The sequence below is a fragment of the Parasporobacterium paucivorans DSM 15970 genome (genome assembly GCF_900141895.1).
Lineage (GTDB): Bacteria > Bacillota > Clostridia > Lachnospirales > Lachnospiraceae > Parasporobacterium > Parasporobacterium paucivorans.
In genome coordinates, this window is sequence record NZ_FQYT01000011.1 from 1 (window position 1) to 57,671 (window position 57,671).

At 46.0% G+C, this 57,671-nt stretch carries 52 protein-coding genes, 1 other RNA gene and 1 other annotated feature (1 of these 54 running past the window's edge); of the genes, 12 read left to right on the top strand and 41 right to left on the bottom strand.

Translation table 11 applies throughout. The features are described from left to right. Window positions 1-258, top strand: a 258-nt coding sequence (locus BUA79_RS06045; RefSeq protein ID WP_143147879.1) for an IS3 family transposase, incomplete at its 5' end; no start/stop codon positions are given. A gap of 129 nt (window positions 259-387) precedes the next feature. Here BUA79_RS06045 and BUA79_RS06050 read toward each other — a convergent pair. The 8 genes from BUA79_RS06050 to efp form a co-directional block, all read right to left on the bottom strand. Beyond that, window positions 388-567 carry a type II toxin-antitoxin system antitoxin gene (locus BUA79_RS06050; RefSeq protein ID WP_073993474.1) on the bottom strand — a complete coding sequence of 60 codons (180 nt, stop codon included), beginning with the start codon at window positions 565-567 and terminating at the stop codon, window positions 388-390. 4 nt (window positions 568-571) lie between these two features. After that, the gene (locus tag BUA79_RS06055) at window positions 572-1,579 is read right to left on the bottom strand and encodes an SPFH domain-containing protein (RefSeq protein WP_073993475.1); all 1,008 of its coding nucleotides are present in this window, start codon (window positions 1,577-1,579) and stop codon (window positions 572-574) included. 71 nt (window positions 1,580-1,650) lie between these two features. Beyond that, a complete protein-coding gene (locus BUA79_RS06060; RefSeq protein WP_073993476.1) occupies window positions 1,651-2,016 on the bottom strand; it encodes a zinc ribbon domain-containing protein in 366 nt (121 codons plus the stop codon). 20 nt (window positions 2,017-2,036) lie between these two features. Further along, window positions 2,037-3,047, bottom strand: coding sequence for a biotin--[acetyl-CoA-carboxylase] ligase (locus tag BUA79_RS06065; RefSeq protein ID WP_242941652.1), 1,011 nt, complete (start codon window positions 3,045-3,047; stop codon window positions 2,037-2,039). Continuing rightward, on the bottom strand, window positions 3,025-3,567 hold the full coding sequence (locus BUA79_RS06070) for a biotin transporter BioY (RefSeq protein WP_073993477.1): 543 nt from the start codon (window positions 3,565-3,567) through the stop codon (window positions 3,025-3,027). The genes BUA79_RS06065 and BUA79_RS06070 overlap by 23 nt, the downstream gene beginning before the upstream one ends. An 85-nt stretch (window positions 3,568-3,652) precedes the next feature. Beyond that, entirely contained in the window at window positions 3,653-3,886 is a 234-nt protein-coding gene (locus BUA79_RS06075) for a hypothetical protein (protein ID WP_073993478.1), read from the bottom strand. 55 nt (window positions 3,887-3,941) lie between these two features. Then, window positions 3,942-4,913 carry a DUF5688 family protein gene (locus tag BUA79_RS06080; RefSeq protein ID WP_073993479.1) on the bottom strand — a complete coding sequence of 324 codons (972 nt, stop codon included), beginning with the start codon at window positions 4,911-4,913 and terminating at the stop codon, window positions 3,942-3,944. A gap of 204 nt (window positions 4,914-5,117) precedes the next feature. Next, window positions 5,118-5,675: an elongation factor P gene (gene efp, locus BUA79_RS06085; RefSeq protein WP_073993480.1), complete on the bottom strand. Its 558-nt coding sequence runs from the start codon at window positions 5,673-5,675 to the stop codon at window positions 5,118-5,120. 175 nt (window positions 5,676-5,850) lie between these two features. Here efp and nrdR point away from each other — a divergent pair, with 175 nt between their 5' ends. Then, window positions 5,851-6,321, top strand: a complete 471-nt coding sequence (nrdR, locus tag BUA79_RS06090; RefSeq protein WP_073993481.1) for a transcriptional regulator NrdR — start codon at window positions 5,851-5,853, stop codon at window positions 6,319-6,321. 18 nt (window positions 6,322-6,339) lie between these two features. Next, window positions 6,340-6,852 (top strand): YqeG family HAD IIIA-type phosphatase, encoded by a 513-nt coding sequence (locus tag BUA79_RS06095; protein WP_073993482.1) that lies wholly within the window; start codon window positions 6,340-6,342, stop codon window positions 6,850-6,852. An 8-nt stretch (window positions 6,853-6,860) separates the two neighbouring features. Here the strand turns inward: BUA79_RS06095 and ftsZ are convergent, their stop codons facing one another. From ftsZ to lgt, 10 genes are all read right to left on the bottom strand, one after another. Beyond that, entirely contained in the window at window positions 6,861-8,018 is a 1,158-nt protein-coding gene (gene ftsZ, locus BUA79_RS06100; protein WP_073993483.1) for a cell division protein FtsZ, read from the bottom strand. A gap of 115 nt (window positions 8,019-8,133) precedes the next feature. Next, on the bottom strand, window positions 8,134-8,844 hold the full coding sequence (locus BUA79_RS06105; RefSeq protein ID WP_073993484.1) for a cell division protein FtsQ/DivIB: 711 nt from the start codon (window positions 8,842-8,844) through the stop codon (window positions 8,134-8,136). Window positions 8,845-8,868: 24 nt separating this feature from the next. Further along, on the bottom strand, window positions 8,869-9,987 hold the full coding sequence (ftsW, locus tag BUA79_RS06110) for a putative lipid II flippase FtsW (RefSeq protein WP_073993550.1): 1,119 nt from the start codon (window positions 9,985-9,987) through the stop codon (window positions 8,869-8,871). A gap of 10 nt (window positions 9,988-9,997) precedes the next feature. Then, complete coding sequence (gene murD, locus BUA79_RS06115; RefSeq protein ID WP_073993485.1) at window positions 9,998-11,353, bottom strand: UDP-N-acetylmuramoyl-L-alanine--D-glutamate ligase; 1,356 nt, start codon at window positions 11,351-11,353, stop codon at window positions 9,998-10,000. A 21-nt stretch (window positions 11,354-11,374) separates the two neighbouring features. Further along, entirely contained in the window at window positions 11,375-12,331 is a 957-nt protein-coding gene (mraY, locus tag BUA79_RS06120) for a phospho-N-acetylmuramoyl-pentapeptide-transferase (protein WP_073993486.1), read from the bottom strand. Between the two features lie 83 nt (window positions 12,332-12,414). Beyond that, window positions 12,415-14,205, bottom strand: coding sequence for a peptidoglycan D,D-transpeptidase FtsI family protein (locus BUA79_RS06125; protein ID WP_073993487.1), 1,791 nt, complete (start codon window positions 14,203-14,205; stop codon window positions 12,415-12,417). Between the two features lie 13 nt (window positions 14,206-14,218). Continuing rightward, window positions 14,219-14,683, bottom strand: a complete 465-nt coding sequence (locus BUA79_RS06130) for a hypothetical protein (protein ID WP_073993488.1) — start codon at window positions 14,681-14,683, stop codon at window positions 14,219-14,221. A gap of 4 nt (window positions 14,684-14,687) precedes the next feature. Next, window positions 14,688-15,629, bottom strand: a complete 942-nt coding sequence (gene rsmH, locus BUA79_RS06135; protein ID WP_073993489.1) for a 16S rRNA (cytosine(1402)-N(4))-methyltransferase RsmH — start codon at window positions 15,627-15,629, stop codon at window positions 14,688-14,690. 22 nt (window positions 15,630-15,651) lie between these two features. Continuing rightward, window positions 15,652-16,083: a division/cell wall cluster transcriptional repressor MraZ gene (gene mraZ / locus BUA79_RS06140; protein ID WP_073993490.1), complete on the bottom strand. Its 432-nt coding sequence runs from the start codon at window positions 16,081-16,083 to the stop codon at window positions 15,652-15,654. Window positions 16,084-16,260: 177 nt separating this feature from the next. Next, window positions 16,261-17,127, bottom strand: a complete 867-nt coding sequence (gene lgt / locus BUA79_RS06145) for a prolipoprotein diacylglyceryl transferase (RefSeq protein ID WP_073993491.1) — start codon at window positions 17,125-17,127, stop codon at window positions 16,261-16,263. Between the two features lie 147 nt (window positions 17,128-17,274). Here lgt and ychF point away from each other — a divergent pair, with 147 nt between their 5' ends. Further along, complete coding sequence (ychF, locus tag BUA79_RS06150; RefSeq protein ID WP_073993492.1) at window positions 17,275-18,363, top strand: redox-regulated ATPase YchF; 1,089 nt, start codon at window positions 17,275-17,277, stop codon at window positions 18,361-18,363. Here ychF and BUA79_RS06155 read toward each other — a convergent pair. From BUA79_RS06155 to pheS, 3 genes are all read right to left on the bottom strand, one after another. After that, the gene (locus tag BUA79_RS06155; RefSeq protein ID WP_073993493.1) at window positions 18,353-20,686 is read right to left on the bottom strand and encodes an HAD-IC family P-type ATPase; all 2,334 of its coding nucleotides are present in this window, start codon (window positions 20,684-20,686) and stop codon (window positions 18,353-18,355) included. The two genes, ychF and BUA79_RS06155, sit on opposite strands and share 11 nt — an antisense overlap. A 113-nt stretch (window positions 20,687-20,799) precedes the next feature. After that, the gene (pheT, locus tag BUA79_RS06160; RefSeq protein WP_073993494.1) at window positions 20,800-23,217 is read right to left on the bottom strand and encodes a phenylalanine--tRNA ligase subunit beta; all 2,418 of its coding nucleotides are present in this window, start codon (window positions 23,215-23,217) and stop codon (window positions 20,800-20,802) included. An 18-nt stretch (window positions 23,218-23,235) separates the two neighbouring features. Next, on the bottom strand, window positions 23,236-24,255 hold the full coding sequence (pheS, locus tag BUA79_RS06165) for a phenylalanine--tRNA ligase subunit alpha (RefSeq protein WP_073993495.1): 1,020 nt from the start codon (window positions 24,253-24,255) through the stop codon (window positions 23,236-23,238). A 52-nt stretch (window positions 24,256-24,307) separates the two neighbouring features. Next, window positions 24,308-24,531: a binding site (T-box leader), on the bottom strand. A 113-nt stretch (window positions 24,532-24,644) separates the two neighbouring features. On the opposite strand from pheS, the gene BUA79_RS06170 reads away from it, so the two are divergent. Next, window positions 24,645-25,517, top strand: a complete 873-nt coding sequence (locus BUA79_RS06170; RefSeq protein ID WP_073993496.1) for a YihY/virulence factor BrkB family protein — start codon at window positions 24,645-24,647, stop codon at window positions 25,515-25,517. A gap of 34 nt (window positions 25,518-25,551) precedes the next feature. Here BUA79_RS06170 and ssrS read toward each other — a convergent pair. The 12 genes from ssrS to leuC form a co-directional block, all read right to left on the bottom strand. Beyond that, window positions 25,552-25,724: non-coding RNA, 6S RNA (ssrS, locus tag BUA79_RS06175), on the bottom strand. Between the two features lie 28 nt (window positions 25,725-25,752). Beyond that, window positions 25,753-26,427, bottom strand: coding sequence for an acyltransferase (locus BUA79_RS06180; protein ID WP_073993497.1), 675 nt, complete (start codon window positions 26,425-26,427; stop codon window positions 25,753-25,755). Between the two features lie 14 nt (window positions 26,428-26,441). After that, on the bottom strand, window positions 26,442-28,262 hold the full coding sequence (glmS, locus tag BUA79_RS06185; protein ID WP_073993498.1) for a glutamine--fructose-6-phosphate transaminase (isomerizing): 1,821 nt from the start codon (window positions 28,260-28,262) through the stop codon (window positions 26,442-26,444). Window positions 28,263-28,277: 15 nt separating this feature from the next. Continuing rightward, entirely contained in the window at window positions 28,278-30,236 is a 1,959-nt protein-coding gene (topB, locus tag BUA79_RS06190; protein ID WP_073993499.1) for a DNA topoisomerase III, read from the bottom strand. A gap of 15 nt (window positions 30,237-30,251) precedes the next feature. After that, complete coding sequence (gene yfbR / locus BUA79_RS06195) at window positions 30,252-30,848, bottom strand: 5'-deoxynucleotidase (RefSeq protein ID WP_073993500.1); 597 nt, start codon at window positions 30,846-30,848, stop codon at window positions 30,252-30,254. A 328-nt stretch (window positions 30,849-31,176) separates the two neighbouring features. After that, the gene (locus BUA79_RS06205) at window positions 31,177-32,643 is read right to left on the bottom strand and encodes a sensor histidine kinase (protein WP_073993502.1); all 1,467 of its coding nucleotides are present in this window, start codon (window positions 32,641-32,643) and stop codon (window positions 31,177-31,179) included. Then, window positions 32,633-33,310 (bottom strand): response regulator transcription factor, encoded by a 678-nt coding sequence (locus BUA79_RS06210; protein WP_073993503.1) that lies wholly within the window; start codon window positions 33,308-33,310, stop codon window positions 32,633-32,635. Before BUA79_RS06210 ends, BUA79_RS06205 begins: the two co-directional genes overlap by 11 nt. 66 nt (window positions 33,311-33,376) lie before the next feature. Further along, the gene (locus BUA79_RS06215; protein WP_073993504.1) at window positions 33,377-34,195 is read right to left on the bottom strand and encodes a DUF368 domain-containing protein; all 819 of its coding nucleotides are present in this window, start codon (window positions 34,193-34,195) and stop codon (window positions 33,377-33,379) included. Window positions 34,196-34,255: 60 nt separating this feature from the next. Beyond that, the gene (gene thrC, locus BUA79_RS06220) at window positions 34,256-35,743 is read right to left on the bottom strand and encodes a threonine synthase (protein WP_073993505.1); all 1,488 of its coding nucleotides are present in this window, start codon (window positions 35,741-35,743) and stop codon (window positions 34,256-34,258) included. An 80-nt stretch (window positions 35,744-35,823) separates the two neighbouring features. After that, a complete protein-coding gene (locus tag BUA79_RS06225) occupies window positions 35,824-36,552 on the bottom strand; it encodes a cell wall hydrolase (RefSeq protein ID WP_073993506.1) in 729 nt (242 codons plus the stop codon). Between the two features lie 392 nt (window positions 36,553-36,944). Beyond that, complete coding sequence (gene leuD, locus BUA79_RS06230; RefSeq protein WP_073993507.1) at window positions 36,945-37,430, bottom strand: 3-isopropylmalate dehydratase small subunit; 486 nt, start codon at window positions 37,428-37,430, stop codon at window positions 36,945-36,947. 41 nt (window positions 37,431-37,471) lie between these two features. Next, entirely contained in the window at window positions 37,472-38,737 is a 1,266-nt protein-coding gene (gene leuC, locus BUA79_RS06235; protein WP_073993508.1) for a 3-isopropylmalate dehydratase large subunit, read from the bottom strand. Between the two features lie 140 nt (window positions 38,738-38,877). On the opposite strand from leuC, the gene BUA79_RS06240 reads away from it, so the two are divergent. Continuing rightward, window positions 38,878-39,780, top strand: a complete 903-nt coding sequence (locus tag BUA79_RS06240) for a LysR family transcriptional regulator (protein WP_073993509.1) — start codon at window positions 38,878-38,880, stop codon at window positions 39,778-39,780. A 95-nt stretch (window positions 39,781-39,875) separates the two neighbouring features. Here the strand turns inward: BUA79_RS06240 and ilvC are convergent, their stop codons facing one another. The 4 genes from ilvC to BUA79_RS06260 all read right to left on the bottom strand — a co-directional run bounded on the left by ilvC (window position 39,876) and on the right by BUA79_RS06260 (window position 43,257). Then, window positions 39,876-40,895: a ketol-acid reductoisomerase gene (ilvC, locus tag BUA79_RS06245; RefSeq protein ID WP_073993551.1), complete on the bottom strand. Its 1,020-nt coding sequence runs from the start codon at window positions 40,893-40,895 to the stop codon at window positions 39,876-39,878. Between the two features lie 73 nt (window positions 40,896-40,968). Beyond that, on the bottom strand, window positions 40,969-41,475 hold the full coding sequence (gene ilvN / locus BUA79_RS06250) for an acetolactate synthase small subunit (protein ID WP_073993552.1): 507 nt from the start codon (window positions 41,473-41,475) through the stop codon (window positions 40,969-40,971). Window positions 41,476-41,574: 99 nt separating this feature from the next. Then, on the bottom strand, window positions 41,575-41,988 hold the full coding sequence (locus tag BUA79_RS06255) for a hypothetical protein (protein WP_073993510.1): 414 nt from the start codon (window positions 41,986-41,988) through the stop codon (window positions 41,575-41,577). Window positions 41,989-42,060: 72 nt separating this feature from the next. Continuing rightward, window positions 42,061-43,257, bottom strand: a complete 1,197-nt coding sequence (locus BUA79_RS06260; RefSeq protein ID WP_073993511.1) for a pyridoxal phosphate-dependent aminotransferase — start codon at window positions 43,255-43,257, stop codon at window positions 42,061-42,063. A 212-nt stretch (window positions 43,258-43,469) separates the two neighbouring features. Between BUA79_RS06260 and glgB the strand changes: the two genes are divergently transcribed. The 6 genes from glgB to BUA79_RS06290 are packed head-to-tail and all read left to right on the top strand — an operon-like array spanning window position 43,470 to window position 53,219. After that, window positions 43,470-45,392, top strand: a complete 1,923-nt coding sequence (gene glgB, locus BUA79_RS06265) for a 1,4-alpha-glucan branching protein GlgB (RefSeq protein WP_073993512.1) — start codon at window positions 43,470-43,472, stop codon at window positions 45,390-45,392. After that, complete coding sequence (locus tag BUA79_RS06270) at window positions 45,379-46,533, top strand: glucose-1-phosphate adenylyltransferase (protein ID WP_073993513.1); 1,155 nt, start codon at window positions 45,379-45,381, stop codon at window positions 46,531-46,533. Before glgB ends, BUA79_RS06270 begins: the two co-directional genes overlap by 14 nt. A gap of 1 nt (window position 46,534) precedes the next feature. Beyond that, window positions 46,535-47,653, top strand: coding sequence for a glucose-1-phosphate adenylyltransferase subunit GlgD (gene glgD / locus BUA79_RS06275; protein ID WP_178138550.1), 1,119 nt, complete (start codon window positions 46,535-46,537; stop codon window positions 47,651-47,653). A 13-nt stretch (window positions 47,654-47,666) separates the two neighbouring features. Next, window positions 47,667-49,106 (top strand): glycogen synthase, encoded by a 1,440-nt coding sequence (locus BUA79_RS06280; protein WP_330389202.1) that lies wholly within the window; start codon window positions 47,667-47,669, stop codon window positions 49,104-49,106. Continuing rightward, window positions 49,103-51,529 (top strand): glycogen/starch/alpha-glucan phosphorylase, encoded by a 2,427-nt coding sequence (locus tag BUA79_RS06285; protein WP_073993515.1) that lies wholly within the window; start codon window positions 49,103-49,105, stop codon window positions 51,527-51,529. Before BUA79_RS06280 ends, BUA79_RS06285 begins: the two co-directional genes overlap by 4 nt. Before the next feature lie 4 nt (window positions 51,530-51,533). Next, on the top strand, window positions 51,534-53,219 hold the full coding sequence (locus tag BUA79_RS06290) for a glycoside hydrolase family 13 protein (protein ID WP_073993516.1): 1,686 nt from the start codon (window positions 51,534-51,536) through the stop codon (window positions 53,217-53,219). Here BUA79_RS06290 and malQ read toward each other — a convergent pair. The 4 genes from malQ to BUA79_RS06310 all read right to left on the bottom strand — a co-directional run. Continuing rightward, the gene (gene malQ, locus BUA79_RS06295) at window positions 53,211-54,647 is read right to left on the bottom strand and encodes a 4-alpha-glucanotransferase (RefSeq protein ID WP_073993517.1); all 1,437 of its coding nucleotides are present in this window, start codon (window positions 54,645-54,647) and stop codon (window positions 53,211-53,213) included. The genes BUA79_RS06290 and malQ overlap by 9 nt on opposite strands. Window positions 54,648-54,779: 132 nt before the next feature. Next, window positions 54,780-56,153 carry a PhoH family protein gene (locus BUA79_RS06300; RefSeq protein WP_073993518.1) on the bottom strand — a complete coding sequence of 458 codons (1,374 nt, stop codon included), beginning with the start codon at window positions 56,151-56,153 and terminating at the stop codon, window positions 54,780-54,782. Between the two features lie 220 nt (window positions 56,154-56,373). Continuing rightward, window positions 56,374-57,384: a GGGtGRT protein gene (locus BUA79_RS06305; RefSeq protein ID WP_073993519.1), complete on the bottom strand. Its 1,011-nt coding sequence runs from the start codon at window positions 57,382-57,384 to the stop codon at window positions 56,374-56,376. Window positions 57,385-57,399: 15 nt separating this feature from the next. Then, window positions 57,400-57,671, bottom strand: partial view of an iron-sulfur cluster assembly scaffold protein gene (locus BUA79_RS06310; RefSeq protein ID WP_073993520.1) — the 3' portion only. The gene runs 421 nt beyond the window's last position; only the last 272 of its 693 coding nucleotides appear in the window; its start codon lies beyond the right edge, outside the window; its stop codon occupies window positions 57,400-57,402.

The window sequence follows — 57,671 nt, forward strand, 5'->3', positions numbered from 1 at the left end:
GCATATGTTTATACACTTAAAGAAAATAGAGTTTTTCAGAGTATGTCCAGAAAAGGAAATTGTCACGATAATTCTGTAATGGAAAACTTCTTTGGAATCATGAAACAGGAAATGTATTATGGTGCAGTTTTTTACAGCTACGAAGAATTGAAAGAGACGATAGAAAAATACATAAAATATTATAACGAACAAAGAATCAAGGAGAAACTAGGATGGATGAGTCCAGTAGAATACAGACTCAACCTCTTGGCTGCATAAAGAAATAGCGTAGCAGCTAAAAAGCTACTACGCTATAAAGTCTAACTTATTGGGGTCACATCATTTTCTACATACTCTACTCTTTAGTCATTCTTATCTAAATGACATTGACGAAGATGCGCCGTTTTTTTATTCCCCGTTTTCATCCATATTCCCTTTTTTTCTTTTACGGACACATTCTGTCAGCAGGTATTCAATCTGCCCGTTTATCGACCGGAAGTCGTCTTCCGCCCAAGATGCAATTTCCCGCCACAGGGTGGGTGAAAGACGGAGCAGGACCTGCTTTTTATCTTTCTCATTTTTATCCATACTATTAATAGATCGAGCCACTGTTGACTATCGGCTGCGCATCCCTGTTGCCGCACAGCACGACCAGAAGATTGCTGACCATCGCTGCCTTCCTCTCCTCGTCCAAGTTGACCACCCCATTCTGGCTTAATTTTTCAAGAGCCATCTCGACCATGCCCACAGCCCCTTCTACAATCATTTTTCTGGCATCAATAATGGCCGATGCCTGCTGCCTCTGAAGCATTACTGCGGCTATTTCCGGGGCGTATGCCAGATGGGTGATTCTTGCTTCCATAATTTCCAGACCGGCGATTTCGACTCTGGACTGGATTTCCGCCTTCAGTTTTTCTGCGACCTCCTGGCTGCTTCCCCTGAGCGTCATCTCCTCGCCACCGGGAGCCACATCGTAGGGATAGAGCCTGGCAATGTTCCTTAGGGAAGAATCGCACTGAATGGACAGAAAATCCTTATAATTATCAACATTAAACACCGCCTTCGCGGTATTGACGACCCTCCAGATAACCACGATTCCGATTTCAACCGGGTTCCCCAGTTCATCATTGACCTTCTGCCTGTTGTTGTTCAGTGTCATTTTCTTGAGGGATATGATTTTTTTTGCAGGAAACTGTTTTTGGGCACCTTGCCTTTTATGTGCGGCATTTGCAGTACTCTGCTCTTCCAACATGACTGTCAGTGCGCTTTCGACCGTCGGATTCACCGCAACCACGAATGGATTCACGAAGAAGAAGCCTTCTCCTCTCAGTGTTCCGATGTACTTCCCGAAGAGGGTCAGCACCAGTGCTTCCTGCGGTTTAAGGATTTTAAGCCCCAGGAAAGGAATCCAGCAGGAACATACCAGCACAATCCCCACAACAAGCAGGATGGTACCGGCAACGGTTGTGCCGGTTTCCAGCAGAATCGCTCCTACGATAATCAGGGCTATTGACACCAGAACCAGCAGAATCCCCAGAATCAGTACCGCCATGCCATTCCCGGCTTTCAGCTGCTTCTCTTGCGAATATTTTTCGTTCATAGTTGAATCCTCCTTAAATCAAAATCAATGTGATATTATAATGATATCACATTGATTCCGTATGTCAATATTTAAATTGGACTGCCGCATTTGGGACAAAACTGATAATTTTCGTTTGTGCTAAATCCACACTTTGGGCAACGCTTCCCGCATTTCTGCCTGCAGCTGGACCCAAGCACATCCTCATTCAGGGAGACTACTTCCCCCTTCTCGATGGACCTTCCCAATTCGGGATCCAGTTCACTTGACGATCCGCAGCAGCTCATCCTGAGGAAGTAGCGCCGGTTCCACTTGAAAACCGGAATGAAGAACAGCATGAAATAAGAATAAGCCACAAACACTTCCATGTGTCCGTATTTTCCGCAGCACCGGCATATTACCATCTGGTCAAAATCCAGTTTCTTCTCCGCCTGGCTGACACCCATTATAAAAAACATCTGAATCCTCCTCCGTACCCTTATGTAACACTCCGTACGCTGACTTCCCCGGAAGAAAGAAATTTTGTCGTCCCGTCCTGCATCAATACCTTCAGACGAAACTGTTCATCGATATCAAGAGCCGTCGCCTTCTGTGTTCCCTCTTTACTCAGGATGTTAATTTCCCTGCCCAGCAGGAGAGATCGACGCTTATATTCTTCCAGCAATTTTCTGTCATTTATATTATCATAATATTTCATGAACCGGTTCAGCACTTGCGCTGCCAGCCGATTACGGAAGTCCTCATGGTTATCCTCCTTATTCAGCAGGGCATCTGCCACATCCCTGATTTCATCGGGGAATGCATTCCGCGGCTGAAACACATTGATTCCAATCCCGAGAATCGCATAATTTATTCCCATATTCTCCATGTCAAAGGAGGCTTCCGTCAATATGCCGCATACTTTCTTATTACCGCAGTATATATCATTCACCCATTTGATCTGTGCCTCTATCCCTGTGTTCATTTCGATGGCTTCCGCAACGGCGACTGCTGCACAGGTAGTAATGTTCAGAGCCTCTGACACTGCCAGCTGGGGACGCAGCAGTATACTCATGTAAAGACCTGTCTCTGCGGGAGAAAAAAACACTCTTCCCATCCGACCCCGGCCTCCGGTCTGCTCTTCCGCAATCACCACCGTCCCCTCCGGGCTGTTTTCTTCCGCCTTTTCCCTTAGGATCGTATTTGTGGATACTGTGGTCTTGTGTACTTCTATCCCCGGAATGTCCACAGTAAGATATTTGTATATCCCCTGGGCGGACACGATATTGTTGTCCGAATGGAGACAGTAGCCACGATTGGTGGCGGCTTCGATTTGGTAGCCTTCTTCCTTCAGCTGCTTGATAGCCTTCCAGATGGCATTTCTGCTGACATGGAGACGCTCGGCCATCTCGCTTCCGGAAATGTCCTGTCCTTTTCCGTTTTCCAAAAGGGCCAGCACACCCTCTTTCAGGTTTGGCTGCATTCCCTTATCTGACTGGAATCCTGACATTCTGTGAAACCCTCCTGACTACGACGATTGCGATGGCAATCTTGATCAAATCCGGTATGATGAATGGAAACACACACCAGGATAATGCTGTGAACAATCCGATTGTGCCTGCCGATGCCGCATAGAAATACATGAACCAGGCCGTGCCGAAGGCATAGCAGACTAGCAGTCCGGCAACCATGGCCAGAGCCATAACCGTCACTTTCCTTCCAAATGCACGAATTATTCCGGCAGTCACGATAACAGAAAAAACAAAACCTATCAGATATCCTCCGGTGTTGCCAGCCAGTACGCCAAATCCAGCTCTGAATCCGGCAAAAACAGGCACTCCGACCGCACCAAGCAGTATATAGACCAAAATGGAAAGCACCCCTTTTCTTACACCCATCAGGCCTGCCGTTACAAAAACCGCAAAAGTCTGCAGTGTAAATGGTATTGCGAAAGGCAGGGAAATCCATGAACAGATTGTAATCAGGGCCACACATAGAGCAACATAAACAATTTTTTCTGAAACATTCATACTATCGTCTCCTTTTACTTTAAGTTGAAGCAATGATAAAGCAAAAAGAGACGATTGTCAACTTAATGAATAATTTTGGTGACAATCATTTTTTTAACAGTTCCGCCAGTTCTACAAACAGATCCTCGTCCGACTTCGTCAATTTCAGATTTGAGCTCAGGGTTTCTCCTGATGTTGTGGTCACGTTGATTTCAATAACGGTGCCCTCTTCGACCGCTTTTCTACCGACGGCCTGTATGAATTTGGGGAATTTGGGATGGTTGTCTGAAAATACATCCCAGGCATGTTTTAGTTTGATGAGTTTTGCTGGATTTAGCATGATTGTTCCTCCTGTTTTTTTCTATTATATACCATTCCTGGTAAAAAAACAGTGGTTACATACAGATTCTGCCGGTATCTCTCCGGTAGATATAGACATGATCAGAAAGTATATCGCCATCCTCCACATCGGACTGGTTCACTTCACAGACCATGGAGTCAAGCTGTTCTTTGGTGACATCATCCCCGGCAGGCACCAGGATGACTTCATGAATGCTGCTCGGGAGAATATATAGGTCATTCCCTTTGTTACTTGCAAACTCCTGCAGAACTCCGTCATAGAGAATGCAGGCCGCCCCGTTCATCCGATGCTTGTTTGTGAGCACATACATCTGTATAGAATGGTCACGAATGTCGCTGATCATATCGGCGGCGGCCTTCTCCACCTCTGCTCTGTCATAAGGGGCGTCAGACCAGAATTCCTCGTTCTCCTCCGTACTGTTCCAGACATCTGCGACAAGCATCTCTCTGATGATTTCATCCATATTCCTCAGGTCGTATTCCAGTATGTCCGGCGTGTTCCTGACGGCCGCCTCATACAGGTCTTCCACCTGCGCATTCCAGAGTTCCAGGTGGGAATTATGAATCATAGCTGTTGAATTTCCACTTTCCGTACTGTCAAAAATATAGTAGAATACGACGGCCAGATCCAGCAGGGGTATGAACGGCACATCCGAAAGGAGCTTATTGTTCTGGACCGCATTTATCAGCTTATATACGATTTTATCTTTGACCTTATCGAAGTCTTTAAATATATCTACATCAAAATCCATCTTGTCCTTGTGGACATCATATAGATCAAGGATCTCCGCAATGATATTCCCCGGCGGCCTCCCCTGCCCGTACTCCTCGTAGTACTCATTCAGATAAATTGTGGGAGATATAATACTGCCGTTTTCATAGATGGTCAGTCCGTCCAGCTCCACATCGTTATTCTTGAGCACTTTCCGGATTATTACCCTGCACTCCTCTCCCAAAACCCGGGTCACGTTTTCTTTCACATAACCTTGAAACTGTTCATAATTCATGTATTGCCCTCCTAATATTTATTTAACCCAAAAAAGGTTATAAACATAGATATTCAATTAACATAATCACAGGTGAGATTTTGACGACGAACGTCTTGAAAACAAAGAATTGATAAGAATATGTTACAAATATACCTTACTGGAAACAGCTTTGTCAAGCCAAAAAAACTGCAGCTTATAAGGGCTGCAGTCGTAGTTTTATTATTATACTCTGTTTAAATATTCGCCGGATCTTGTATCAATCTTAATTTTTTCGCCCTGCTCCACAAAGAGAGGCACATACACTGTAGCTCCGGTTTCTACTATGGCTGGTTTTGTAGCTCCCTGTGCAGTATTTCCTTTGAATCCGGGTTCTGTATCCGTAATCTCCAGTTCAACGAACAGCGGTGGCTCCACGGAATACACTTTGCCATTGTGGGCACAAACCTTGACCATTTCGTTTTCTTTCACAAACTTTAGGGCATCGCCGATTGTGTCAGAACTGATTGCGATCTGTTCAAAACTTGCTGTGTCCATGAAAAAGTATAGTTCTCCGTCGGAATACAGGTACTGCATATCTGTTCTGGAGATGATAGCCGGTTCGAATTTCTCCTGTGGCCTGAATGTAGTCTCGGTCACGCCGCCATTCTTGATGTTTCTCATTTTTGTCCTTACGAACGCCGCACCCTTTCCAGGTTTTACATGCTGAAATTCTATAATTTGATAAATGTTATTATCATACTCTATGGTCATTCCGTTTCTAAATTCTCCTGCTTGAATCATTATGGTTTTCCTCCTTGTTATGAAGCTGACTTGCTCCGCGTTTTGTACGCAATTTTCTTTATACAGTTTATACTATAGCCTTCCTTTTTTCAACTATTTTTTATTCTTGACCCGGATAATAATTTTAACTATAATGAAACATATATTGAATTTATTGAAAATAGGAGGTTCTGATTTGAAATGTCCGTATTGCAACAACGAAAACACCAAAGTTATCGATTCAAGGCCTGTCGAAGAGGAAAATTCCATCAAACGCAGAAGACAATGCGAATCATGCGGCAAACGCTTCACTACCTACGAAAAGATTGATTCAATCCCTCTGATCGTCATAAAGAAGGATAATAACCGGGTACCTTATGATAAGAGCAAGATTGAAAAAGGCGTATTGATGGCCTGCCATAAACGGCCGATTTCCGCAAAGCAGATTGACGACCTGGTCAATGATGTGGAAACCGAAATTTTCAATCTGGAAATCAAGGAAATTCCTTCAACCGTCATTGGTGAGATTGTAATGGATAAACTCAGGGACATCGATGAGGTCGCTTACGTCCGGTTCGCCTCTGTCTACCGGGAATTCAAGGACGTCAATACTTTCATGGGAGAGTTAAAAAAGCTCCTGAACGGCACCCCCACAGAAAACCACTGATTTCGAAAGGACAGACTGATGTTGGAAAAATTTTATCCAAAAAAATATTACGCTTCTGCGTACATCATTGATTATAAAAAATTATACGAAGCTGGATGCCGGGGACTGGTATTCGACATAGACAATACCCTTGTCAAGCATGGAGCACCTGCAAACGAGTCCGTAATTTCCCTCTTCAGATATCTCCACAAGCTGGGTTTTAAAACCTGTCTGATTTCCAATAACAAGAACTACCGCGTGGCCCCTTTTGCCGAGGCTGTTGGGTCACCCTGCATTATCAATGCGCACAAACCTTCCACGGACGGCTTCGTGGAAGCCATGTATATCATGGGTACAGGCCTGAGCAGTTCCGTCTTCATTGGCGATCAGCTGTTCACTGACATTTATGGAGCAAACCGCACCAAAATGTATTCCATTCTCGTGAAACCAATCGGCCCTAAGGAAGAAATTCAGATTGTCTTCAAAAGGATTTTTGAAAAAATTGTTCTGCATCGATACAAAAAAGATGGTTTCCGAATGGAAACCATCTGATATATTTCTTATTTATGTTCTCTTTTTAAAAATTCCGGAATCTTCAGTTCTTTTTCTTCTACCCTGCTCCTCGGTTCCTTCACCTTCAGTTCCTTAATGTTCATTTTCGGATGAGAAGCCTGTCCGGCCGGAGGGATCGGTGTAGTTTTCTGAACCTTCGCACCTGGCTGTTTTGACTGGTAGCTGAAGTTTGAAGCGAAACCGCCCTGTCTTCTGGATTCTTCCAGGCCTGTGGCAATAACTGTGATTGAGCATTCATCCGGATATGTATCGTCATATCTTGCACCGAAAATGATGTTTGCATCATCTCCAGCCAGCTCCTGTACATAACTTGCCGCTTCATTGGCTTCCATCAGACTGATATCGCCTGAAATGTTTATGATTACATGAGTCGCCCCCTGTATAGTCGTCTCGAGAAGCGGACTGGTAACCGCCATTCCTACAGCCTCACTGGCTTTGTCATCGCCTTTAGCAGACCCGATGCCGATATGTGCAATGCCTTTATCCTTCATAACTGTCTTGACATCCGCAAAATCCAGGTTAATCAGGGCAGGAAGATTGATCAGATCCGTAATACCCTGCACCGCCTGCTGCAGTACTTCGTCTGCTTTTTTCAGGGCTTCCGGCATAGTTGTTCGTCTGTCCACGATTTCAAGAAGCTTGTCATTGGGGATTACAATCAGTGTATCCACGTTTTCCTTGAGTCTTTCTATTCCTTCAACTGCATTGTTCATTCTTGTCTTAGCCTCAAAACGGAAAGGTTTGGTAACAACCCCTACCGTAAGGATACCCATATCTTTTGCAATTTTGGCAATGACCGGTGCCGCACCCGTTCCCGTTCCTCCGCCCATTCCACATGTAATGAAGACCATGTCGGATCCTTCCAGGATTTTCGTCATTTCATCGATATTTTCCTCTGCAGCCTTTTCTCCAACTTCAGGCTGTGCTCCGGCACCGAGGCCTCTGGTCAGCTTTTCACCTATCTGAAGGGTCAGCGGGGATTTACATAAAGTCAATGCCTGCCTGTCGGTATTAACACCACAGAACTCGACACCTGCAATATTTTCATCTATCATTCTGTTAACAGCATTATTACCGGCTCCCCCAACACCTACAACAATGATTTTTGCAGCTGCTTCCGGTTCATTCGTTCTAATTTCAAGCAAAGGTATATCCTCCTTTATATCTATTTAATAACTCTCAAGTCCGACTATTTCAAAAAACTTCTATCCCTTATATAATATATTTAAAAGGGCAATTAATCAACACATATTTGACAATTCACTCCGTTTCTTTGCGGAATGTATACCCTGTTTTGCTCTCATTGTATTTTCTCATGTCAAGTGTTCCTGACAATCCATCCAGCTGTGCATAAAAATCACTCAAATCAGAGATTTTTTCTTCCAGATTCTTCTTTGTACCAAGTTCAACTCTGACGTTTCCAATCCGTATGAGGACTTCATCCGGCGGCACCAGATGAATCTCCTCCGCCTTCACTCCATAATACCCTGTCAGGACGGCCGTATTCACCAGCAGATCCAGTGTCCTGTTTTCTTCGATAGGCAGTTTTTTATCCACCACGATATATTTCAGATCCAGTCCCGTAATAAATGGAACTCCCTCCAACAGCTCTTCACTCGTTTCCTGCACCACCCCTTTTTTATCAAAATAAATATAGCTTCCCATATATTTCAGACACCCGGAAATGTCTTTAGGCTCCAGAGAAATGCGCACCGTATTCAGAGAGGTCAGAGCAACATCATATCTCTCAATAAACGGAATATCCACCTGTTTGGAAAAACGGGATTTAAGCCAGAAATACAGCGTGTGGCAATCGTATGCGTCCTCAATAACATAACTCTGGATTTCTTCCTTCGTGTAGATATCGGATCCACTCACTTCGATATCCTTAACGGTGAACACGACAAACAGGAGCCCGACGGCAATCAGTATAATTAAAACAGGTATGAATATAAACTTCACCTTTTTCATCGCCTCAACTCCTCTTTTAGCCTTTTATTCCGACTGAATGCTGCGGGACACCGACAGTGCCAGTCCCATTTCCCCGAGGAGAAACAGGATGGAGGTTCCACCGTAAGATATAAACGGAAGTGTGATTCCCGTGTTTGGAATTGAATTTGTTACCACGGCTATATTCAGGATTACCTGAAGGGAAATGTGGGCCATGATTCCAACGACAAGCAGAGACCCGAACAGGTCCGGGGCATTGTTTGCAATGATCATGAACCTCCAGAGCATGAACAAAAACATGAGTATAACGCAGACTGCTCCAAACAGTCCCAGCTCTTCACAAATTATGGTGAATATCATGTCATTCTGCGCCTCTGGTACAAATCCAAGTTTCTGCAGGCTCTGCCCCAGCCCCTTGCCGAAAAGGCCCCCGGAGCCAATGGCATACAGTCCCTGCAAAACCTGATATCCTCCTTCAAGGGAATATTTCTCAGGATTCAGCCATACCTTTATACGATCCAGCCTGTAGCTTTCCAGTAAAACAAAAAGTCCCATGCCTGCAAAAGCAGCCAGTCCCATGGCGACAAAATGGGAATATTTTGGACTTGCCACAAAAAGCATGACAATTGCAATACCCAATATAATAATGGCTGAGCTAAGGTTGGAGGTCACTCCCGCAATCAGTGCGACCACAGGAACTGACAGCAGCAGAACCTTCACCAGATTTGAAAACTTCCTGATCTGCCCTGGATTCTTACTTATGATATACGCAAAAAAAAGTATCAGGGCAAGCTTGGCTATTTCCGCGGGCTGTATGGACTGTCCCGCGATGCCGATCCACCTTCTGGCTCCGTTGCTTTCAATACCTAAAGGAGTAAGCACCAATAAAATGGCCAGCATACTAATAAAATAGGCCGGTATAGCAATCCGTTTCCAAAAATGATAATCGATTCTTGCAATAACAAGCATCACAACAAGTCCGAGGAAGGTCGCCTTTGCCTGCTTAATCAGATAAAAAAACGACGAACCTGTCTTAATCTGTGCATTGTATGAGCTTGTACTGTAAAGCATAACAAGCCCAAAACACAGCAGAAATATCACTATAAACAGGAGACTGTAGTCAAAATAATTCTTATTCTTTTTTTTTCCTGATTTCAAGGCAATGCCCACCCTTCTATATCCTGTTTACGCAATCCTTAAAAATCCGCCCACGTTCTTCGTAGTTTTTAAACATACCCCAGCTCGCACAGGCAGGGGACAGAAGCACGAATTCACCGGATACCGCTTCCTTTGATGCTGCCTTTACTGCCTCTTCCATGGATTCCACAAAGAGTATGTTGGTATGACCGAATTCTTTTGCCGTGCGGGCAATCTTATCCCTTGTAGCTCCCATCAGTATCAGGCAGGTGACTTTGTCTCCAAAAGCCTCCACCCATTCGTCATACACGGCTCCCTTATCATAGCCGCCGGCAATCAGCACTGTCCTGCCCGGCATGGCATGGATTGCCTTAATGGCCGCATCCGTATTGGTTCCTTTGGAGTCGTTATAGTAGGCTACCCCGCCTTTTGTGGCAACATATTCGATTCTGTGCTCCACGCTCTTAAAACGGAGTACCGCACTGCGGATGACGTCCAGAGGAACACCTGTGGCCATCGTCAAGGCAATTGCCGCCATTACATTTTCGTAGTTGTGTTTTCCCAGTAGATTCAGTTCACCCGTCCTGCAAAAAACTACCTTTTCCCCTCCACGTCTTATGATGATTTTATCCTCGTCCAGATAAATTCCGTCCTGCAGTTCATGTCCGCTGCTGAAAAATATAATCTGGCAGTCAAGTCGGGGGGCATAGTTTCTGAGCCGTTCATCCTCATAATTCAGTACGCATACGTCTTCTTTTCCCTGGTTTGCGGCAATCTTCATTTTGGTTTCCAGATACTTTTCCATCGTGTGGTGGCGGTCCAGATGGTCCGGCGTAACATTGAGCACCCCGCTGACATCCGGTCTGAATGTGTCAGCCGTTTCCAGCTGGAAGCTGCTGATTTCAGCTACGGTAACGCTATCCCTGGTTGTATTTAAGACAGCCCCCGCAAAGGAGGTACCTATATTTCCCACAACAAATACCTGCTCCTGCTGTTCCTTCATTATCGCACCTGTAAGTGCTGTCGTGGTAGTTTTCCCGTTGGTGCCCGTGATGGCAATCAAACGGCCTTTATTGAATTGAAAAGCCAGTTCTATTTCACCCGTTATCAAAACTCCGGCTTTTTCAGCTTCCCGGACAAATTCCGTCTCTACGGATATTCCCGGGCTTAAGACCAGGTAATCCGCCAGATCCAGTTCATGACGGGGGAATTCTCCCAGATATATCGGGGTTCCGTCATCCAGCCCCATTCTTTTCCTGAATTCTTCTTTATCCAGCCTTTCGTTGGCGTCAAACAAGACCAGGTTCACGTCTTCCCTTTTCAGCAGGGAAACCGCTCCCTGACCGCTCACACCCATACCTGCTATAATAAAGGTCTTACCTATGAAATCCATTGCAATCCTCCTGCTGATAATTTATATCGCGACATAAGCCAGCAGACAGAGTATTATCGTGAGTATGGTAAATATGCCTACCACCTTTGTCTCGGACCAGCCGCACAGCTCAAAATGGTGGTGTATTGGCGCCATTTTAAATATTCTTTTTCCGCCTGTAATCTTGAAATATGTCACCTGCATCATCACAGAAATCACTTCTGCCAGATAGATAAAGGCGATGATTACGATGATAAAGGGCATCTGCAGCATATAGGCCGAGCCTGCCACAAAACCTCCCAAAGCCAGTGATCCTGTATCCCCCATGAAGATTTTAGCCGGATATACGTTGCATGTCAAAAAGCCAAGAAGGCTTCCTACTACGGCCGCCCCCAACACCTCGATACCTGCTCCGTTTGCGGCCGATACTATGGTTATAAATCCTGCAATGACCGCTGTCACACTGGATTCAAGTCCATCCAGGCCATCCGTGAAATTTGATCCGTTGGCAGTTCCCAGTACGACTATGAACAGTACCGGGATAAACCACCAGCCCAGGTCTACATGTCTGCCCCCCGTGAAAGGAATCAGCATTTCTGTTCCGATTTTTGTAACATATAGGATATAGTAGGCGAAAATACCTGTCACAACGAGCTGACCCGCCATTTTCTGCCATGCCCGCAATCCCATTGATCTCTTCTTCACAACCTTGATGTAGTCATCCAGAAATCCTATCAGGCCAAGTCCCAATGTGAGAATCAGAACCGGAATTATTTTTGTTGCCTCCCTTACAAAAAAAGGCAGGGTTATGATGATGGCAGCCAGAAATATAAGTCCGCCCATGGTGGGTGTCCCGGATTTCTTCAGGTGTTCCTGGGGACCGTCTTCCCTGACAAATTGTCCGAATTTCAATCTTTTCAAAAAAGGTATGATAATCGGGCATAGGACCGCACTGATTAGAAATGAGATAATGACGGTTATTATGACATTATTATCCATGATGATCCTCCTGTCTGTAAATTTGATAAATCAGCCATAATAGTATAGTACGTCTGACCTCATTATTCAACAATCAAATTCCCTTATTGAGGATATATATCCATATAAGGCAATACTTCCGTCATAATTTGGCTGAAGAGTGCGGATGCATAGGCGCTGCTGGATGGGTTGTCGACCTGCGGTGAATCCACGAGGGTGTAGCATACCACCTGCGGGTCATCGTAGGGAGCAAACCCCAGAAAGGACAACACATATTTATTCTGTCCCCTGGGCTGTTTTTCCGCCGTTCCGGTCTTTCCTCCCACCTGATATCCTGCAACGGCGGCAGCGGAACCGGTACCTTCCACCACAACCCCTAGCAGGGCTTCCCTTATGAAATCGGAAACTTCTGGGGACACGGTCTGCTTTACCAGGGTTTTATCTATATTTTCCACGATATTTCCATTTTCATCAGATACCTGTTTCACCACATGCGGCTGATAATAATTTCCACCGTTAACCAGTGAGGAAAAGGCGGATACCATCTGGACCATCGAAACGTTGAAGTTCTGTCCGAAGGAGTTGCTCGCCAGATCGGCCTCGGTCATGTCTTTCGCCGCATATAATAGCGCTGCAGAACTCTGTTCGCTCGGAAGGTCAATGCCCGTGTTTTCTCCGAATCCGAACATCTTCTGGAATTTACAGAATTTATCCGGTCCCAGAAGGACGGCAATCTGCATCAGAGAATCATTGCAGGATTGCTCCAATGTACCCTTCAGATCCAGTACCCCGTGCCCGCTGGTTTTCCAGCAGCTGATCTGCCAGCCGCCCTTCCATTCTCCGCCGTCACACAGAAAAGTGCTGGCTGGAGTGACCAATGACTCTTCCAGTGCTGCAGACACCGTAAAAGGCTTAAAGGTGGATCCAGGTTCATAGCTGCTGCTGATGCAGTAATTCTGCCAGATGGCATTCATGGATTCCACCTTCTGCTCATCCGTCATGGCGGCAATCTGCTCCGGGGTATAATAGGCAGCCAGGTCCCTGGGATTGTTCAGGTCACTTTGTTTGTCCGAAGCCATGGCCAGTATTTCTCCCGTGTCAGGATCGGCTATGACCACAGCAATATTTTCAGGTGAATATTCCGCTTTATACTGGGCAATATATTTTTCCACGATTGTCTGAATGTTGAAGTCAATGGTGCTCACCAGGTTGTATCCGTCTACCGGCTCTTTGATGACACTTTCCATGAAATTATCCGTATTGGTGTAGCCAAACTCCCTGCCGTTGATTCCTGTGAGATAATCATTGTAGTATGCTTCCAGACCAGTTGCGCCGCTGTCGGATGAGCTGGCAAATCCAATCACATCTCCAGCCAGACTTGCATAAGGATATTGCCTTACATAGGTTTCCTCGAACCAGACTCCCTGTATGGAAGCATTATCCGACTGCATCTGTTGAAATCCCTTGATTTCTTCAAAGGTCAGCTGCTTCAGCTGGATTACATAGCTGCTGTCGCTTTTGCTTTTTATCACATCAGTAAATTCTTCCTTGGAATATGAAAAACAAGAGGCTAAAGCTTCCACCGTAGCCTCCAGATATTTTTCATCGCTTAATATTATTTTCGGATCCAATATCAGGTTGTAACGTTTCGTGCTCGTCGCCAGGGCAACCCCGTTTCTGTCCAGGATATCGCCCCTTTTAAAGGCTAATGTCTTGTTGGTATATTTCTGCTGGGCAAGAACCTGTATGGTATACTTGTCCCCATTTTTCATATTTATATAGGACAGTCTGACGTTTAAGGCAAAAAGCATGAGGATCAGAATTACAAAAACAGCAACCAGTTTCTGCTTCATACGCCTTGAGAATATTTTTTCCGACTTCTTTTTTTTAGCCATAACTACCTCTGTTTTACTGTGGAATTTCAGCGTACTGATTCATGTATTCTCTCTCTGTCCCATCATATAGTTTAATATTGTCCTTGGATGATTTTACCATTCCAAGTTCTTCCGTCGCAACTTTTATGATATTGTTCACGTCGATAAAGCTGTTGATGGAATAATCCAGGGCATCATTCTGGGTCGATACCGCTTCTATCTGCTGCTTCAGTGAAGTGATATCGTTCGAAAGGCGCATGTTTTCTGTCCGGATCATAATATATCCGACACACATAGTCAGACACGCAAAAACAGCTGCTGCCAGAAACACCACGTATGGGGCATTCATGCTTAATGCCTTATTGCGGTTTTTCCTGACGTTTGGATTTCTTCTGGGTGGTTCCTGAAATTGTCTGGGAATTCTCTGTGGAATCGACTCTTCCTTACGAACAGCATTCCCATATACGTACAATTGGCCCGCCTGACTGTTTCTGCTCATTCTGTTACTCCCCCGTTCTTTCAAATATTCTAAGTTTTGAACTTTTCGACCTCTTATTGCCACTGATTTCTTCTTCATCCGGAAGAATCGGTTTCCTGGTTATAACTTTTCCCTTTGATTTTTTACCGCATACGCACACCGGGAAATCCGGCGGGCAGTCACAAGGATTTTCATTATATCTGAACTTGGTTTTTACAATTCTGTCTTCTAACGAATGGAAAGTAATGATGCATAATCTTCCGCCCGGAGCGAGGAGATCGATCATATCGTCAATAGAGTCCTTCAATACCTGAAGTTCGCTATTGACCTCTATCCGGATTGCCTGGAAGGTCTTCTTGGCAGGATGGCCTCCGGTTGCCCGTATTTTCATTGGAATGGCCGCTTTGATGATTTCAATGAGTTCTCCGGTCGTTTCCACCGGCTTTTCATTTCTTGCCCTAATGATATGTTTGGCAATATTCTTTGCAAACTTATCTTCTCCGTAATCCCTTATGATCCGGTAGATCTCCATCTCATCATAATCATTCACTACATCCCTGGCAGTCAGGGAGCTCCGCTGATCCATCCTCATGTCCAGAGGGGCATCTTCCCTGTAGGTAAACCCTCTGTCTGCCGTGTCTATCTGAAAGGAGGATACGCCCAGATCCAGCATTATTCCGTCCACCTGGCTGATGCCGAGTCCTTCCAGTACTTTTCTTATATTTGCATAATTGTCCCGTACGATGGTGACAATGTCTTTGAAATCCTTCAGCTTTTCCGTGGCGGTCTCTATAGCGGCTTCATCCTGGTCGATTCCGATGAGTCTTCCCTGGCCGTTCAGACGTGTGCAGATTTCAAAAGAATGACCTGCCCCTCCCAGAGTGCCATCCACATAGATGCCTCCCGGCCTGACGTTTAACCCATCCACCGTTTCTTTCAGCATAACTGATATATGTTCAAAATTCATGTGTTCCTCCTCTTAGTTAAAGCTATATGCCGAGTCCGAGGTCTGACATGTGTTCCGCAATATCATCCATATCATCAAATGCCGTATTCTCTTCCCATTTTTCCCTGTTCCAGATTTCAATCCGGTTTGCCACTCCCACCAGGACCACATCTTTTTCCAGTTCGGCAAATTCCCGGAGAACGCCTGGAAGGAGAATCCTTCCCTGCTTGTCCACCTCCACCGAAGCGGCTCCCGCAAGGAAAAACCTTGTGAATTTTCTCGCATCTTTATTGGTAAGCGGCAAGACCTTCAGTTTTTCTTCAAAAACATGCCATTCCGGATTAGCGAACACAAAAAGGCACCCGTCCAGACCCTTCGTGACCACAAATTCGTCACCCAGGACTTCCCTGAATTTAGACGGGATAATCAATCTTCCTTTTATATCAATTGTGTGATTATACTCTCCCATGAACATGCAACGTTTCCCCTTAGTGTAAAAATCTCCCACAACGCTCCACAATCTACCACTTTTTACCACTTATGAGTTAATATTACATCATCACATAGCAAATATCAAGTAAAAACACAATTTGAATGCACAAAAAAAGACACTGCCGCCTGCCCGTCATGGGCCAGGCGGCAGTGCCTCTTATTATGCCGTTCTTTTTTTTAATTTATTCCGTTTGTAAATCCAGAATACCGCTGCCGCAACAGCCAGAAGCGCCGACAAAAGCTGTGACACTGGCAGGTTGATAACCGGAGCAATCAGCTGATCCGTCCGGAGGCCTTCAATCCAAAACCTGCCCAGAGCGTACCCGAACACATACCAGGTGAATATTTCGCCGTCATACTTCTGGAATCTCCTGAACAGGAGGATAAGAATGAATACACCGATGTTCCAGAGCGATTCATACAGAAACGTGGGATGCACCTGGATATATTCCACCCCGTTGTTTATCACGATCTTATCCCGCAGTTCCTGGGTCACCACGCCTCCGGCCTCTTCCAGCTTTATCTGCATGGCAAACAGATTATCCGTAAATCCGCCATAGGCTTCCCGGTTAAAGAAGTTGCCCCACCTGCCGATGCTCTGTCCCACGACCAGCCCCAGGCAGGCTGTGTCCACCATTTTCCAGAAAGAGGCTTTTTTTATTCTCGCAAATACATAACAGGTAATGACCGCTGCGATGATGCCTCCGTATATCGCCAGGCCGCCTCCCCTCAGGTTGAGTATTTCCAACGGATTAGCCGCATAATATTTCCACTCAAAAATCACATAATATAACCTGGCTCCGATTATACTGAAGATGACCATATATATGGCAAAATCCAGGTAAAGATTCGGATCCTGTCCGGTCTTTCTGGCAAAAATCACCGCGACCCCTATCCCGACGATCATGGCCAGAGCAATAATCATTCCATAGTAAGCAATCTCAAATCCGAACAGATTCAGGCTTTTCCCCAAATTCCGGATTACGATCCCCAAATTGATAAAATTAATACTTATATCATTGGTCATAGTTATGCCTCCTGTTGTTCAATCAGTTAATTCTACATAATCCGTCCTTAAAAATCAAATACTATCTCTTTTATTTATTCTCATTCTATGCTACACTATCTTGTGCAAAAAGAAAACAAAAAGAAAAATAGAATTGAGGATATATAGATGAAACTTGGAATAGTCGGTTTACCGAACGTTGGTAAAAGTACTTTATTTAACTCATTGACAAAGGCCGGTGCAGAATCGGCCAATTACCCATTCTGCACCATTGATCCCAACGTGGGCGTCGTCCCCGTACCGGACAAAAGGCTGAGCCAGCTTGCTGCCATATATAATTCTGAAAAGATACTGCCTGCCGTTATCGAGTTTGTGGATATTGCAGGTCTGGTCAAAGGTGCCTCCAAAGGAGAAGGGCTGGGAAATCAGTTTCTCTCCAACATCCGGGAAGTGGATGCCATCGTCCATGTGGTCCGATGCTTCGAAGACGTGAATGTTGTCCATGTAGACGGAAGCGTAGACCCGATAAGGGACATCGAAACCATCAACCTGGAGCTTATTTTTTCCGATATTGATATTCTGGAGCGCAGGATTTCCAGAACTTCCAAAAGCGCCAACAACGATAAAACCGCGGCCAAAGAAAACAACCTCCTTAAACGGGTAAAGGAACATCTGGAGAACGGAAATCTTGCCAAAACCTTCGAAACCGAGGACGAGGAAGAAACAGCGCTGCTCCGCTCCTGTAATCTTCTGACCGACAAACCGGTTATATTTGCAGCCAATGTTTCGGAGGAGGATATACTCCAGGAAAATGATTATGTCAAAACAGTCCGTGATTACGCTTCCCAGAACGGCAGCGAGGTTTTCGTCATCTGCGCGAAAATCGAAGCGGAAATCTCCGAACTGGATGATGACGAAAAATCCATGTTTTTAGAAGATCTCGGCATGGAAGAATCCGGTCTGGACAAGCTGATACGGGCCAGCTACCACATACTGGGCCTGATCAGCTACCTGACTGCAGGTCCCAAAGAGACCAGGGCCTGGACCATCACGCAGGGGACCAAGGCTCCCGGAGCTGCCGGCAAAATCCACAGCGATTTTGAACGTGGATTTATCCGTGCTGAAGTAGTGAATTTCCAGAATCTGCTGGACTGCGGCTCGTATGCAGCAGCCAAGGAAAAAGGTCTTGTTGGTGTAGAAGGAAAAGACTATGTAGTAAAAGACGGCGACGTAATCCTATTCCGCTTTAACGTTTAGTCTGCGCAGATGCCTTTATCCTCCGGATAATAAAGACGTATATTCCGTAAAGCATAAAGCTTATGATGCCAAACTGGAGAACCTTCCAGTATAAATAGCTGGTTAATGATACGATGTCAAAAAGAAAACCGAGGGCTGTCAGGGCCACGATGGCACCCGCAGCCAGTACAGCCAGAAGTACTCCCCGCATCGGTCTCAGAGGAGAACTGATATAAAACAGCATGATCAGGGATGCAATGGCTGCACTGATTGTACACATGGTTCCCGTCTGCGCGTGGGTGGCTTCCGCGTAATGACACACCGTCAAGGCAGCCAGCACATTGGCCGCCACCAGAATTCCACCAGGCACTGCCAGTTTAAAAACATTTCGCAGGAAATGCTTTTTTACTCTGGCAGTGTTTTTTTCTAACGCCAGGAAAAAGGACGGGACTCCTATAGTCAGTGTGCCAATAAGCGTCATCTGGATTGGTTCAAAGGGATACTTCAGGCTGGCAAATACGAAAAAAACAGCCAGTATGGCCGAGTACATTGTCTTAATAAGGTACAGGGATGCCGACCTCTGCAGATTGTTTATTGATCGCCTTCCTTCCTCCACAATCAGTGGCATGGAGGAAAAATTGGAATCCAGCAGTACAAGCTGGGAAGTGTTTCTGGCGGCATCACTTCCGCTCTGCATAGCGATACTGCAGTCCGCTTCCTTCAGGGCGAGCACGTCATTCACCCCATCTCCGGTCATGGCAACCGTATATCCTGCATCCTTCAAGGCCCTGACCAGCTCAAACTTCTGCTGGGGGCTTACCCTGCCGTACACTGTATAGAGAAGAGCAGCCGCCGCAGTCTCTTCCGTGGTCTGCAGAGTGGAGGCGTCAATATACTGTTCCCACCCCTTCACTCCCGCTCTTTTTGCCACATGGGATACGGTCAACGGATTATCACCCGAAATTATCTTTATGGTGACTCCCTGGTGTTCAAAATAATCCAGGGTTTCTTTTACATCCTTTTTGAGCGTATCCGTGAGCAGGAGAACTGCCACCGGACGGATGCCAATGGGAAGACACCTGTTTTCCGGAAAATTATCGGATCTGGCAAAAAGAAGGACGCGGTACCCCTCATCCAGAAATTCCCCGATCCCGTCAATCTGCTCCCCGGGAAGGACGTATTCCGGAGCTCCCAGGATAAGGCTTCCAAGCTCCTTATACGATGCAAGGCTCCACTTGTTGTAGGAGGAGAAAGGTATGACTTCCGCCAGCTCCAAAGCTGACCTGCCAGGATACCTTGCCTTGATAGCCTGAAACGTCGGATTCGCATCTTCCAGGCCATTGATATATGCACTGATGAAATATGCCAGCTCTTCGGGACTGCTGCCGTCCAGGGAAACCACATCCTCCAGCTCCAGGGTTCCCTCCGTAATGGTTCCGGTCTTGTCCAGACAGAGCATATCCACTCTGGCAAGAATTTCGGTACAGTACAGATCCTGGGCAAGGGTATTGTGACCCGCCAGCCTGACTGCGCTGATTTCCAACACAATGGTGGTCAGCAGGATGAACCCACTTGGAATCATACTGGCAATTGCCGCTACGACGCTGACAACTGCCGTCCTTGTTTCCTGCCCTATCATGAACAGCTGTTTATAAGCCAGGATAAGGGCCACAGGTATAAGGATGACGGTGATGATCTTTATCATCCTTCTGGTGGACAGCATGATCTCCGAATTCGGCTTTTTAATGTATTTGGCCGCCTGGGTGATCTTAATGGCATAATTGTCTTTTCCCAGATGGATTACGGAAGCTTTTACATTTCCGGAAATTATGAAGCTGCCGGAAAGGAGCTCTTCGCCTTCTGTCTTGTAGACGGGGATGCTCTCTCCTGTGAGGAGGCTTTCATCTACCTCACAGCTGCCCTCCACAATTATGCAGTCTGCCACAATCTGATTGCCGGCATTGAGCAGCATTATATCATCCATTACGATCTCATGCATTTCCAGATCCATATCTCTTCCATCCCTGAGAACCTTCACCCTGGGGATTGAGAGAATGGAAAGCTTATCAATTACTCTTTTGGCTTTTACACCCTGAAAGATCCCAATGAAGGCGTTCCAGAGGACCACACCGAAAAAGAGGGCGTTTTTGTAGGAATGCACCCAGAAAATACAGACAACCAAAACAGCGTTGATTAAATTAAATAAAGTAAACAGGTTGTCCGCAATAATCCGTTTTATGGACTTTGTCCTTATCTCGGATTCCTCATTCACCAGACCTCTGCGTTGTCTGTCCCTGACTTCCTCTGTAGAAAGTCCCGTCACAGGCCTTTTCCCCTCGTCCATTCATATCACCCGCCTTATACCTATATATTAGTGGATTTCCAATACATTGTCCATATATTGTTGTCCTCGGAAGGTAAAGAAGAAGGGCCCGTTTCCGGCCCTTCTTCTTCATCTTATCCTCTCAGCTCGATTCCCAAAGCTTTCAGGTCTTCTATTATTTTTTCCATAATCCCGGAAATTTCCTTATCCTCCAGGGTCCTGTCCTGCGCCCTGAATATGGCAGAATACGCTACAGATTTGTAATTTTCCTTGATCTGGGATCCTTCGTATATGTCGAAGAGCTTACAGCTTTCCAGAAGTTTTCCGCCCCTCTTCTCAATCACTTCTTCAATACGGCTGACAAAGATTTCTTTCGGCACTACCATGCTGAGATCCCTGGTAACGGCCGGGTATTTTGCCACACCGGAATATTTTCTGTCGAAGCTTGCCCTGTCGTAGATTTCCGGCATATCCAGCACAGCCACATAGGTTCTTTCCTTTATGCCGTAATTATCTGCGACCTCCGGATGCACTTCTCCCAGATATCCTATAACTGCTCCATCATACTGTACCAGAGCCTGTTTTCTGGGATGCAGGAAGGTCTTTCCGGCCTCTGGATTATACACAGTCTTCTTATTCATGCCCAGCCTCTCCAGAAGCTCCTCCACAAAGCCCTTCAGGTCGAAGAAGTCGCCTTTGCCGTACATACCCAGGGTAAGCTGCATTCTTTCCTGTGGCAGCTCCGTTACCGGAATTTGTTTTGGAAGATAAATATTCCCAAGCTCATACAGTCTGACATCCTTGTTCCTCTGGTTATAATTGGTCGCAAGGGAAGAGAGTATTCCATTTAAAGATATGGTCCTCATGATGCTGTAATCTTCTCCAAGCGGATTAGTAATCACAACCGGACGGCGCAGGTCTGAATCCTGTGGAATCACGAGTTTATCGAATACTTTCGGGCTTTCAAAGGAATAGCACATTCCCTGGCTGAACCCACAGTACTCAGCTACGTTCCGGGTGATTCCCTCGATGCGCAGCTTGCGGGAAAGCCTTCCCACGGTGGTCTCCCCTCCCGGAAGGGTAGTTGGGATGTTATCATACCCATAGAATCTGGCAACCTCTTCTGCGATATCTGCCATACACTCCAGGTCCTGCCGGAAGGAAGGAACCAGGATTTCCTGGACGGTGCTGTCATATCCCAGGTCGATGCGTGTCAGATAGGAAAGCATCTTCTCTGTGCTGATTTCTGTACCCAAAAGGGCATTGATCTTCGCCGGATCAAAGGGGATCCTTGTATTTTTGGGCATGCTGTTATCCACATCCAGCATGCCGCCCACTACTTCTCCCGCGCCCAGTTCTTCAATCAGCTGACATGCCCTGTCCAGTGCCGCCGGACAATTCTGCGGATCCAGACCCTTTTCAAATTTTCCGGAAGCGTCGGTCCGAAGTCCCAGCCTCTTGCCGGAACGTCGCACGTTGGTCCCGTCAAAACAGGCAGATTCAAAAAGAATCGTACTGACATCATCGCGGATTTTTGAGTTTTCACCACCCATGATTCCGGCGATGCCTACAGCTTTTTCTCCGTCACAGATCATAAGCATTTCATCATCCAGATTCCTCAGGGTCCCATCCAGAGTCTGGAAGGTTTCCCCGTTCTGTGCCCTTTTTACTATAATCCGGTTGCCGGCCAGAGTCTCCAGATCATAAGCATGCATGGGCTGTCCATATTCTTCCATGACATAATTCGTTATGTCCACGATGTTGTTGATTGGCCGGATGCCTGCTGCTGCCAGCCTTCTCTGCATCCATACAGGGGAAGGTCCTATTTTAATGTTTTTGACCATCCTTGCACAGAATCTTGGGCATAATTCCCCGTCCAGCACTTCCACGGAAACATAATCCCTGACATTCTCTGCATTCCCCTTCGTCTCTACGACTGGAGGGATGAATTCCTTACCAAAGGTCGCGGCAGCTTCCCGGGCAATTCCCAGCACACCGAAGCAGTCGACCCGGTTTGAAGTCACTTCGTATTCAAAGACGGAGTCCCTGAGTCCCAGCAGTGCAAGAGCGTCCTCCCCCACCTTCGTATCATCTCCCAGAATATAGATTCCATCCTCCGGTGCATCCGGGTACATCTCTTTTGTGGAGCCCAGCTCCTCAATGGAACAGAGCATCCCGGAGGATTCCACTCCTCTGAGTTTGCCTTTTTTGATCTTTATGCCTCCAGTCACCGTGTTTCCGTCATGTCCTCCGGCAACCCGGCCTCCCACAAGCACGACTGGTACCTTCTGTCCTTCCTTGACGTTCCGGGCTCCTGTTACTATCTGAATGGTTTCTCCACCGATGTCCACCTGACAGACTACCAGTTTATCTGCATCCGGATGTCTCTCAATTTTAATCAGCTGTCCTACTACTATTTTATCCAGGTCCGCATCCAGGGCCGTATATCCCTCCACTTTGGTGCCAGACAGGGTCATTGCGTCCATATATTCCTGATTCGTAACAGACAGATCCGGGACATATGCTTTTATCCATGATAAAGGTGTTTTCATTTCCTTCTTCCTCCTTAATTAAAACTGTCTCAGGAACCTGATGTCATTTTCGTACAACAGTCTCATATCGTCTATTTCATACTTCAGCAGAGCTATTCTCTCCAGCCCCACTCCAAAGGCAAATCCAGAATATACTTCAGGATCAATGCCGCTCATTCTGAGTACATTGGGGTGCACCATTCCACAGCCAAGGATTTCAATCCAGCCTTCGCCCTTACACATCCTGCAGCCTTTACCCCCGCACTTAAAGCAGGTCACATCCACCTCAGCGCTGGGCTCTGTGAACTGGAAGTGATGGGGGCGGAATTTGACTTTTGTGTCTTCTCCGAAAAGCTCCTTGGCAAAAAGTTCCAGGGTGCCTTTCAAATCTGCAAAGGTGACATTCTTATCAATTACAAGCCCTTCGATCTGATGGAAGGAAGGCGAATGGGTCGCGTCCACTTCGTCCGAGCGGAATACCCGGCCCGGTGCGATCATGCGGATTGGGAGATTTCCCTCTTCCATAACACGTACCTGCACAGGAGATGTCTGGGTACGCAGAACTATATCCTTGTTTATGTAGAAGGTATCCTGCTCGTCCTTAGCCGGATGGTCGGCAGGTATATTCAGGGCTTCGAAGTTATAGTAATCAAATTCAATTTCCGGGCCTTCCACTACCTCATAGCCCATTCCAACAAAGATTCTTTCGACTTCTTCCAAGGCTATGGTGTTAGGATGGCTGTGGCCGGTCTGATTTCTGCGTCCAGGAAGCGTCACATCGATGATTTCCGACTGGAGTCGTTCTTCCCTCTGCTCTTTGAGTTTTCTGCTTATTACCTCTTCCAGTCTTGTCTCTATCTCCACTCTGGCATCATTTACCAGCTGCCCTACCTTCGGACGGTCCTCCTGCGGAACATCCTTCATGCTCTTCAGTACTTCCGTAAGCTTTCCTTTTTTTCCAAGAAAAGCCACCTTGATTTCATTCAGTTTTTCCGAATTCTCTGCGTTGATGATCTGGGAAATGGCTTCTTCCCTGATTGCTTTCAATAATTCTTTCATTGATATCCTCCCGACATTTCTTCTCTTATGACGTAAAAAAACTCCGCCCCCAGCAAGGGACGAAGTGAAATTTCCGCGGTACCACCCAAATTCCTGTAAAAGTACAGGCTCTCATTTCTGCTTAACGCGCAGCATCGCCGGTCCCTACTGGACGTTTCAGGATCGGAGCTCCCGTGCGAAATTCAATGTTTATCTTAACCAAAGGCACCTCTCAGCTTATAAATGCCTCTCTCTGATGGTATATAAACACCTACTGGACACGCTCACAGCTTTTACTTATAAATTGCTTTGTATTCTATCACATTAATAATTTTGTGTCAATATTCCCTCATTGTTACCACGAATAATTAGTGCTATAATCTATTCACGGAAGGGAAAGAGGTGAAAGAATGTTTGAAAGATTTTATAAACTCGTGAGAAATTCAATTCGGAAATTCACTGTGGAAGGCATCAGCACATATGCTTCCCAGGCTTCCTTTTTTATTATCCTCTCCATATTTCCTTTCATACTGATATTGCTCACATTAATAAAGTACACTCCAATCGATGAATTCTTTCTCCTGTCACAGGCACTGAAGATAATGCCTGCGCCTCTGGATCCCCTGATTGAAACCATCATCAGGGAACTATATGAATCGACCGCCGGCAGCACTCTTCTTCCTGTCAGTGCCCTCCTGGCTTTGTGGTCTTCTTCCAAAGGACTCCTGGCCATGATACGCGGCATGAATTCCATATACCGGATCTCCGACCGGCGTAATTTTTTTCTCCTGAGGCTCGTCGCCACCTTATACACGGTTGTATTTCTGGCCGCTATCCTTGTCACTTTAGTCCTTCTGGTTTTTGGCCGGTCCATTTATGACTATATTGGGAACAACCTGGTTCTCTTGCACGAATTCATCCAAATAGTCCTGGAACAAAGGTCCATCATTTCTTTCTGCATACTTGTCTTCTTATTTTTGATTGTTTATAAATTCATGCCCGCCAAACACCATGCCTTTTTCGTCCTTCTGCCCGGATCCCTATTCTCGGCCTTTGGCTGGATGGCTGCTTCCTATTTCTTTTCCGTCTATCTTGAACATTTTCCATATCTCGCCTACACATATGGAAGCCTTACGACGTTTATCCTTTTAATGCTCTGGATATACGCCGACATGTACATATTGTTTCTGGGTGCCCAGCTCAATATATCCCTGAACCGCCGGATGGAAATTCTGTCCAACCTGAAAAGGGATCGGAGAACCGCCGCGAAACAAAAGCAATAAAAAAACAACGGAGCCGTAAAGCTTTCGTTGTTTTTTTATTCCCAAAATGCCGACTCCCGGATTTTGATTCCTAGCTGAGCTAGGTGGGCAACCGCACATAACCTTTTGCCTTCCGCCAGGCGGCATGACAGCCAGTTACGAATAATAGGAATCCCTTGAAAATGTTGTAGGTTCAAAATAACGGGATATCGAGCATTCCAGGAAGTACTGTTTCTATACTCACATTATACTTCACTTATTTAGATTTATCAACGACTTTAGGGACGACGTCCCCGTCTTTTTTATATATGGAATCCGCTGCGATTACTCCTCTTACCATGGAAACTGGGTATACATTGGTGTTCCTTCCAATAACCGTTCCTGGGTTTAAGACTGTGTTGCACCCAACTTCCACATGGTCTCCCAGAATGGCACCGAACTTTTTCAGACCGGTTTCAATGCTTGCTCCTCCGACCTTTACTGTTACATTGCTTTTATCGGATTTCACATTGGAAGTGATGGCGCCGGCACCCATATGGGCTTTGTATCCAAGAATGGAATCCCCCACATAATTGTAGTGCGGAACCTGGACACCATTGAAAAGAATGACATTTTTGAGTTCCGTGGAGTTGCCCACTACAGCGTTTTCTCCTACGATTGCATTTCCCCTGATAAAGGCACAGTGCCTTACGGATGCCCCTTTTCCAATGATGGCAGGACCGGCTATGTATGCCGACGGAAAAACCTCTGCGCTTTTTGCAATCCAGATATTTTCTCCAATCCGGTCATATTCATCCGGAGACAGGGTTTTGCCCAGCTCAAGGATATAATCTCCTATTTTCCTCAAGGCTTCCCAGGGATATTTTAGCCCTGCAAATATATTTCCTGCTATGGTTTCGTCCAGATCCAACAGGCTTTCGATTTCAAGCATTTTTCTTCCTCTTCCTATTCCACCGTTACCGATTTTGCCAGATTTCTAGGTTTATCTACATCCCTGCCCTTGAGGACGGCTGTATAATATGCCAGAAGCTGGATGGGAATGGAGGTAAGCATCGGCGCCAGGAAATCCTCGCAGTCCGGAAGCCGGATCATGTAGTCTGCAACATTAGAGGCAACCTGCGCCTTTTCCTTGCAGAGCATGACTACCATGGCACCCCTTGCCTTTACTTCCAGGACATTGCTGATTGTCTTTTCCAGCAGATCCTCCTGGGTTGCAATCGCAATGACAGGCATGCCCTCCGTGATCAGGGATATAGTACCATGCTTCAGCTCTCCGGCAGCATAAGATTCTGAATGGATGTAGGAGATTTCCTTCAGCTTGAGGGATCCTTCCATGCTTGTGGCGTAATCCAGACCTCTTCCAATGTATAAAAGGCTGTCCGCATTCATGAGTTTGGAAGCAATATACTGGTACTGTTCCTTATCTTCCAAAAGAGCAGTGATCTCATCCGGAATTTCCTGGAATTTCCGGACATATTCCCTGCACTGGTCTGCATCGATCACTCCCCGTACGTATGCCAGCTGGAAGGCCAGCATATACATTATCGTCAGCTGTACCGAATAGGCTTTGGTGGAGGCCACGGAAATCTCAGGACCGGCATGGGTGTAAATAACATAATCCGATTCCCTGGCTATGGAAGAGCCAATTACATTTACGACGGACAGGGTATCGGCTCCCAGCTTTTTGGACAGCTTGAGTGCTGCCAGTGTGTCGGCAGTTTCACCGGACTGGGAAATCAGAATCACCAGATCCCCTTCGCCAATGAGGGGGCTTCGATAACGGAATTCTGAGGCGATATCCACGGTCACCTCTACCCTTGCCAGCTTTTCAATAAGATATTTGCCTACAAGGCCGGCGTGCATTGCGGTTCCGCAGGCAACCATGTAAATCCGTTTGTATTTCCCAAGCATCTCTGCCGTAATCCCAGATTCGGAAAAATCCGGAATTCCGTCCTTGAAACGCCCAGCAATGGTTTTAGCGATTGCCACCGGCTGCTCATGGATCTCCTTCAGCATGAAATGTTCATAGCCGCCCTTTTCGGCAGCGTCCACATCCCAGGTGGCGGTATGCAGCTCTTTGCTCACTGCCTCCTTACGGATGTCAAATATCCGGATCGACCCCATCTTGATTTCAGCTATTTCATCGCTTTCAATCAGGTAATAGTCTCTTGTGTATTTCAGTATGGCAGGAACGTCGGATGCGATAAAGTTTTCATTCTCTCCCACACCGATAATCAGGGGGCTGTCTTTTCTGACAGCGAAAATTCTGTCTGGAAAGTCTTTGAAAACCATACCCAGAGCATAGGATCCCCTGATCAGCCCCAGCACCTTAATAATGGTATCTTCCGGACTGCCTTCGTAATAATAATCCAGGAGCTTTGCCACCGTTTCCGTATCTGTCTCGCTTTCGAAAACGTATCCTTTATGCAGAAGGAATTCCTTGATTTCCCTGTAGTTTTCTATAATTCCATTATGTACGATTTCAATTTTACCATTTCCATGGGGATGGGAATTGACATCGGAGGGTTCCCCGTGGGTTGCCCATCTGGTATGCCCGATTCCGCAGTGGCCCTGGGGTGTTCCGCCCTTCTCCAGTTTGTCTCTGAGCATCTGCAGATTTCCTTTAGCCTTGACGACAGATATTCCGCCATTTTCATGCACGGCAATGCCGGCCGAATCATATCCCCGGTATTCAAGCTTTGAAAGTGCATCCATCAGGACCTGCGCACAGTCCCTGTTTCCGATATATCCAACTATTCCGCACATATTAATGTTTCCTCTCTATTTGTAATTATTCGATATTTCATGAAATTTTGCTACAAGCAATCGCTGGTTGTTCACCGTCTTGACGGCATTCACCCTGCGTCCCACAAAATCCTGGAGCTTCACCATGTACTCGGCAGATGTTATCTCCCCATCAGCCACGTAATTCAGGCCCTTTTCCCAGCTTGCGGTAAGGTCCGGGTTCAGCAGGGATTTTATGGAAGCATTCACCACATCATATACCATCTCTCCCAGGAGGGCGGGGGATATAATCTGGGTCTTCTTATTCAGGGAAAGATATTTTATGGTTTCCAGTTTTTTTAAAATTTCCGCTCTGGTGGCACTGGTCCCGATTCCGCTTCCCTTTATCTGTTCACGCAGCTGTTCATCCTCAATCAGCTGTCCGGCATTCTCCATGGCCAGTATGATAGAACCTGAAGTATACCGCTTGGGAGGGGAGGTTTCCCCCTCCTTGATCCATATGTCGTTAACCGGTAGTTTATCACCTTTTTTTATATTTTTCAATACCTGGAACTTATCGGTCGTTTCCTCATTATCGGCAGATCCGGCCACTTTCAGGTATCCTTCTGACACCAGAATCTTTGTACCCAGAACAAACATTTCCCGGTGCTCCTGCGTTGTTATCATAAAGCTGATCGTCAGCTTTTTGTATACGGCAGGCGGATAAAATATGCTCAGGAACCGTCTTGCTATGAGTTCATACACCCTGGCCGCCTCCGGCTTCAGTCCGCGCAGCCCGCCCAGACCCTGTCCGGTAGGGATAATGGCATAGTGATCCGTTATTTTGCTGTCATTTACATAGCGGGATTTCGCGATGGATTTGTGGAGGCCCTTACTGAGGATCTCCGCCGCTTCCGGATATATTTCCTTCAGCCCGCTGATGTTTTTTTCGATTTCTTTTACTACCGCTGTGGAAAGGACCCTGGCATCCGTCCTGGGATAGGTCACCAGCTTCTTTTCATACAGCAGCTGGGTAATTTTCAGGGTTTCATCCGGACTTATCTTGAAAAGTCTGGAGCAGTCATTCTGCAGCTCTGCCAGATTGAAGAGCAGGGGCGGATTTTTGTTTTCCTTCTTGTTTTCGACCTTTTCCACCACTGCGGTGTTATCGCTCATTTCCCGGATTCGTTCCAGAAGCTCCTGTGCTTTGTTCCGGTTCGAAAAGCCATTGTCCTTATAAAGATACGGAGATTCGTTATAATAAGACTCTTCCTGCACCTTCCATTCAGTTTCCAGCATATCCGATCCGGATTCCAGCTGTGCCAGCACCCGGTAAAAAGGCTTTTTGACAAAGTCCCGGATTTCCCTTTCCCGTCTGACGACCATTCCCAGCACGCAGGTCATTACCCTTCCGACAGATACCACACAATAGCGGCTTCCCAGGAAATCCGCCAGTTCCCTCCCGTATTTCAGAGTCAGGACCCGGGAAAAATTTATTCCCATCAGGTAATCCTCCTTGGCACGCAGGTAGGCGGAGGCGGCCAGATTGTCATATTCCGTAAGATCTCTGGCCTCCCGGATCCCTTTCAGGATTTCTTCCTCTGTCTGCGAGTCGATCCATACTCTCTTTCGGTCTTTTCCTTTTACCCCTGCCAGCTGTTCAACCAGACGATAAATATATTCTCCTTCCCGTCCGGAGTCTGTGCACACAAAAATAGTTTCCACATCCTCCCGGTTCAGGAGCCTCTTCACTGTTTCGAACTGTTTTTGGACTCCGGGGATGATTTCATATCTGTATTCCTCCGGCATGAAGGGTAGGGTGGCAAGATCCCATTTCTTCAGCCTGCTGTCATATTTTTCCGGATAGCTCATGGTCACCAGGTGTCCGACACACCAGGTCAGGATAAATTCTTCTGATTCCATAAATCCATCTTTTTTGGAGGCATTGACACGAAGTGCCTTTGCAAATTCGGTGGCAACGCTGGGTTTTTCGGCAATAAATAATGTTTTCTTCATTCTGTCCTGGATTCCTTATCTGGCCTGCTCATCGAGGGTAAGGCTGTATGCCGGAATAAAGTTCTCGATGAAGAAGTCAGCCTCTTTTATATTCATTTCCTTTATTTTATCCATGGTTGATTTCAGGGCACTGTCGAAATCCGAATTTCCCATGCCTTTTTCTTCCACGCATTTTATTAATGCGGAAATTTTATCTGCGGCTTTGACAAGCACCCATAGCTCGGCCTCTTGCGGATCCTTCTTCAGGATGCTTTCATAATGCCCCCGCATTTCTTCCGGAATGGAATCCAGGAGCTCGCCGACGGCAACCCCCTCCACGCTTTTGTAGGCGTCCTGAATATCCCTGGAAAAATATTTGACCGGGGTAGGCATGTCTCCGGTGATGATTTCGGATGCATCATGGAAAAGAGCCAGCACTGCGACTCTGTCTGAATCCAGCTTTTTACCAAAATATGTATTCCCTATCACAGCCAGGGCGTGGGCAATGATGCTCACATCCAGACTGTGTTCGGCTATATTTTCAGAAATGGTATTCCTCATGAGCCCCCATCTGTTAATGTACTTCATTCTCGACAGCATGGCGTAAAAGTTGTTGGTCTTCTTTGTATTCATTACGTTTCTCCATTTCCTGATTCCTGTTTAACGCTACGATTATATCATTTTTGCGTTTACTATGCAATTGCATAAGGAAGCGCCGGGCAATTGCTGCCCGGCGCTTGGATGCTTTATAGTATTTTCAGCGCTTTCCGGTTCACAGAGAACAATGTTCAAGTTTCCGGTTCGGCACCGGATCTCATCGATAAACGCTTTTTCGTCGGCGTCCTTTTGCAGAGTTACCTGGTAATTCATGTCTTCAGGACTTCATTTCCCAATCTATCATCACCTTAGTCGTTTGCTAAAATCAGTCTGTAAACCCAATGTGATAGATTCTTGATGGCATTCAGTTCTTATCCGAAATAATCTCCAGTTCAAACCAGAAGGTACTACCTTCATTTATTACGCTATCGACTCCATAGCCAGCCTTATGCATCTGCAGGATGTTCTTCACTATGGAAAGGCCCAGTCCCGTTCCCATAACGGAACGTTTGTGGGACTTATCGATTTTATAATATCTTTCCCACACATTATCCAGTTCTTCTTCAGGAATGCCGATACCTGTATCCGACACTTCGATCCTGACCCGGCCATCCCTGACAACCTGTCTAACCAGAACCTTTTTGTCGTCTCCGGTATAATTGATGGCATTGTTTATCAGGTTATAGATTACCTGGTACAGCTTTTGCTCATCGGCTTCCACACTTACGTTATCTTCGTATTGGAATTCGATCTTGTACCCGTCCTGCTGAATGAGCCTGGCATATCTTTCAATCACGGATTTTATGCTTTCCGTAAGGTCAAATCTGGTCATATACGGCCGGGAAACGCCTGCCTGGATTTTAGACAGGTCCAGAAGATCATTTACCAGACCGCCGAGTCTTTTGGCTTCATCGATTACAACCTGCAGGTTTTCGGGATTGTTCTCTCCCGGCAGATCCTTCATCATTTCCGAATATGCCGTAATCATGGTCAGAGGCGTGCGCAGATCATGGGAAACGTTGGCAATCAGCTCTCTTTGAAGAGCTTCCGTCTTGGAAAGTTCCTGTGCCGTCTTGTTCAAGGTTTCTGAGAGCTCCGCAATTTCCTTGTAGTCGTTGGCGTTGAATTTTACGTCAAAGTTTCCCGCACCCAATTCCTTAGCGGAAGAATTGACTTTAATGATGGATTTTGATACCCGTCTGGATATGAGCAGAGCAATGACCAGGGATAAGAGCACCAGTATCACCGATATATAAATAAGCTGGATTCGAAGCGTATGCGTGGTTGCTCCTACCGGAGTGATTACTGCATTCACAAGGATGGTGTATGCTGTGCCGTCTTTGGCGATTACATTTTTTACCAGGATTACACTGTCCGCTTCCGTCTTCTCCGGCATATTGGCAATGCCCTCAAAGCGGTCTCCAACCCGGTTTGAAATCAGTTTGGAGGTGTCGCTGACATTGACCGTCATCGTTCCGTCATGACCTGCGGCATCCAGTATCAGAACCCTGATCTGCTGGGGCGTCAGTTTATGTATGACACAATCAAAGGTAGCCTCATTGGAGTATTGCATGTATCCCAGGGAATCGGCAACCAAAATACACATGTCGTATGTCCGGGAAATCGTCTGCACGGCTCCCCCCAGATCGTCCTCATCAATAACGCTTACGACATTATCCATCGCGCTGTTCAGCTCCCTGGTTTTAATCGTGCGGTAAAATACATCCAGGTAAACCGTCTGGAAAAGCCACAGAAGAACCAGGAGCAGGGTCGTAAAGCTCAGAAGATAGGCGAATATCTTCCATTTAATACTTATCTTTCTATGCTTCAAATCGATATCCTACTCCTCTCAAGGTCACCAGGAATTTACGATACTCACCCAGACTGTTCCTTAGCAGCTTTATGTGAGTATCCAATGTACGGTCATCTCCATAGTAATCATACCCCCACACGTCCCTGATCAGATTCTCTCTGGTCAGGGCAATCCCCTTGTTTTTGGCCAGATAAAAAATCAGGTCAAACTCTTTCGGTGTCATGCTAATATTTATGCCGTCAACGGTGACCGTCCTGCTTGTAAAGTCGATTTCCAGACCCTCTTTGACAAGGATTTCATGGCCGTTCTTATCCAGGGCACTCTTATTGTTTCGGCTGATCACAACATTTATTCTCATCATCACTTCTTTAGGTGAAAAAGGCTTGACTACGTAGTCATCTATCCCCAGCTCAAAACCATGAATTTTATCATACTCTTCCCCACGGGCTGACAGCATGATGACAGGGATATGCTTCGTCTTGAATATTTCCTTGCATGCAGAAAATCCATCCAGCTCCGGCATCATGACATCCATTATGATGACATCAAAATCAGCATCACGGCATATCATAACTGCTTCCATGCCATTGGCTGCCTCCGTCACTTCATATCCATCAAATTCTGCATATTTTCGGACAATCTTACGGATGTTTTCTTCATCATCCACAACTAATACTCTATACATGGCATCCTCCTTATTCTATTTACATTATAATTGGAATGTGATATCCATATGATTATTTTCTGAATATTAATCTTCGGTGCCCGGATGCTTCTTCATGAATACCTGGATGGCAACCATGATGGCAGCGCCGACCAGGAATGCCACTGCACAGCCGATGCGGGAAGACGAAGACGCCGGAATGCCCGGATAGATGCCCCCCAGGGATCCGATCACAAATCCAAGGATTGTCAGATAGGTCGGATTCGGATGGTTTTTCATCAGGTATTCCAAAAGTTTGGTAGTCAGCAGCACGCCGAGAATAACTCCGATAGCCAACGGAAGGAGGAATCCGATATCAATGCTTTTGATAGCTTCCAGCGTTTCATTATATACGCCCAGGGCAAGCAGCAAATAGGAAGTGGATATTCCCGGAAGAATAAGTGCTACGGCTATTATGATCCCAGCTATAAGGATAACCAGTACACGGATGACGGAAGAACCATCAAGAGAAACAAGCTGTCCACCCTTCCCGTGCGTCATCACCAGAGCCACTGCCAGGCCCGCCACAAAAAACAGAACGTGGTATATCCTAAATTCTTTTCTCTCCAGTTTATTCAGGATTGCATACAGACCCGTCACGACAATCCCCAAAAACAGGAACGAGGTGACATACGGATATGCCTTCAGAACATAGAGCATGGCATTGGAAAAAAGCACCAGACCTATAATTCCCCCAATGGCAAGCTGGATAAGCATTTTAATATGGACAAGCCTCCTGCTGATCAATTCGCTTATGGATTCAATCGCTTTGTCGTATACTCCCAGAACAATCATCATCGTTCCTCCGGATACTCCTGGGACCAGTAAGGATATTGCTGTCATAATTCCTTTCAGTATATTGATCATCGTATTTTCCTCTCCCATTAAATATACGCAGCACAAAGAAGCTTTGAGCTGCGTAATGTTTTATAATCCTAAAAATTTTTTAATCTCATTTTCCATCTGCTCCGGTTCACATACTGTTTCATGACGGACAGGCGCATCTTTCAATTCTTCAATAGCCTTTGGTACCTTTATACCGCCACGGCTGCTCAGTTCTTCAACCAGCTCTTCTTCCGAAAGGGCATCGTATTTGGGGTCAATGGCATTCATTACGCTCCTGGCAAACTTAAAGGGGCTCGCCGTGGAAACGATGACGGTTTTTGTACTGTCTCCGCTTTCCTGCACATATTTTTCGTAAACAGATGCTGCCACCGCTGTATGTGTATCAATGATATATTTATGCTTTTGCTCCAGGGAACGGATTACCTCGGCTGTTTCTTCCTCGGAAGAATAATTCGCATAGAATTCTTCCAGCTGTTCTCTCATTTTATCGGTAATTTCATATTTCCCGGTTTCGGCCAAAGATTTCATAAACTCCGCATTTTTTCGGCTGTCATATCCGGCGATTTCATAAATCAGCCGCTCCAGGTTGCTGGATATCAGGATATCCATGGAAGGCGATGTGGTCAGGATGAAGTCCCTGTTTTTGTCATATTCGCCTGTAGAGAAGAAGTCATACAGCACTTTATTTTCATTGGAAGCGCAGATCAGTTTGTTGATTGGCAGCCCCATCCTTTTTGCATAGTATGCAGCAAGGATATTTCCGAAGTTGCCGGTAGGTACTACAAAGTTGATTTTCTCGTCCTTTGCGATTTCACCCTTTGCAAACAGCTGGGCGTAAGCATACACGTAGTACACGATCTGCGGAACCAGCCTCCCGATGTTGATGGAGTTGGCAGAAGAGAACTGGAATCCGGCTCCAAGCATTTCTTTTTCAAGTTCCTTATTTCCGAATATTTCTTTCACGCCGCTCTGGGCCTGGTCAAAATTGCCTTTGATTCCCACAACAAATGTATTGTCGCCTTTCTGGGTAACCATCTGTTTTTCCTGGGCGGGACTTACGCCCCCTTCCGGATAAAAAACGATGATCCGTGTTCCTTTTACATCCGCAAACCCTGCCATGGCTGCCTTGCCCGTATCACCGGAGGTGGCCGTCAGGATTACGATTTCATTCTGTATATTATTCTTCCTTGCCGATGTGATCATCAGGTGCGGAAGTATCGATAAGGCCATGTCCTTAAATGCAATGGTGGATCCGTGGAACAGCTCCAAAAAATAAGCGTCTGCCTTTTTCACCAGAGGAGCAATCTCCTCGGAGTCGAATTTTTCATCGTAGGCCTTGTTGATGCATTCCAACAGTTCCTCATCCGTAAAATCTGTCAGAAACTCTTTCATGACATTAAATGCCACTTCTCTGTATGACATTCTGGATAATTCTTCCACTGGCGTTTTTAACAAAGGGATTGTATCCGGAACATACAGCCCGCCGTCAGGGGCAAGTCCTTTTAAGATGGCCTCCGATGCGGTCACTGTTTCCGTGTTGTTTCTTGTGCTTCTATACAATAATTGCATGCCTTTCCCTCTTTCTGAATCAAATAATTTATTGCAAGGATTATAACATACCTTAACTGCTTGCACAACTCAAAAAGCATTTACATGTAGAAGTAGTGCCCGCTGTATTCATACAGGAACGTCAGACATGTATTGAACCAGCTGTCCGCAGATGTCTGCACCGCAAAAAACAGGGCTCCTTTGGCATAATCTTCCCCTGCCAGGGCCCGGTCCACGCAGGCTCTGGTAGAATCCGAAACCTCGATGGTTCCAAAACTCTGCTTATTTGTAGGCTGGAACTGGGGAATTCCATTGCTCCTTTCATATATGACTTCTGTGATGGAATTAGGAAACTTCTCACTTCTGACGCGGTTGAGGACTACATTGGCAACCATAATTCTGCCAATCTCATCTTCTCCTCCGGCCTCCGCCTGGACGATTCTGCAAAGCGCATCGTAATCCTGGGCTGAAACTTCTATTCCTATCACATTTGTCTCTGTGACGGCAGCGACTGCAGTTGTTTCTTCAATCGCTGCCCCGGTATTATCTATTTCAGTTGTCTCCGCCACGGGTGTCACCACCGCTGGCAAATTCGGATTACTGTTCGCTGCTTCCTCAGTCTCTAACTCCTCAGTCCCGGTTTCTGACACGATATTACTCGATGCCATGGCTTTACTTTTGCCTGCACCTCCAAAATCGTTGGATGCAAGTGCTATAATGGCTACAATAACCATCCCGGCCGTGATAATAGCATAATTCCTGTGCATCTTCTTGGATACTGATTTGATGAATCCGAAGATTCTACTGAAAAACGAACGTAAGTTTAACATATTTTTTTTCCTCTTTCTCCGCATTAAGCAACCAGATGAGCCGGTGCGTCTAATACTTCCCTTTCATTATAATTTCCAAAGCAAAACTGTCAATAAGTCTCGGAGAATTTTAGAAGTTTTTAGGTATATTTAAGTATTATTACGTTTCATCTTAGTTATTATTTGCCGTTAAAAGCTTATTTTCAGTATAAATAATTATGCAATTCGCCACTTGTATTTTTTGAATTCCCTACTCGATATATTTAGAATTTTTTTCATTTTTTTCGGCATTCAGGTATTTTCTGTTAGTTATGTAAACCAAATTAAAAATTCAACCCTTTTTCAGGCACAAAAAAAGCTCTCCGAACAGACCTGAATTCGTCCGGAAAGCTTCTATAAAAATGTCAGATATTCTATTTTGAATTAATATAATTGATGAGCCCTTCTGCTGCGATTATCTTCTGCATGAATTCAGGAAAAGCCTGCCCCTTATACTCCGTTCCTTTTGTCTTGTTGTAAATCATTCCCGAGTCGAAGTCCACTTCCAGAATATCTCCATCCTGTATTTCCCTGGCAGCCTGCGGACACTCTATAATAGGAAGTCCTATATTTATGGCATTCCTATAAAAGATTCTTGCGAAGGTTTCTGCGATTACGCAGCTTATTCCTGCGACTTTTATTGCGACCGGTGCATGTTCTCTTGAGGATCCGCAGCCGAAGTTTTTCTCTGCTACTATGATATCCCCTTTTTGAACTTTTTTGACGAATTCCTTATCTATGTCTTCCATACAATGTTTTGCAAGTTCGGACGGATCCGGTGCATTCAGGTATCTTGCCGGAATGATTACATCTGTGTCAACATTGTCTCCGTATTTGAATACTCTTCCAACTGCTTTCATATTTACGCTCCAATCTGTTCTTATAATAACATAATAACACCCTACAGGCCTATTTCTTCCGGTCCTGAAAGCTTTCCGGTAACCGCACTGGCTGCAGCGACTGCAGGACTTGCCAGATACACTTCGGATTCCGTATCGCCCATTCTTCCGATAAAGTTTCTGTTCGTGGTGGCCACGGCTCTTTCGCCTTTTGCCAGGACGCCCATATGGCCTCCAAGGCATGGTCCGCAGGTCGGTGTACTTACCACAGCTCCGGCTTTGATAAAGATCTGTGTCAGTCCTTCTTCTATGCACTGCAGATAGATAAGCTGTGTTGCAGGTATCACAATTACCCTTACGCCTTTTGCAACTTTTCTACCTTCAAGGATCTTTGCCGCAACCCGCATGTCAGAGATTCTTCCATTGGTACAGGATCCGATCACGACCTGGTCGATCTTAATATCTCCCGCTTCATCGATAGTTCTGGTATTGTCCGGGAGATGGGGGAATGCCACGGTAGGTCTTAATCTGCTCAAATCTATGGTGTAAACTGCCTCATATTCCGCATCTTCATCCGCCTCAAATATCTTATATTCCTTCGTGGAGTGGTCCTTCATGTATTCGATAGTCTGCTCGTCCACAGGGAATATTCCGTTTTTTGCGCCTGCCTCTATGGCCATATTGCATATGGTGAATCGGTCATCCATGGTGAGGTTCTTGATTCCGTCGCCCGCAAATTCCATGGATTTATATAATGCTCCGTCCACACCGATCATGCCGATGATATGGAGGATGACATCTTTTCCACTCACCCATTTCGGGAGCTGATTGATGATTTCAAACTTAATGGCAGATGGAACTTTAAACCAGGCCTTGCCTGTGGCCATGCCTGCAGCCATGTCCGTACTCCCCACGCCAGTGGAAAATGCGCCCAGGGCCCCGTACGTACAGGTGTGGGAATCTGCTCCGATTATTGTATCGCCTGCAACAACAAGGCCTTTTTCCGGAAGCAGTGCATGTTCAATTCCTACCTCACCCACTTCAAAGTAATTGGTTATGTCGTTTGCATAGGCAAATTCTCTGACACACTTTGCAAGTTCGGCCGATTTTATGTCTTTGTTGGGGGTGAAATGATCCGGGACAAGGGCGATCTTATCCTTATCGAATACCCCGTTTGTATTCATTTTTTTCAGTTCATTTATGGCTACCGGGGACGTAACGTCATTGCCCAGCACAAGGTCAAGATCCGCCTCAATCAGCTGGCCAGCCATAACTTCCTCTAATCCGGCATGGGCAGCCAGGATTTTCTGCGTCATTGTCATTCCCATTTCGGAATTCCTCCTCATTCTTTCATTTATAACTGTATTGTATCTTATGGTATAGTATCACAAAAGCTGGTATAATAGAAATACATATAAAGAATATTTTGTATAACCCCACGTTATATTCCGCGCAGAAAGGAACTCTTATGGAATCAAATCTTGCCCTATATAAAATCTTTTATGCTGTTGCAAATGCAGGGAATATTTCCCGGGCTGCTGAGCAGCTTCATATCAGTCAGCCGGCCATCAGCAAATCCATCGGCCGGCTGGAAAAAAACCTGGATATCATTCTATTCACAAGGAATTCAAGAGGTGTAAGCCTGACAGATGAGGGGAAGATTTTATACCAGTACGTAAATACGGCCTTCGAGGCCATTTCCTCCGGCGAAGAAAACCTGCGTTACATGAGCAAGCTGGGGGTCGGCCACATACGAATCGGGGTCAGCGCTACCCTCTGCAAATATCTTCTTCTGCCCTATTTGAAAGGTTTCGTCTTTCAGTATCCCCATATCAAAATCACCATCAAATGCCAGTCTTCCATTCACACTCTGAATATGCTGGAGAGAGGCGAAATCGACATCGGGCTTATTGGAAAGCCTGAAATTGCAAAGGGTCTGGATCTTTATTCCCTGGGGGAAATCGAAGATATATTCGTTGCCGCCCCTTCCTATCTGGATAATCTGGATCTGCGGGTGCCGGGAGGCGGAAAGGATTTCTTCAAGAATGGAAACCTTATGCTTTTGGATGAAGAAAATCTGACCCGTTCCTATATTGACGGGTATTTGAGAAGAAACCACATCCAGACGGAACATATTTTGGAAATCAGCGATATGGACCTTCTGATGGAGTTTGCAAGGATCGGACTGGGAATCGCATGTGTCGTGAGGGAATTCGTAAAAGATGATATCGAACAGGGCGGGCTTGTGGAACTCCCTTTGCCTGTACCCATACCCAAAAGAGAAATTTCTTTTGCCTGTTCATCCGCTACCGGACTTTCGCAGCCGGGAAGGCTGTTTTGGGAATTTTGTACTTCCACTCGGGAAGAGTAAGACACGCGCACATTTAAATCAAAGGGGAGCCCCAGGAACATACGAGTATGTTCAGGTGCTCCCCTTCATTTTATATCCACTCTTCCACTTTAGGATTAGTTGTTGATAAATTTATCTTCTTCGCTGTTCCAGCTGTAGAGTTTGCGGATTCCTTCGCCTACTACTTCTGAAGGATGCTCTGCTGCAAGTTTTCTCATTGCTCTGAAGTGAGCCTGTCCGCCAGCTGGTGACATATCAAGCAGGAAGTCTTTTGCAAAGCTGCCATCCTGGATATCTGCAAGGATTTTTTTCATGGATTTCTTTGTTTCTTCGGTGATGATCTTTGGTCCTGTGATGTAGTCGCCATATTCAGCGGTGTTGGATACAGAGTATCTCATTCCTGCAAATCCTGACTGGTAGATCAGGTCAACGATCAGCTTCACTTCATGGATACATTCAAAATATGCATTTCTTTCATCATAACCAGCTTCAACCAGTGTTTCATAGCCGGCCTGCATAAGTGCACATACACCGCCGCAAAGTACAGCCTGCTCTCCGAAAAGATCTGTTTCTGTCTCTGTTCTGAAGTTTGTTTCCAGTACGCCTGCTCTTGCTCCGCCGATTGCCATAGCATAAGCCAGCGCTTTTTCAAGGGCTTTTCCTGTAGCGTCCTGATGAACGGCAACGAGACAAGGAACACCTTTTCCAGCCTGATATTCGCTTCTTACGGTATGTCCAGGTCCTTTTGGAGCAATCATTGTAACGTCAACATCTTTAGGAGGTACGATTTGTCCGAAATGTACGGAAAATCCATGGGCAAACATAAGCATATTTCCTGCTTCAAGATTTGGAGCGATGTCGCTATTATACATGGATGCCTGTTTTTCATCATTGATCAGGATCATGATCACATCAGCCTTTTTTGCGGCCTCTGCAGCAGTGAATACTTCAAATCCCTGTGCCACGGCCTTGTCCCATGATCTGCTGCCTTCATAAAGACCAATAATTACGTTGCATCCGGATTCTTTTGCATTTAATGCATGTGCATGTCCCTGGCTGCCATAACCAATCACTGCAATGGTCTTTCCCTCTAGTAAACCTAAGTTGCAGTCTTCCTGATAATAAATCTTTGCCATATCTTTTGACATAATTTTTCCCTGACCTTTCATTAATCATTCCATATTTTATTTATATAACCGGCATCTCATTCTAATCGAATTCATCTGCAAGCATATCAGCTTTTCCCCTGCGAAGTCCGGTAACGCCGGTTCTTACAAGTTCTTTAATCTTGAAACCTTCCAACAGGCCTATAAATGCATCCAGTTTGGACTGGTTTCCGGTGAGTTCCACCATCAGAGAGTCCTGGGCCACATCCACAATCTTTGCCCGGAAAATATCAGCAATCGCGATAACCTGCTGCCTCTGCTCAGCCACAACTTCAACCTTACATAAAATCAGCTCCCGGGTAACCGATGTACCGTCCTGCAATACAAGAACTTCCCGGACGTCCTCCAGTTTTGCCACCTGTTTGTAAATCTGCTCCAGAATTTCATCCTCGCCATGAGCTACAATGGTCATCTTGGAGAAATCCTTATTTTCGGTTTCGCCAACTGTAAGGCTGTCAATGTTATAGCCTCTTCTGCTGAACAGTCCCGAAACCCTGCTTAATACGCCGGCCGTATTATCTACCAAAACAGATAAAACGATTTTATTCATTTCCATTTCACCTCGCTGCATAAATATTCCCTCTATAATAGCAACAAATAATTTCTATGTCAATTCTTTATAATTAATGTCTTATCCATTGCAGGTGAATTATTTTCTCTTCTTTATAAGCATTCCCCATACTTCACAGCCGAATACCAATGCTCCGAAAGCCCCGAACAGACCGAAGTTCGCATAAGCAAAAGGGATAACCGGTATAGAAAAATGCACCCAGATGTCCATTCCGGCCAAATAAAGGGCCGGTATGCTTACCACAAGAAATTCAACCAGTTTCGAGTATCTGCCGCCGGCTTCCCTTTTGAACTGGAAAAGGAGCACCAGGAACGCTCCTGCCAGAAACCACAAAAGTGCGTGCAGACCGGTTCCTATATAGCTATATCCGATATCCATGGTTGCTTCATATTTCCCGTTTATGTATCCTATTGCAATAATCATGATACTGATCATGACATAAAACGACGCATCCCACAGAAGGAATCTCATTAAAGATCTTATTGTTTTCACTGCCTTACCTCCCAGTATATCCGCTCATAATACAATAGCATATGCCGGGGGAATTCTCAATTAAGAATATTTCTATTTTTCTTTTTTCCTGTAGCTGTCCATTAATCTCTGGAATGCAGGCAGGGATCTTTGGATCACGTCATAGGAGACACAGTAGGATGCTCGTACAAATCCTGGTCCGTGAAAGGCGCTTCCGGGTGCCAGAAGAATGAGTTCTTTTTTTGCTTCCGCACAGAATTTGGCATCGTCCTCCTCCAGAGCACGAAAAAACAGATAGAAAGCCCCGTCAGGACGGATACATTCATATCCCATGGCAGTCAGTCCTTCGTATAACAAGTTTCTGTTCCTCTCATACTGGGAAACATCCACAGATGCATCCACGCATTTAAGCAGCATTTTTTGCTGGAGAGAGGGGGCGTTTACGTAGCCAAGATAACGCATGGATGCCGTGATGCCAGCCATTATTTCGGCAAAACCATCCACATCGCTTCCTACCGCAATATAGCCGATACGTTCCCCGGGTATGGACAGCGCTTTGCTGTACGAATAAACAACCAGGGTGTTTTTATAGAAGTGCGGAATATAAGGAACCTTTATTCCGCCGTACGCCAGCTGGCGGTATGGTTCATCAGAAACCAGATAGATCGGGTGTCCGTACTCCTGCTCTTTTTCCCGCAAAATATCGCACACCATCCGGATGGACTCCTCTGTATAAACAGCGCCTGTCGGATTATTCGGGGTATTGATAAACACCAGTCTGGTCCTTTCCGTAAAGGCTGCGCGGAAAGTATCCGGGTCCGGCTGTAGCGTTTTCTGATCGCACAACGCCGGTACGAGTTTTCCATACAGGGATTCCACATAACTTTTATACTCCCAGAAGTAAGGGGAGAAGGTAATGACCTCATCACTAATATCCAGAAATGTGTTGCTTATCAGTACAAGTGCTGCTGCCGCACCGCTCGTCATGGCAATATTCTCGAATGTATAATCGGTCTTATAGGTTTCATTCAGATACTCGGCGACCTTGGCACGGACATCCGGATGTCCTATATTGCTTGGGTATCCGTGAAGAGCCAGAGGCTTTTCTGTTTTCAGAATCTCTATCATGGACTCATTCACTATGGCAGGGGGCTCAACATTCGGATTGCCGATGCTGAAATCAAAAATATTTTCTTTTCCATAAATATCCGCCAGCTTCTTTCCCTCCTCGAAAATGTCCCGGATGCAGATAGCTGCCTGCAGTGATTTGCTCATCTTATCAGATATCATCGTGATCTCCTTCCAAAAATATACTTCCAATTAATATAACAATTCAACGCATTGACGTCAACCACTTTAAACTCCCGCTCAGGAATTTGACAGGGCCGAATCGAAAAATCCTGATTTTGCCTATATTTGCATTGTTTTATGTCATTACTTTGATTATAATATAAGTACATAATTTTCACGTTTCATAGTGATTTCAAGATTGGAGCTGACATATGAACGACTACAAAAACAGCCAATTTCCCATTTATCTGTATCATGAAGGAACCAATTATTTTTCTTACAGACTCCTGGGGGCTCACCCTGCATCGGATTCGTCCACATTCCGGGTCTGGGCACCCCATGCGGCAGCCGTTCATGTTGTAGGTGATTTCAATGAATGGCAGGAATCGGATGATTCCCGTATGAAAAAAATAACAGATGGAGGGGTATGGGAAATTTCCATCCCATCGGCCTGCGCGGGCCAGTTTTATAAATACCTGATTACAACCCCTTTGGGGAACAAACTCTACAAATCAGATCCTTATGCGTTTTCATCACAGACAAAGGAAAACACAGCCTCGATCATATACGATTTCACGGACTTCTCCTGGCATGACCAAAAATGGCAGGATTACAAAAAATCGGTCAATATATACAATCTTCCCATCAACATATACGAACTGAATCTTTCCTCCTGGCGGAGAAATGAAAACGGGAGCCTTTACACCTATGAAGAAATTACACCGCTTTTAATTTCATATATTAAGGAACAATTCTATACGCATATCGAGCTGATGCCTATGATGGAATATCCCTTTGATGGTTCCTGGGGCTACCAGGTTTCGGGGTATTTTGCCCCCACCAGGCGCTTCGGTCCTCCCGAGGGTCTCAAGTATCTGATTGATGAATGCCACCGTAATGGAATAGGAGTAATACTGGACTGGGTTCCTGCCCATTTCCCAAAGGATTCCTCGGGTCTATACCGCTTTGACGGGAGCTACTGTTATGAATACAAGGAGGCCTGGCAGCGGGAAAACAAGGGCTGGGGCACCCACCGGTTCGACTTCGGAAGACCGGAAGTCAAATCCTTTTTGATCTCGAATGCCCTCTACTGGCTGGACATTTATCATGCCGACGGTCTGCGGACAGACGCAGTAAGCTCCATGCTCTATCTGGATTATGACAAGGAACCCGGCGAATGGATGCCCAATATCCATGGCGGAAACGAGAACCTGGAAGCCATCGAGTTTTTAAAAGATTTGAACAAGGCCGTTTTCCAATACTTCCCAAACACCATGATGATTGCGGAAGAATCGACCGCCTGGCCGATGGTCACGAAGCCTGTCTATCTGGGTGGGCTCGGGTTCAACTTCAAATGGAACATGGGCTGGATGAATGATATGCTGGACTACATGCAGACGGATCCCTGGTTACGGAAATACAGGCATAACAATATCACATTCTCATTCCACTATGCCTTCAGTGAAAACTTTATACTCCCTCTCTCCCATGACGAGGTAGTCCACGGCAAAAAATCGATTCTCGATAAGATGCCCGGAACCTATGAGGAGAAGTTTGCGAACGCAAGGCTGCTGGCCGGATATATGATGGCCCACCCAGGCAAGAAGCTCAACTTCATGGGTTACGAAATCGGACAGTTTTCCGAATGGAACTACGAAAAAGAGGTGGAATGGTTTCTTCTGCAATATGATTATCACAAGAAACTAAACCACTACATCCGGGCACTGAATGAATTTTATCTGAAGACTCCCCCGCTCTGGGAGATTGACTTTTCCTGGGAAGGTTTTAGCTGGATATCCAATGATGACTTTGAGCAGAACATAATCGCCTTCATCCGCAAGGATAAAGCGGGAACAAATCTGATTGTGGCAGCTAATTTTTCACCTGTGGAAAGAAGCGGTTATCTGATTGGAGCGCTTCCAGGGAAATACAAAGAAGTTTTCAATACAAACAGCCTGGATTTCGGGGGAACCGGAACAGGAAATGCCGGAGAGGTTACGGCTACACCGGGAAGCATCCATGGGTATGATTTCCACGTATCCCTGCTCCTACCTCCACTTTCAATCATTTTTTTACTGCATTTAAATACACCTGCATCGGATGGGAAGGGAGGAATCATTTATGAAATTAAATAAAAAAGACTGCATAGTAATGCTTCTTGCAGGCGGACAGGGGAGCCGGCTTGGCGCCCTTACGGATGGAACCGCAAAACCATCCGTTCCTTTCGGCGGCAAATACAGAATCATAGATTTCGCCCTGTCAAACAGCGTCAATTCAGGACTGGACACCATAGGTGTGCTTACCCAGTATCAGCCGCTGGTCCTGAACTCCTATTTGGGAGATGGCTCTTCCTGGGACCTGGACAGGATGTACGGGGGTATCCAGATCCTGCCGCCTTACCAGGGTGGGGAAAATGGGGGCTGGTATTCAGGTACGGCCAACTCAGTATATCAGAATGTCAACTATGTGAATAATTATGATCCTGATTATGTCCTAATTCTTTCAGGAGACCATATTTATACTATGGATTATTCCATTATGCTGGAGCAGCACAGGAAAACAAATGCCGACTGCACCGTTTCGGTCATCAATGTCCCTGCGGAGGAGGCCAGCAGATTCGGAATCCTGAGTGCGGATAATAAAGGCCGGATTACGGCTTTTGAGGAAAAGCCAAAAAATCCAAAAAGCACCCTTGCCTCTATGGGTATTTATATATTCACCTGGCACGTTCTGGAAAAATTTCTTGCAATGGATGATAAAAATCCAGATTCTTCGCATGACTTCGGCAAAAATATAATCCCCCTTATGCTGGAGGCCGGTGCCGGGCTATATGCACATGAATTTGAGGGATATTGGAAGGACGTTGGAACCATTGAGAGCCTCTGGCAGGCAAATATGGATCTGGTGGAAGGGAAGGATCTGCAGCTTTCCAGTTCCTGGCCGATATATTCCAGAAATCCAGAAAAACCGCCGCACTACATCGGATGCGACGCCCTCGTAAAGAACTCCATCATCGCAGATGGAGCCGTGATTTTGGGACATGTAGAGAATTCCGTGATATTTTCAAGCGTTAATATCAATGAGAATGCCTGCGTACGGGATTCCATAGTTATGTCTGATGTTATTATAGAAAAGAATGCCATTGTGGAATATTCCATCATTGATGAAAGAGTTACCATCGGGCCATATACGCATGTAGGGCATCCAAGGAGCCAGGGCGGCATGATCACCGTGATACCGCGCGAGCAGATACTCAATGGAAAGGAGACTGAATAATATGGATATGCTCGGAATCATTTTCTCAGATGTTGGAATGTTGTACAAATCAGACCTTGCTATGTCCCGTTCCACGGCTTCCATACCTTTTGGAGGCCGGTACCGGCTTGTTGATTTCCATCTTTCCAATATGGTAAACTCCGGGATACACGATATCTTCATTCTCCCGCAGACCAATTTTTTTTCTCTGGCGAAACACATCGCCACCGGAAAGGACTGGAATCTCTCCCGCAAGCAGGGCGGAATCTCCATATTCCCTCCCTATTCCCTGGAGGAAAACGTCGGCCTGTACAAGAGCCGCCTGGACGCCCTGAAGCGCATATTGAATTTCATCACCAATTCCAAGGCGAATTTTGTGATTCTGTCAGATTCTGATACCATTTATAATATCGATTTCGGTAAGGCATTGGAGTTCCATCAGGCCAAAGGAGCGGATATCACTTCAATCTATACTGTCCGAAATCTGGACGAATCCTCCTCCGTTCACGAAACCATATACTATGTCGATCCGGACAAGAGGATACACGACATCATGCTTTTTCCAGTTCTGGAAGGTTTACACAACGTAAGCGTCGGTGCATGGATATTCGACAGGGACATCCTCATTTCCACCATAAATGATGCCATTTCCCACAACTACATCGAATTCAAGCATGCAGTTATGGCCTTGAACCTGAAAAAACTGAAGGTTTATGGTTTTGAGCACACCGGATACTTTACACACATAAATTCCATACAGAGCTATTACGACAGCAATATGCATCTTTTAAAAAAAGACTGCCTGCGCGATCTTTTTTATTCGGAGAACGGTCCCATTTATACAAAGACCAAGGATTCCACACCTACCAGATACTGCATTGATTCCTTTGTAAAGAATTCCCTCGTTGCCAGCGGATGCAGCATCTGCGGCACTGTGGAAAACTCGGTGATATTCCGGAATGTCAAAATCGGAAAAAATGCACTGGTCAAAAACTGCATACTCATGCCGCATACGGTCGTGGGCGAAAACACACGTCTCAGTTCCGTGGTAACGGATATGAATGTACGCATCCTCGATGACCGTACGCTTCTCGGTACGCCAAACTGCCCATTTTACATCAAAAAGAATATGATTGTGTAGAGGTGAAAATCAGATGGATAAATTGAAATTGTTGTTTGTTTCTCCTGAAGCCGCCCCCTTTATGTCTACCGGGGGACTTGGTGATGTGGCCGGCTCCCTTCCGAAGGCACTGGCCAAAAGAAAGGATATGGATGTCCGCATCGTTCTTCCTCTTTACCAGGGAATTACGGACCGCAGAGGCTTTGAGTTCCTGGGAAGCGGGTATGTTCCTCTGTCCTGGAGAAACCAGTATTGCGGAATCTTTTATAAGAAGCTGAACGGAGTAACCTATTATTTCATTGACAATGAATATTATTTCAAAAGGACCGAGTGTTACGGTTATTACGATGATGCGGAGAGATTTGCCTTTTTCTCCAAGGCGGTTCTCCATATGCTCCCACTAATTGGCTTTATTCCCGATATCATCCATTCCAATGACTGGCAGACCGCCCTTGTCCCGGTTTATCTTTCAACCATGTTTTCCAGGGATAAGCGTTTCCAGAACATCCGGACCGTCATTACCATCCACAATATTGAATACCAGGGACAGTATGACTTGAATATTGCCGGTGACGTTCTGGATTTATCCGGCAAGGACGTGGACATCGTGGAATATGCCGGATCCGTAAACCTGCTCAAGGGAGCCCTGGAAGCAAGCAATATTATCAGCACGGTAAGTGAAAGCTATGCCCGGGAGATATTTGATGACGTCTATGCCCACGGACTGGCCCCTGTTATCCGTAAAAACGCCTCTAAAATCCGGGGAATCCTGAACGGCATTGACACGGAGACGTATAATCCCCAGACAGACGCTGCGCTTTTCCGAAAATTTTCAAGCAAAAGCCCGGAGGGTAAACAGGTCAACAAGGTGCGTCTCCAGTCCCTTATGGGTCTGCCTCAGGATAAGGACATCCCTGTCATAGCCATCATCTCAAGACTTGTAGCGCACAAAGGAATGGAACTGATTGCCCGCGGAATCCATGAAATTCTGAAAGAAAAGGTCCAGTTAATCGTACTGGGACGAGGTGACCGCCATTTCGAATTTTTCTTCAAGTCACTACAGGATTCCTACAGCAGCAGCATCGCCACAAGAATCGATTTCAACTCTGACCTTGCCCGCAAGATCTATGCCGGTTCCGACCTGTTCCTGATGCCTTCCATCAGTGAACCCTGCGGAACCGCTCAGATGATTGCCTCTCGCTACGGCAGCGTGCCGATTGTCAGGGAAACCGGCGGCTTAAAAGATTCCATAAGGGACTGCTCATTAGGCGATGGAAACGGCTTCACCTTTAGCGGCCAGGATCCGGAAGCCCTCTCCGATGCCATAAAAAGGGCTCTTAGCGTCTATCACAACCGCGAGGATTGGAAAAATCTTGTAAAGACCGTAATGAATACAGATTTCAGCTGGGACAATTCAGCCCTGAAATATTTTGAGATGTACAAAAGTCTGGCTGACGGAGGCAAAAAATCATGATAACGGCAAATTTCAAGGATCTTATAGATGCCGAGCTGGCACGCCACTGGGACGTCTCCATGGAAAACGTCACACCTCCGCTTATGCAGCGCGCCCTTTCTTCCGTCATAAAGGACCTGCTGTCACAGAAGAGACAGCACTATATGAAGAAATTCCAGGACACCTGCGAAAAACAGGTTTACTATCTGTGTATGGAATTCCTGGTGGGAAAATCCCTGCGAAACAACCTCTTCAATCTGGAGATTGAAGAGCAGATATCCAAGCTTCTGCATGAGGAATATCAGATTGATCTGGCAGATCTTTATGAAATAGAAAGGGATCCGGGTCTGGGAAACGGAGGCCTGGGGCGGCTTGCCGCATGTTTTTTGGATTCATTGGCCACTCAGAACTATCCGGTGACAGGATTTTCCATAAAATATGAATTTGGACTTTTTAAACAAAAACTCATAGACGGATGGCAGACAGAGCTTCCTGACGACTGGCTTACAACGTCCTATGTGTGGCTTTCACCCCGATTCCAGGATCGCTGTATCGTGCGTTTTGACGGCGCTGTGCACGAAGAATGGACCAGCGAGGGCCTTACGATCCGTCTGGATAACCCCACCGAAATCGAGGCCGTACCTTATGATATGATGATTTCCGGATACAGCAGCGATGCCGTAAGCCTGCTCAGGCTTTGGGAAGCCCACAGCCTGAACCGGTTCGACATGAACCTGTTCTCCCAGGGCGAATATATCCGGGCTATGTCAGAGGATTCCATGGCGGAAGCCATCACAAAGGTGCTGTATCCATCGGACAACCATGTTGAAGGGAAGGAACTTCGATTGAAACAACAGTATTTTCTTGTTTCTTCCACGGCGCAGGGTATTGTCAGCACTCATTATAACAGGTACAAAACCCTTGATAACTTCAGCGATAAAACTGCCATCCACATAAATGATACCCATCCGGCCCTTGTCATTCCGGAACTTTTGAGAATATTTATGGATGAATACCGCTACTCCTGGGATCGGGCTTGGGATCTGGTCACACAAACCGTATCTTATACAAACCATACTGTCCTTCCGGAAGCACTGGAACGCTTTCAGGAAAATATTATCCAGAGCAGGCTGCCCCGCATTTATATGATTATACAGGAAATCAATCGGCGTTTCATAGATTCAATCATCGCACAGGATCTGGGAGACGCAAGCAGGGCTAACAGGATGTCTATCTTCTCTAACAATAAAATAAATATGGCTAATTTATGTATTGTCGGCAGCTATTCTGTCAATGGGGTTGCGGGTCTTCATACGGAAATTCTCAAAAAAACCATTTTCAAAGATTTTTATGACTGCTCTCCGAAGAAATTTCTGAATGTAACCAATGGGATAACGCACAGACGCTGGCTCAACCAGGCTAACCCGCTGCTCGCAAATCTTCTGGATGATCTTATCGGTCCAGATTACAGGATTCACTCACAGGAATTGTCCGGTCTGCTCCAATTCAAAAATGATGACGGTGTTCTGGCTGCTCTGGACCATATCAAACTAGAGAACAAAAAACGGCTTGCAGAATATATCCAAAAGACCAATTGCATTTCCATAAATGTGGATTCGATTTTTGATATACAGGCTAAACGTCTTCATGAATACAAGAGACAGCTGCTGAACGCGCTGCGTATCATCAGCCTGATAATTGATATACAGGAAGGCAGCGCCGGGGAAATGTTCCCTGAAACTTTCATTTTTGCGGCAAAAGCCGCCCCCGGTTATTTCCGGGCCAAGGAAATCATACAGCTGATCTATACGCTAAGCGGTTACGTAAATGGTGACGACCAGCTCAGCAAGTACATAAATGTGGTTTTTTTGGAGAATTATTCTGTCAGCCTGGCTGAAATCATCATGCCCGCCGGAGAACTCAGCGAACAGATTTCCCTGGCAGGAAAGGAAGCCAGCGGCACTGGAAACATGAAATTCATGCTCAACGGCGCCATAACCATAGGTACCTATGACGGGGCAAACGTGGAAATGATCCGGCAGGTGGGCGAAGACAATTTTTTCCTGTTTGGCCTGAAGGATTACGAGGTTGAAAATCTGTGGTGCCAGGGGTACAACTCTATTCAATACCTGCAGAACTGCCCCCGTCTGCACCGGGTTATTGATTTTCTCAACACAGGAATATCCGGAAGATCCTTTGAGTCCATCTCCAAGTATCTCCTGGGAGACTCACGCGGAGGCGACCCCTATATGTGTTTTGCGGATTTCGAAAGTTATTTCAACGCCCACGAGAAAGCTTCCTCTATTTATTGTACAGACAAAAAGAAATGGAATCAGATGTCCCTCAGCAACATCGCAGCTGCCGGATACTTTTCTTCCGACAGGACCGTCAAGGGATATTCAGACAAGATATGGAACATAAAACCTTTCACTCTTAAGGACTGATTATATGTATAAATTTGAAAGCAGATCCGAACTTTTCCGGCATCCACAGGGTGCCCTCAGAGAAAATGAATCCATATGCCTGCGCATCCACGTCAGGAGGGACTGGCCGAAAGCTCCATCCCTTCTGATTGAAAAGCGTTCGGATTACACAACGTCTTTTTACCGGAAACTGGATACGGAGTGGGTGGGAGCCTGCAGGGAATACGACATCTTTCAGTCCACATTTTCCATCGATAAAAGCGGCCATTACTATTTCTCCTTTTTGTTCGATGAATCGAATCGTTCCCCCTCTTATGGAATATTTGTATATGATTTCGATTTTCACACGCCTTTATGGACACAGGGCGGCATCATATACCATGTTTTTGTGGACCGATTTTTCAGGTCCGCCCTGCTCCACAAGGAAGGGGATATTCTTTTGAGGGACTCCTGGGGTGGATACCCCCGTGTCCTCCCTGATGAAAAGGGTGATATCAACAACAATGAGTTTTTTGGCGGAAATCTGGATGGCATCCGCCAGAAGCTGCCTTTTTTCTCTACTCTCGGCATAACAATTCTTTATCTTTCTCCCGTGTTTGAGGCTTATTCCAGCCACAAATATGATACGGGCGACTATTTCTCCATAGACCCCCTGTTCGGAACGAAGGATTCCCTGCATTCGCTTTGTGAAGAAGCCGCAAATATGGGCATTCGTATCATTTTAGACGGGGTATTCAGCCATACGGGCTCCGATAGCATCTATTTCAACCGGTATGGACATTACGATTCCCTGGGGGCATACCAGAGTCAGGACTCCCCTTATTTCGACTGGTATACCTTCAACCACTGGAACGATGACTATCGCTGCTGGTGGGGGATAAAGACCCTTCCTGAACTGAACAAGTCCAACCAGTCTTATGTGGATTTCATAACCGGAACAGAAGGTGTCGTCCGGTACTGGCAGGAAGCCGGCATCAGCGGCTGGCGCCTGGACGTGGCGGATGAACTCCCTAATGACTTTCTGGAGAGAATCCGGACTGCCTCAAAAGAGAGCAACCCCGAATCCCTCATCATCGGAGAAGTCTGGGAGGATGCATCGGAGAAATTCTCTTATGGGCGGCTAAAGGAATATTTTTGCGGCAAGCAGCTGGACTCTGTGACAAACTATCCTCTTCGGACAGCTATTATTGACTATCTGGAGACCAGAGACTGCGGGAGTCTTTACGAAACCATGGGATTCATTACTGAAAAATATCCTGCGGAGGTTGTCAACTGTCTGATGAACATACTGGGGACCCACGATACACCCAGAATCCTGACGGTGTTGAAAAAAAACATCCCTCTCTTAAAAATCGCCATCCTGCTGCAGATGACCCTTCCCGGAATCCCCTGTATTTATTATGGGGATGAAGCCGGATTAGAAGGGGAGAAAGATCCCATGAACCGGGCCTGTTATCCATGGGGTGAGGAAAACATGGAGATTCTCTCCTACTACAGGCATCTTGCGGATCTCCGAAAAAAGAGCCCCCTGTTTAAAGGAGGCGCCTACAGATGTCTCTTTCACGAAAAGGGACTTTTTGTATTTGAAAGATATCATGCGGACGAACGGATCGTCATTGGAATCAATATGGGGACCGAAGGGGTAATTCTCCGCACCCGGAACCGGGACCACGAACTCCCTCCCGAACAGGGGATTTTTATTTCAGACTGACCGGTCCGCATGACTGGTCAGTTTTCTTATCCAATCTGACAGCTCCGGACTGCATGCACCGTCCGCTGCCCTCCATACCCAGTTGCCCACCCGGGTGGATGGAGTGTTTATTCTGCCTTCCCGCCCCAATCCCAGAAAATCCTGAAGAGGTATAATGCACAGGCCTGCTTTGCTCTCATAAAGGATACGGATTATTTCAAAGCATACTTCCTGGCTGTTTTCAATCCGGAGCGCAGATAATACCTGCTCCCTGGACTTTTTATCCAGACCGTCAAACCAGCCTTTCAGAGTATCATTGTCGTGGGTCCCTGTAAACGCCACACAATTCTCTTCATAGTTTTCAGGCAGATAGGGATTGTCCGGATTGCCATCGAACGCAAACTGAAGCACTTTCATACCTGGAAAAGCAAAATCAGTCCTCAGCTTTTCGACGCTGTCATTGATTATTCCTAAGTCTTCTGCAATAATAGGAATCCGGTCATATCTTTTCTCCAGTTTCTCAAAGACCTCCCTGCCTCCCGCCGGCATCCAGCTTCCCTTTCGGGCGTTCGCTTCCCCGAACGGAACAGCCCAGAATTCATCAAACCCACGGAAATGGTCAATCCTTACCATGTCATATAATTTCAGAGACCAGGCCAACCGGTTTATCCACCAGGAATAGCCGGTTCCCTTCATATATTCCCAATCGTATACCGGATTTCCCCAAAGCTGTCCATCCTTCGAGAAGTAATCCGGAGGGACACCCGCAACCAGAATGGGCCTCTTTTTTTCGTTCAGAAGAAACTGGTGTGGATCTGACCAGACGTCCGCACTGTCATAGGCCGCGTACACCGGCATGTCTCCTATGATGGCAATCCCCTGAGAGGCCGCATATTCCTTGAGTCTAAAATACTGTTCATGATACAAATATTGCAGAAACAGCCAGAAATCCTTCTCCTCCGATTCTACTTCCTCTGTTTCCCATTCATACCAGGGCTTCTGGCCATTCTTGTATTTCAAGGCCATATAGTGGGTGTAGCCGGAAATCCAATGAGTACCTTTTTCGAATATCCTGATTTCGGATTCAAGCAGGGAAAAGCCTTTCCGGAATGCTTTTTCCAGAATTGTGTACCGGACACGAAACTGCTTCCCATAGTCGATATTCCCTGTTTCTGCTTCCAAAGCCTCGCAGTCCCCCAGGGAGAGGAGCCCCTGTTCCGCCAGCATTTCCAAATCAATAAAATATGGATTTCCTGCATAGACTGAAAGCGGCGAATAGGGCGAATCTCCATAGGCCACCGGACCTGCCGGCAATATCTGCCAGCATGCCTGCCCGGATTTCTGCAAAAAATCCACAAATTTATATGCTTCTGAACCAAAGGTTCCTATCCCATACCGGGATGGCAGACTGCTGACGGGCAGAAGTATGCCGGCACTTCTTTTATACATATTTTCCTCTCCAAAAATCGTAGCCCTGTGGCAATCAGTCAAATTTTCAAACTTGGAATATCCATAATTCCATGTATCTATTATACCATCTTGCAACTGCACAGGATATTTTATTTATGGAAAATCAGTTTTTCACAACCTCAACACTGCCTCCATGGCAAGGTCGGATCTCTCACATTCAGATGCTGTCAATGTAATCTGGTAGCACAGACGGCTGCCCTTCATCCTCTCGGAAGCGTAGCTCAGTCCATTTGTCCTCTCATCCAGAAATGCCGTATCTATCTGGTTCGGATCACCCAAAAGAATGACTTTAGTCCCTTTACCGGCTCTTGTGATGATACCTGTCACCTGCTTGGGTGTCATATTCTGAGCCTCATCGATTATCAGATAAGTCTTGACAAAAGATCTCCCTCTTATAAAATTCATTGCTTCTGCTACGATTATCCCTCGTTCGAATACCTCTTCTATCTTCCCGCTTAAAGCCTTTTCATCCTTATACCGCTCGTCTTCGTCCGAATCCAGAAGCTGTTCCAGGTTATCAATAATCGGTCTGATTAATGGAGAAATTTTCTCCTGCTCGTTTCCCGGCAAAAAGCCAATATCATTATCAAACTGCACATTTGGTCTTGTGACCAGTATCTTTCTGTATTCGGCTTTTGTGTCATTCATGATTTTTTCAAGTCCGACTGCCAGTGAATAAAATGTTTTTGCGGTTCCTGCCATTCCCTTTACGATTACAAGCGGAACCTTGTCCGGGTCTTCCAGAAGAGCCTCCTGCAGAAAATACTGACCTGCATTTCTTGGCGAAACACCATATGGTCTGCATTTCTTATACTGAAGAGGAACTATTCTCTGACCGTCATATCTCCCCAGCATGGTTTTTTTATTCGACTGATCAGCATGTATAATCACGAACTCATTCATTTCGAGGCTGACATCCCTTTGCATACCTTTTTCATTCGAAATATATACGTCCGAAACGGCCAATCCTTTTTTCTTAAAGTCCTTAAAGAGCTCCTCAGATACAAAGACTTCCGTGCGTCCGGAATATTGGGATTGTTGCACCGGCACCTGCTCATTAGCAAAATCTTCTGCCTGTATACCCAGTATCCTGGCCTTGATCCGGAGCAGGATATCCTTGGTTACAAGAATTACATTTTCCTCTGAATTACTGCTTAAGCCTTTACATATTTGCAGAATCCGGTTATCCGCTTTGCCCTCTGGCAGTTCTTTAGGCAGTTCAACATCCTTATGGTTAATTTCAACCCTAAATTTTCCCCCATTATTCAGACTGACGCCCGCAAGGAGATCCCCCTGTTGTCTTAACTCCTCTAATTTCCTTATTATACTTCTTGCGTTGGAACCCTTATCACCTTCCGCGTTTTTGAGAGAATCCAGCTCTTCAATAACGACAATTGGAAGTATCACGTTATTTTCTTCAAAACACTCCAAAGCTTTCGGCGACTGAATAAGAACATTCGTATCCAGAACATAGGTTTTCGACATAGGCACCATCCTTTATTTATTGAACAGGGGCAACCCCATCCTTTCTTCATGATATTCAGTATATGTAATATCTGGACTCTACAAATGTAAAATCCGTGTCAAATCTCTGGCTTCATTTGCCCCATCTGGACGCCTGGCAAACAAAAAAGCACCCCTAAATGCCGTTGAATTGATTCAGCATTATTTAAGGGTGCTCTTCCATATCTTTGACATTAAAAGCCTAGAATTTACCTGCTTTTGAAGCTTCCTCAATCAGTACGGCCACTGCCACGGTAGCGCCAACCATCGGGTTATTTCCCATTCCAATCAGTCCCATCATTTCCACGTGAGCAGGAACCGATGACGAGCCGGCAAACTGGGCGTCTGAATGCATACGTCCCATGGTATCCGTCATTCCATAGGAAGCCGGACCTGCTGCCATGTTGTCCGGGTGCAGGGTACGTCCAGTTCCGCCACCGGAGGCAACGGAAAAGAATTTTTTTCCATTTGCCACGCACTCTTTTTTGTAGGTTCCCGCAACAGGATGCTGGAATCTGGTCGGGTTGGTGGAGTTTCCGGTAATGGATACATCCACACCCTCTTTGTGCATGATGGCCACGCCTTCAGTCACATCATTGGCTCCGTAACAGTTCACCTTTGCTCTCAGGCCGCTGGAATAGGCTTTCCGGAACACTTCGCTGACTTCCCCTGTTCCATAGTTCATGTCCGTTTCCACATAGGTAAACCCATTTATTCTGGAGATGATCTGCGCCGCATCCTTGCCGAGACCGTTCAGGATGACCCGGAGAGGCTTCTGTCTTACTTTGTTCGCTTTTTCTGCAATTCCGATAGCTCCTTCTGCTGCCGCAAAAGACTCATGTCCTGCCAGGAAACAGAAGCATTCCGTTTCCTCTTCCAAGAGCATTTTCCCTAAATTGCCATGTCCGATTCCAACTTTTCTCTGATCCGCAACGGATCCCGGAATACAGAATGCCTGAAGCCCTTCTCCCAGCACTGCGGCTGCATCGGAAGCTTTTCTGGCTCCCCTCTTTATTGCGATAGCCGCTCCCACCACGTAGGCCCAGCAGGCATCCTCAAAACAAATCGGCTGTACGGTCTTTATCTGCTCGTAAACGTCCAGACCCGCCTCTTTTGTGATTTTCTCTGCTTCTTCTATGGAAGCTATCCCATTTTCCAATAAAACGGAATTGATTTTATCTATTCTTCTTTCATATGATTCAAATAAAGCCATTTTTCTTCCTCCCTGCTACTCATGCCTTGGATCAATGATTCTCACGGCATCCGCGACTCTTCCGTATTCGCCTTTTGCCTTTTCCCATGCTGTGTTTGGATCATCACCTTTTTTGATGAAATCCGTCATTTTGCCAAGACCGACATACTGATATCCGATTATCTCATCCTCCTCATTCAGTGCAAGGCCGGTGATATATCCTTCCGCCATCTCCAGGTATCGCGGCCCCTTTTTCAGGGTTCCGTACAATGTCCCCACCTGGGAACGGAGGCCTTTTCCGAGATCTT

Bases quoted from the DNA above. Each gene is read 5' to 3' on its own strand.
- ilvN (WP_073993552.1), bottom strand. From the start codon at position 41,475: ATGAATAAAATCGTTTTATCTGTTTTGGTAGATAATACGGCCGGCGTA.
- BUA79_RS06105 (WP_073993484.1), bottom strand. From the start codon at position 8,844: ATGAAAAAGGTGAAGTTTATATTCATACCTGTTTTAATTATACTGATT.
- yfbR (WP_073993500.1), bottom strand. From the start codon at position 30,848: ATGAATACAAAGAAGACCAACAACTTTTACGCCATGCTGTCGAGAATG.
- BUA79_RS06075 (WP_073993478.1), bottom strand. From the start codon at position 3,886: ATGCTAAATCCAGCAAAACTCATCAAACTAAAACATGCCTGGGATGTA.
- BUA79_RS06305 (WP_073993519.1), bottom strand. From the start codon at position 57,384: ATGGCTTTATTTGAATCATATGAAAGAAGAATAGATAAAATCAATTCC.
- murD (WP_073993485.1), bottom strand. From the start codon at position 11,353: ATGGATTTCATAGGTAAGACCTTTATTATAGCAGGTATGGGTGTGAGC.
- BUA79_RS06285 (WP_073993515.1), top strand. From the start codon at position 49,103: ATGATAACGGCAAATTTCAAGGATCTTATAGATGCCGAGCTGGCACGC.
- BUA79_RS06055 (WP_073993475.1), bottom strand. From the start codon at position 1,579: ATGAACGAAAAATATTCGCAAGAGAAGCAGCTGAAAGCCGGGAATGGC.
- efp (WP_073993480.1), bottom strand. From the start codon at position 5,675: ATGATTCAAGCAGGAGAATTTAGAAACGGAATGACCATAGAGTATGAT.
- BUA79_RS06210 (WP_073993503.1), bottom strand. From the start codon at position 33,310: ATGTATAGAGTATTAGTTGTGGATGATGAAGAAAACATCCGTAAGATT.
- BUA79_RS06270 (WP_073993513.1), top strand. From the start codon at position 45,379: ATGAAATTAAATAAAAAAGACTGCATAGTAATGCTTCTTGCAGGCGGA.
- BUA79_RS06170 (WP_073993496.1), top strand. From the start codon at position 24,645: ATGTTTGAAAGATTTTATAAACTCGTGAGAAATTCAATTCGGAAATTC.
- BUA79_RS06130 (WP_073993488.1), bottom strand. From the start codon at position 14,683: ATGAGCAGAAACAGTCAGGCGGGCCAATTGTACGTATATGGGAATGCT.
- leuD (WP_073993507.1), bottom strand. From the start codon at position 37,430: ATGAAAGCAGTTGGAAGAGTATTCAAATACGGAGACAATGTTGACACA.
- malQ (WP_073993517.1), bottom strand. From the start codon at position 54,647: ATGTATAAAAGAAGTGCCGGCATACTTCTGCCCGTCAGCAGTCTGCCA.
- glmS (WP_073993498.1), bottom strand. From the start codon at position 28,262: ATGTGCGGAATAGTTGGATATATCGGAAACAGGGACTGTGCGCAGGTC.
- BUA79_RS06155 (WP_073993493.1), bottom strand. From the start codon at position 20,686: ATGGACGAGGGGAAAAGGCCTGTGACGGGACTTTCTACAGAGGAAGTC.
- BUA79_RS06300 (WP_073993518.1), bottom strand. From the start codon at position 56,153: ATGTCGAAAACCTATGTTCTGGATACGAATGTTCTTATTCAGTCGCCG.
- BUA79_RS06080 (WP_073993479.1), bottom strand. From the start codon at position 4,913: ATGAATTATGAACAGTTTCAAGGTTATGTGAAAGAAAACGTGACCCGG.
- BUA79_RS06225 (WP_073993506.1), bottom strand. From the start codon at position 36,552: ATGTTAAACTTACGTTCGTTTTTCAGTAGAATCTTCGGATTCATCAAA.
- glgD (WP_178138550.1), top strand. From the start codon at position 46,535: ATGGATATGCTCGGAATCATTTTCTCAGATGTTGGAATGTTGTACAAA.
- BUA79_RS06050 (WP_073993474.1), bottom strand. From the start codon at position 567: ATGGATAAAAATGAGAAAGATAAAAAGCAGGTCCTGCTCCGTCTTTCA.
- BUA79_RS06060 (WP_073993476.1), bottom strand. From the start codon at position 2,016: ATGTTTTTTATAATGGGTGTCAGCCAGGCGGAGAAGAAACTGGATTTT.
- BUA79_RS06280 (WP_330389202.1), top strand. From the start codon at position 47,667: ATGGATAAATTGAAATTGTTGTTTGTTTCTCCTGAAGCCGCCCCCTTT.
- glgB (WP_073993512.1), top strand. From the start codon at position 43,470: ATGAACGACTACAAAAACAGCCAATTTCCCATTTATCTGTATCATGAA.
- BUA79_RS06095 (WP_073993482.1), top strand. From the start codon at position 6,340: ATGTTGGAAAAATTTTATCCAAAAAAATATTACGCTTCTGCGTACATC.
- lgt (WP_073993491.1), bottom strand. From the start codon at position 17,127: ATGACCAATGATATAAGTATTAATTTTATCAATTTGGGGATCGTAATC.
- BUA79_RS06180 (WP_073993497.1), bottom strand. From the start codon at position 26,427: ATGCTTGAAATCGAAAGCCTGTTGGATCTGGACGAAACCATAGCAGGA.
- BUA79_RS06260 (WP_073993511.1), bottom strand. From the start codon at position 43,257: ATGATATCTGATAAGATGAGCAAATCACTGCAGGCAGCTATCTGCATC.
- BUA79_RS06290 (WP_073993516.1), top strand. From the start codon at position 51,534: ATGTATAAATTTGAAAGCAGATCCGAACTTTTCCGGCATCCACAGGGT.
- mraY (WP_073993486.1), bottom strand. From the start codon at position 12,331: ATGGATAATAATGTCATAATAACCGTCATTATCTCATTTCTAATCAGT.
- BUA79_RS06240 (WP_073993509.1), top strand. From the start codon at position 38,878: ATGGAATCAAATCTTGCCCTATATAAAATCTTTTATGCTGTTGCAAAT.
- pheT (WP_073993494.1), bottom strand. From the start codon at position 23,217: ATGAAAACACCTTTATCATGGATAAAAGCATATGTCCCGGATCTGTCT.
- ilvC (WP_073993551.1), bottom strand. From the start codon at position 40,895: ATGGCAAAGATTTATTATCAGGAAGACTGCAACTTAGGTTTACTAGAG.
- BUA79_RS06215 (WP_073993504.1), bottom strand. From the start codon at position 34,195: ATGATCAATATACTGAAAGGAATTATGACAGCAATATCCTTACTGGTC.
- mraZ (WP_073993490.1), bottom strand. From the start codon at position 16,083: ATGTTCATGGGAGAGTATAATCACACAATTGATATAAAAGGAAGATTG.
- BUA79_RS06065 (WP_242941652.1), bottom strand. From the start codon at position 3,047: ATGTCAGGATTCCAGTCAGATAAGGGAATGCAGCCAAACCTGAAAGAG.
- leuC (WP_073993508.1), bottom strand. From the start codon at position 38,737: ATGGGAATGACAATGACGCAGAAAATCCTGGCTGCCCATGCCGGATTA.
- BUA79_RS06070 (WP_073993477.1), bottom strand. From the start codon at position 3,567: ATGAATGTTTCAGAAAAAATTGTTTATGTTGCTCTATGTGTGGCCCTG.
- thrC (WP_073993505.1), bottom strand. From the start codon at position 35,743: ATGCAATTATTGTATAGAAGCACAAGAAACAACACGGAAACAGTGACC.
- ychF (WP_073993492.1), top strand. From the start codon at position 17,275: ATGAAACTTGGAATAGTCGGTTTACCGAACGTTGGTAAAAGTACTTTA.
- BUA79_RS06125 (WP_073993487.1), bottom strand. From the start codon at position 14,205: ATGGCTAAAAAAAAGAAGTCGGAAAAAATATTCTCAAGGCGTATGAAG.
- topB (WP_073993499.1), bottom strand. From the start codon at position 30,236: ATGAAGAAAACATTATTTATTGCCGAAAAACCCAGCGTTGCCACCGAA.
- pheS (WP_073993495.1), bottom strand. From the start codon at position 24,255: ATGAAAGAATTATTGAAAGCAATCAGGGAAGAAGCCATTTCCCAGATC.
- rsmH (WP_073993489.1), bottom strand. From the start codon at position 15,629: ATGAATTTTGAACATATATCAGTTATGCTGAAAGAAACGGTGGATGGG.